The sequence below is a fragment of the Brachyspira hampsonii genome (assembly GCF_001746205.1).
Taxonomy (GTDB): Bacteria; Spirochaetota; Brachyspiria; order Brachyspirales; family Brachyspiraceae; genus Brachyspira; species Brachyspira hampsonii_B.
Window position 1 is genome coordinate 173014 of sequence record NZ_MDCO01000010.1, and the last position, 57671, is coordinate 230684.

Sequence of the window (57671 nt, forward strand, 5' to 3'; positions counted from 1 at the left end):
TTTTATAAAAATTAGGTATTAATTTTTTTATATATTTTATATAGAAAATTTAATATAAAAAACATCAAAAGGAGTTGTTATATGATTAGATATTCTTCTAAACTAAGAACAACATGTTCTCTAAAAAGTCAATCTGTTGTGTTGACTCCTGGAGGATGTTGCTGTACTTGTTGTTGTACTTGCTGCGTTAGCATAACAATCAACAAGTAATTTATTATAATAGTTTATAATAAATTAATAGGCCTGCTGTATTAGTTTTATTAATACAGCAGGTTATTTATGATAATAATTAAGTTGGTTATAATGGAAACATTGATTAGTGCTAGAAATATAGAAAAGAAATTTAATAAAAATGTTATTTTAAAAAATGTTAATTTTGATATAAATAAAGGTGAAATAATAGTACTTGTAGGTCCTAATGGGTCAGGAAAAACTACATTAATTAATATATTATTAGGAATATTAAAAGCTGATAAAGGCGAATTAAAAATAAATATAGATAATTATAAAAAACATATAGGAGTTCAGCTTCAGTCTACTCCATTTTTTGATGGATATAGTGTAAAAGATAATATATTAATGTTTTCAGCACTTTATGATATAAAGATGACCGATGAAGAAATAGAAAGCATTACAAAAAAATACGGATTGAATCCTAAAACTCTTGCTATAAAACTTTCAGGGGGTGAACAGAAGAAACTTGCTATAATGATAGCTACTATGCAAAATCCGGACTTACTTATATTTGATGAGCCTACTGCAAGTTTGGATCCTAGAGAAAGGTATAATGTTAAAAATATGTTATTAGAGTTTGTTAAAAATAATAAGACTATACTTTTTACTTCTCATGATTTAGAGGAAGTTGATGACCTTGCTGGCAAAATAGTATTTTTATATAAAGGCGAGATATTAGAAAGTGGCAGCAAAGAAGAACTTTTAAATAAATATAACTTTGACAGTTTGGAGAAGCTTTACCTGCATATTACTAAATATTAATATGTTTTTGAAATTTTTAAATTTTATGTAAAATAATAATAAATAAAGAGTAATTATGAAAACTATATTTAAACTTACAATGAAAAAAGCTATAAGAGATCCTTTTCTTATATTTTGGTCTATATTTTTTCCTTTGGTGATAGTTATATCATTAGGGCTTTTTTTCAAAATGGAAAGCTATACTGTGCATATACTTACTGCTATGAGTTGTGTGAGTGTTCTTGCTTATTCTTTTATGACTACTAGTTTTAATGTACTTAGTCAGAGAATGCGAGGCGTTTATAATCTGCTTAAAGTAACACCTCTTCCTTTATACAAATATATTATAAGTTTATCTTGTGCTTGGGTAATAATATCTATTATAAGTTGTTTATTTGTATTTTTTGTATGTGCTTTATTTTTTAAATTAGAATTTTATTTTGTTTCTATACTTTTATTTTTGCCTGTAATTATATTGGCATCTTTGCTTTATATATTTATAAGCTTCTTTGTTTCTAGTCTTGTAAAAAATAATGAGACAGCAAGTATATTATATAATATTATTTTAATGGCTTCTATGTTTTTAAGTGATGGGTATTATTCATTATATAATGCTCCTAATATAGTGCAAATTTTAAGCAAATTAAATATTTTTCAGTATTTTTTGAATGCTTTTAGAGGTGCTTTTTATTTTGATTTTCATGCTTATTTTATTGGTATAGCTGTACTTCTAGTATGTTTAATAATTGCTTTAATTCTTGCAGTTAATACTTTTAGATATGCTGATAAATAATAAATTATTTTTTTTAGTTATTGACAAAATTCTTTATTTATCTTACCTCAAAAAATATATTATAATTAGTTTAGGATTAGTATTAATGTATATAGAAAGTGATATTATAAGAGGTAATATAGATGCTGTGGTTCTGCATTTTTTGGAGTATAATGATTCTTACGGTTATGAGCTTTCTAAATTAATTACTGATAAAACTAATGGAGAATATGAGATTAATGGTCAGACTTTATACAGTGCTATAAGAAGGCTCTTAAGGTAAGAAGTTAATAGAAAGTTATTGGGGCGATGAAAGTCATGGCGGAAGAAGAAAATATTATAAAATTACAGAAGAAGGTAAAAAGTTTTTGAAAGAAGATAGATATATATGGCTATTCACAAAGAAGATAATAGATAAACTTCTTGATATTGAATAGATTTTATATAAAAGAGAAACATTATGATAGATGATTTTTGTAATGAACTGAAAAATAAATACCCTAATACTTAAAAAATTAGAGATCAGATTGAAGAGTTTAGAAATTATTTATATATGAAAAGTGAAGAATATATAAATGATTCTAAAGAAGAAGCTTTTAAAAAGGCTCTTAAATCTTTCGGGAATGTAGATTCACTTCTTGAAGAATTATCCAAGGATGCAAAAATTATTAATAAATATATATTATATTTATTTGCCGGTATTATTGATATTTTTATTGCGGCTTTTTTAAGTTTATTATTATGCTTTATATCTTTGAAAAATAATAATATATCATTTTTTTCTTATATAAATAATTCATTGATTGCTAGTATATTTTTTATTATTTCTGGAATAATTGCTATTTTTTTAACTACAGTTATACCATTTATTAATATGCGTAGTATATATGAGGTAGTTGAATATACTTATAATTATTATAAAATCAATTTAAAATATTCTATAATAGGTTTTTTTATTATATCTTTAGCCGTATTTATATTCAATATGTTCTTTAGTCCGCATCATATTTGGTTTGTATTTGTTATTATATATTTTTTATCTTGGCCTTTGACTGTATTTTTCTTTTATAAGTTTTTTAAAAATTCTGATAAAAATATTAATGGAAATAGTAATGAATATTAATGAGTTTTATAAAAATATTAAAAAGAAATTCCAAATACTAAAGAAGTACTTGAACAGTTAGATGAAATAAAATATATGCTTAATTCTAAAGTTAAAGATTAGATTATGTAAAAAATGGAATGAAATATGAAGAAGCATGCACTAAAGCTATAGAAAATCTCGGAAATATTGATGAAGTTTTTGAAGATATAAGTAAAGATGCTAAAATTGTTTATAATGTTTATATAAAAATATTAACAGCTTTAATATCATCTTTTTCTGCAGCTTTTTTGGCTTTTATTTTGGGTTTGATTATAGATAATTTAAGTTTTTTTAATGAAACTACTAAAATCGGATATAAACTTACTATGCCTTATTTTTATTTGATGTTATTTATTTATATAGTTATTTATTCGCTTTGAAATTTTTCTGATAATATCAAACCTAAAATAATAAAGTATAGTCATGATATTTATAAAATTAATTTAAAAAACTCTATTATTGCAGTTATAATTTATTCAGTAGTAATGCTTGTTATAAATATTGTTACTATTAAATATAATCATTATTTATGGTTTGTTTGGGCTTTATGGGAATATTGAATTGGACTATTTTCTATAATTGCAGATTATCATTTATTTAGGAGTAAGATATTTGAATATAAAAAATAAATTTACAAATTATATTGACATATATAATACTTATGCTATAATTGTAATATAATATAAATAGTAGGTGTACTGCTTTGAAGAAAATATTATTAGTATTTCTTATATTGTCAAGTTTTCTTTTTGCTCAGAATGATTTTGTAAAATCTGGTTTTCATTATAGTTATAATTATTTTGGGTTTCCATTTTCTGTTGATTTAGGATATGCATATAAAAAGAATTCACATTTTGTATATGTACCTCGTGTAGGAATAAGTTTTGATTACGGCTCTGAGTCATCATTTGGAATATTTGCTAATATTGGAATGGAGTACAGATACAGAAGATTTTTTATAGATTTAAATTATAAACAAGGAATAACGCCTCCTTTTTCTACATTTAATTATAAAGATTTAGAATATTACGGACAATTAAAATTAGGATATTCTTTTGATAATGTAATGATTTATTATGGAATGAATATAGGAAAGATACTTTCTTCTGAGAGGGAGGTTTACAGATTAAGTTCTATTTTTAAGATTAATCAAAGTGTTGGTTTAAGTTCTACATTTGTTGATGACGGAGTTAATAAGTTGAAATTCAATGCTGGAGTAGGGGCAAGTATTATACCTAATGAAAATCAGTATTCGTATAATGTTTCAGCTAGTATGCCATATTCATTCTTTCATTATTGGGGAGAGCTTGGTATTATGCCTTATATAGGATACAGTGCTTATTTTGATAAAAGCGAGAAAAAATATTCTATAGGGTTTAAATATTTATACTCTCTTATGATGATGCCTTTAAGTAATTTAGAAGCTCATCTTAAAAATATGGATTTTCTTACATTTGTTCATCTTGAATATAAATTTTTTATGAGATTTCTTCCATCTGGTTTTAATGATATATACTTAGTTGCTTTTGGAAATGTTGGATACGGAAAATATTTTGAAAGCAGTATTGATAAAGGAAATTTATTATATGTTGTTGGCGGAGGAATAGGATATAACCTTTACGGCTCAACACCTTTGCAATTAACTTTTGGTATTGATAATAATAAAAGTTTGGTTATGAATTTGATAATAAGCACTATAGTGTTTTAATGTTTTGGAGTTTATTATTTATGGCGGATATCAAAAATAAAATAATATTTTCTTTTTTGTGCTTAATCTTTTATACAGCATTGAGTTTATCATTTTATTTAATACCTTTTGATTCAGAAGTATTAAGTTTAATTGCAATATTTTGTACTACTATATTTAGTGTATTTTTTATACTTCCTGCTTTTTTATATTCTCCTATTTATTCAATAGTGATTGGCATTTTATATTATATATTTTTTAGATTGTTTGAAATTATAAGTATGAAGATAAAAGACAAAGCGTTTTTTGCTAATACGAATAATTTGAATAAAGAGAATTAACATTATTACCAAGCAGTTTTATGTAAGGGAGGATTAAATATGATAAAAAAATTTTTAACAGTTTTATTTTTATCTTTAAGTTTGACTCTTTCAGCTTTTTCATATAGTAAGGATTTTAATGAGCTTTATAATCTTTACTATATGATTAATACAAATAAAGAAGGGGATTTAAATGCTGTTATAGAAAAAATAAAAAATGGTAATTATGGAAATATAGAAAAACAAACTTATGAGAATCTTATTTTACTTATGTATATATATATGAATCCTAAAAGTAAAAGAGAGACTTATAAATTATTAAATGATAATATAAATAAGAATACTCCGTTACTTTCAGAAAAAGATGCTGATTATATGTCTTCTGTTGCTGATGTGATGAGCGGTGCTATTAATTATTCTTCATTTAATGATGTTATAAAACTTTCAGCAAAAGCTGGGGAGATATATGATAATGCTTTAAAAGTAAATGCCAATCATTTTCCTTCGCTTTTGGGCAAAGCAATACTTACAGCGTACAGTCCGGAGTTTGTAGGAGGCGGAATAGATAAAGCAATTCCAATATTTAAAAAGGCTGAAAGTAATGCCAAAGAGAAATGGGAAAAACATATAGTTTATTTATGGACTTCTCAGGCTTATTTTAAAAATAATGATAAAGCCAATTATGATAAGTACATAAAAATGGCAAAAGATATATTTCCAGAGGGGGCTTTTATAAAAAATGTTATTGATATGAATAATAAAGGAAAAGGAATGTTTAATTAATATATAGTTATATATAAGATTATTATAATAGATTATAAACTTAAAAATTGTTAGTATATATAAAATTGCTGTAATAAATAAGGATATTAAAATGTTTAGAGTGATTGTTTTGATTTTTATTAGTTCTTTCTTAGGATTATACGCTGAGGTTTCAAGCGAGGCTAATGCTGTATTAAAAGAAATAGATAATAAAAATAATGAATATCATTCAGGTGAGAGACTTGTAAGAACGAGCGAGGCTAAAGATATTTTAAACAGAATAAAAAACAGTAATTTAAGCGAAGAGGAGAAAATGTATTTAAGTATAGAATGTTACACTCTATGGGCTAATGTATCTATAGCAAGCGGAAGTTTTGAAGAGGATTATAAAATATTAGGGGATATATATAAAGATCTTAAAAAGGATAAAGTTTTTAAGAAAGGCTCTTCTGATATTTACGGAGCTTATGCTAATTTTGCTAATTCTTTTGCTTCTCTTGCTTTTTTCAATAAAAAATATCCTTACAGTGTGATTGTTGATATGTATATTTATTCTCGTTTATCTTTATTAAAGAACAAAAATAATATAAGAGCAAAGCAGGTTTATGGAATGTGGCAGATAGCTACTTTGAGTTTTTATAATAATGCGGCATACTATTCTGTGATGACATCATTAAATGATACAAGTAATTTGCCTAATTATATGATTTACAGAGCTTATATTTACAGGTCTATGGCATATATGAAAGTAAATGAAACAGATAAGGCATTTGAAGAATTGGATAATGCTTTGAAAATGTATCCTAAAGGTTTTTACGGATATTTATTAAAAAGCTCTTACGATAAAGGTAATGACGGATTTTTAAGTGCGGAGGGGGCTGACTTTTAATTATGATAAAATGCGAAAATATATCAAAAATATATAAGACTAAAGATTATAATATAGCAGCAAATAAAAATATTAGTTTGGAGATAAAAGACGGAGAAATTGTTTGGGTGGCTGGAGTTTCTGGAGCTGGTAAAAGTACGCTTCTTCATATACTTTCAAGTATAGATATTCCTACAGAGGGAGCAGTTTATTGGAATGATAAAGAGGTTTCAAGATTGAGTGATAGAGAAAGAAGCAGTTTCAGACTTTTAAATATCGGGCTTATTTTACAGTCGCTTGAACTATTAAAAACTCAGAGTGTATTTGATAATGTGGCACTTCCTCTTAAATTTTTAAATGAAAGTTCTTCTAATATAAATAAAAAAGTTAATGAAATATTAGAAAACTTAAAAATAGATAATTTAAAAAAGAAAAAACCAGAACAGCTTTCAGGAGGACAAAAACAGAGAGTTGCCATAGCTAGAGCATTGGTAAGCGAAGCCCCTTATATATTCGGCGATGAGATAAGTGCGAATTTAGATACTGACACGAGCAAGTTTATTTATGAATATATAAGAAGAACTATAAAGAGAAGAAACGGCATAGGCTTTTTTATTTCGCATGATGAATTGATAGAGAATTATGCTGATACAAAATACATTATGAGAGATGGAGGACTAATACTCAATATATAGTAATAATTTTTAGTTTTTTGTGCCGTAGTCAAGCGAAGTGGTGAAAAGAACAGTAATAAAATTTTATTAATAATTATAATAGACTTGTTTCAAAACTAATTTTTTATAATTTTGTGGGGACTAGCCCTACGAAGTACACAGTCGTGCCACACCCCACTTCTTTTGCCGAATAGGCACCTACAAAATAAGGCCTTATATCAGGTATAGAGTAGGCAGCTTTTATTTTACCTNGATTATACAAACAAACTAAAGATATAGAACTCATTAGGCAGGCATTAAATCATAGCAGTATAGCTATAACAGGAATATACTTAAAAAGTTTGGAGGTAGAATAATATTTTATTGTTGCGATAATTTATGTTATCGCAACTATTATTATCCTGCCGCAAAGGCTTACGAAGTGGCTCTACTTATTCATATATTCTTTATGTATCATAGCTATATACTGACTAGCTGATAAATTAAGTTCGGCAGCCTTTTCTACTATACTGTTCCATATATCATCATGCATAGTTATATTATGTCTATTCATTTTACCTTTGTTAATATCTATGACAGGTCTTCCAGCACCTTCTCTTTTACCGCCTCTATTTTCTGTTACTTTTTTTTCCATAACTTATTCCTTGATTTATATTGACTTATTATTATATATATATATAATAATAGTTATATGGAAGCTACGGCTGGAGCTTGTCGGAGCCCCAACCGCTTTCTACTGCTTATTAATAGCTTATTTTCTTATGCTATTAACTAATGATATAATTGCGGCTAACAAGTATATCACTGCAGTTATGAAAGTTATAGCTTCCATATTTTTATATCCTCCTTTCGTTGAATATATACATATTATATACGCATTTAATCAAAAAGTCAATAGTAATTTAATAAAAAAATAATTTTTTTTTAACTTTTATTCATTAAATAAAATTATAACTGATTTATATTTGTTTGGTGGGGGTGGGTAAAATCTCTACAGGATTTCAATCGGTGCAACGAGTGGGGAGTCTTTTGTGCATGGCGATAACTTTTTTATTAGGGGGTATCAGCATTATTTTTCTAATTCTTTAATTTTATTTTCTAATTCATCAATTCTTTTTACAGTCTCTTCTAATGCAGCTACTCTTTTTTGTAATTTCTGCATCTCGCTGCCTTTCTCTTCCCATTCTTTTTTGGCTTTTGCAACACAAGCCTGCACAAAACCTCCAAATGTGGCATTAGAATAGTTCAAAGGATCAGCCTTAGATTTTTCAACCATTTTTACAACCCATCTATATATATCTTGATTAAAATTAATAGTAATACCATTTCTAGAATCCATTAAAATCTCCTTTTTTGAATTATATTATTTTATTGATAAAAAATTATAAAAATAACCAATTTAACAATTTGGCAATTTAAAAAATAATTTTTTTACGGAAAAGAACTTGCTATCTTTAGGAACAGAGTTATTGTCATCACATAAATAAATAATTAAAAAAGAGGTTATATATGGATAATAAAATAACAACATTAGAAGATGCCAAAAAAAAATTAGGTAATAATTTATTAATATTAGAAAATAAAAATAGTATTATAGTATTTGATAGAGAAAAATATGCTTTATATAAAAAAAATGTGAATTGTTTAGTTTTTACAAAGAGAGGGAAATTTAAATATTATTCTAGTATGACTAATGATTTAAGATTATATAAAAGATTATATAATCAACTGTCAAAGAAAAGATAAGGAAAAATAATTTTTTGTAGGGCTGCTAAAAACAGTCCTATTTTTTTTGCCTTAATTTTAATTAATAAGTGGAAAAAAGTTTATTTTCTGCGGAAAAGAACTTGCTATCTTTAGGAACAGAGTTATTGTCATCACATAAATAAATAATTAAAAAAGAGGAATTAAAGATGATTAAATTAAGAATGTTTTTTATAGTTTATGAAAAGGCTTTAGACTTATTAGAAAAAAAAGAATATGAATATGCGGCAGATAAGTTTAAATCTTTACTTGAAATGCTAGAAAATAATAAAAGTGTTATATTAAATATTCTATTTTATTATTATTAAAATCTTCTTTTAATGTATCATCATTATGAAATAATTTTCCCGGACAGCTTATATTATCTATTTTTAATATTTTATCATACATTTGAGCTCTTATATTGCTTACATCATGACCTGCAACTAATGAAGCAAATTTATTCTTTTTTGACTTAGCATTATTAATATTATCTATAACTTTTTTTATATCATCTTTAGTATAATCTTTATTATCTAATATTCCATTAAAGTGATAAAATATCCATACAGGAAATCTAACATAATTTTGACATTTATTTTCATCTAATCTGTCAAAACTAAGTGATAAATCAACATCATTAATACAATTATCCGAATATTTAGACCAACTTTTATCAACAGCACTATTTGATACGCATTCACCTGTATAAAATATTTTTATTTTAGCCTTTGATTTTTCTAAAAAATATCTATTACCTATAGGGCCAAAAACTTCTATGTCTGCTTTATAACTAACTTCTAAGTCATTAATATAATATTTTTTTATTAAATTATAAAAGCCACTTTTATAAAATTCTTTTTCATCCATTGCCCAATCATTAGTAATAAAAAATGTTTTCTTATTTTTAACATTTTTTGAATAAAATAGATAATTTACCCAATAACAAAAATTCCTTGTACTAAGATGCTCTCTCATAATTGACCATCTCAATTTATCTCTCAAACTTCTAATTGGTATAAACCATATTAAATAATGTACAAAATTTCTATCCATATAAAAATCTCCAATTTTTATACTTAATTAAAGTTTAAATTTATTTGTTTCAAAAAATTAAATAATTTGTTATTTATGTATATATTTTTTAATTGTACTTTATTTTTATAAATAAAACAAATCTGTATAATAAATTATGATATAGAGTGTTAATCTATAGTAATATTATATTTCATTATTATATAGATGTCCGCTTATTTAAACATTAAAATTATATTATTTTAATCTTTCATTTATGAGAGTTTCTAATCTATTCAGTATTTTAGTTCTTCTTTCCCAAAGATAATCAACCATAGAATCATATATTTTTATCTGTTTCTGAAAAGAATCAAATAATTTGTCATCTTTATGTAATTTTTCTATTTCTTTTATAACTTCATCATTATCTTCATCTTTTTTAAAAAATAGTAATGCATTCTTATTAACTAAATCAAGTTCTATGTTTTCATCGCCATTATATATGGGTATGCAGCCTGACTTAAAAGCATCAAAAAGTTTTTCAGTTATATATCCATCACTAATAGTATTTTCAGGACATATATTGAATTTAAAATCTCTCAGATATTCTATTTTATCATTATTAAAATCTTGTTTTAATGTATCATCATTATGAAATAACTTCCCAGGACAATTTATATAATCTATTTTATATATTTTATTATACATTTGAGTTCTTATATTGCTTATATCATGACTAGCAATTAACGAAGCAAATTTATTTTTTTTTGATTTAGCTTTATTAATATTATCTATAACTTTTTTTATATCATCTTTAGTATAATTTTTACTATGCAATATTTCAGGGAAATTAGCATATATCCAAATTGGGAAACGCACATAATTTTTATACCTATTTTCATCTAATCTATCAAAACTAAGCGACAAATCAACATAATCAATGCAGTTATCAGAATATTGTGCCCAAGTTTTATTAATGGCATTTTTAGATACGCATTCACCCGTATAAAATATTTTTATTTTAGCTTTAGAATGCTCTAAAAAATATCTTTTACCTACAGGTCCGAAATATTCTATATCAGGATTATATCCTATTTCTAAATCATTAATATAATATTTTTTTATTAAATTATAAAAAATATTTTCACTAAACTCTTTTTCATTTACAGGCCAATCATTTCTGACAAAAAATGTTTTTTTATCCTTTATACTATTTTTGTAATGATTATAATTTATTTTGTATCCCAAATCTTTTAAATAAACAGAATCTATTCTTATTTTATTTCTTATGATCCTTATAGGAATAGGCCAAACTAAATACTCAATCAAATTCTTTTTTAATAATAATTTATCTTTCATAAATGACTTTATTTTTTTAATTTATCTAAACTTAATCCAACATTATTTAGATCATATTCAAGCATTATTTTTACTAATTCTTTGAAAGTAGTTTTTGGCTTCCATCCTAATTTTTCTTTTGCTTTTGTAGGATCTCCAAGTAAAAGATCAACCTCAGCAGGTCTATAATATCTAGGATCTATCTCTACATACTTTTTCCAATCAAGCCCAACAAGTCCGAAAGCTTCATCTAAAAATTCTCTTACTGAATGAGTTTCACCTGTAGCTATAACATAATCATCAGCCTTTTCTTGCTGCAGCATAAGCCACATAGCCTCAACATAATCTTTAGCATATCCCCAGTCTCTTTTAGAATCCAAGTTTCCTAAATATAATTTATCTTGTTCTTTATTAAGTATTCTAGCTATAGCATGTGTGATTTTTTTTGTTACAAAAGTTTCACCGCGTCTTGGACTTTCATGATTAAATAGTATACCATTGCAAGCGTACATATCGTAGCTTTCTCTGTAATTAACAGTTATCCAATATGAATATAATTTAGCACATGCATACGGACTTCTAGGATAGAAAGGTGTTTTTTCTGTTTGAGGAGTTTCAACAACTTTTCCATATAATTCGCTTGTTGATGCCTGATAGAATTTAGTTTTTATCCTAGTATCTTTTATAGCATCAAGTATTCTTATAGTACCAAGACCTACAACATCAGCAGTATATTCAGGCATGTCAAAACTCACTCTTACATGGCTTTGAGCAGCCAAATTATATATTTCATCAGGCTGCACTTTTTCTAATAGTCTTGACAAATTGGAGCTATCTGATAAATCACCATAATGGAGAAACATTTTTACATCATTAATATGAGGATCTTTGTATAAATGATCTATCCTTTCAGTATTAAGTGATGAACTTCTTCTTATTATACCATGTACTTCATATCCTTTTTCTAATAAAAGTTCTGCTAAATATGAACCATCTTGTCCTGTAATTCCTGTTATAAGTGCTTTTTTCATGTTATATCCTATTTATTGTAGTTTTTTAAAAAATCTTCATAAGCTATTTTTAATCCATCTTCAAGTTCTACCTTGTATTTCCAGCCCAAAGCATTTATTTTACTAACATCAAGCAGTTTTCGCATAGTACCATCTGGTTTGGAGCTATCTAATTTTATTTCTCCTTTAAAACCGACAGTCTTTTTTATTAATTCTGCCAGCTCTTTAATAGTAACTTCTTTTCCAGAGCCTATATTTATAAACTTACCTATATCTTTGGTATTTTTATTTTCCATTAAATAAATGCAGGCTTCTGCTAAATCATCAGAAGACATAAACTCTCTTAAAGGAGTACCACTTCCCCAAATAACAGTTTCTTTTAAATCGTTTATTTTTGCTTCATGAAATCTTCTAATAAGCATTGGTATAACATGAGCATTTTCAGGGTGATAATTATCATTTATGCCATAAAGATTGCATGGCATAACAGCAATGTAGTTTGTATTATACTGTCTATTATAAGCATCGCATAATTCTATACCTGCAATTTTTGCTAATGCATAAGGCTGATTTGTACTTTCTAAATATCCAGAAAGCAGATATTCTTCTTTTATAGGCTGAGGGCATTCTTTAGGATATATACAGCTTGAACCTAAAAACATTAATTTTTTAACATCGTATTTGTATGATGCTTCTATTATATTGTTCTGTATTTGAAGATTGTATAGTAAAAAATCAACAGGGTATGTATTATTTGCGTATATTCCGCCTACCTTCGCTGCTGATAAAAATACCCACTCTGGTTTTTCTTTTTCAAAAAAATTAAATACTTTTTCTCTATCTCTTAAATCTAATTCTGAATGTGATTTTCTTATTATATTACTATATCCGTTTTTAGTAAGAACTCTGTCTATAGCACTTCCCACTAAACCTCTATGACCTGCTATGTATATTTTCATATTTTTATCCATAAATATTATTTCCTTTTATTTATCTTTTCCTGTTATAGCTTCTACAATGTTCACCAAATTTCCTATAGAACGATTGAAATACACCAATACATCTCCGTATAGATGTGCATTTAAAGCAGGTATTAATGATTTATCAACATTATCATAATGTCTTTCTCTGGCTTCATAATAAAATCCTTTAATCTGATGATATTTTTCCATAGCCTCATCATAAGTCTTTTCTTTGTTTAAAGAATAATATTCAAGTATTAATCCTGCCAAATAATCTATAAAATCTTTATTATTATGGAGCATTTTTATTATATCTTCTTTTTGCGTTTCATTGAATGATGTTTTCTTTTCATTTCCTTTAATAATAGCCTTTCCTAAATCTTTTAAATTATCCCCTAAATTCTCATAATATGTACTTATATTAATAAGAGAAGCAATATTAGCTGAATTTAAAGTATTTTTACCTAGTAATTTTAATAAAAAAGCATGAATTTCCTGATCCGTATTATCCAGCATTTTTTCATGATCCCTTATCTTTGTAAGAAGCCTTTCGCTAGGATTATCAAATAATTGCTCTATTCTTGCAAGCATTTTTTTAGCAATATCTCCCATATATGTTACTTCTTTCCTTACTTCTATTTCAGCAGAAACAGGCATATTAAGAAGTTTATCAGAAAGAACACTGACATGCTTTTCATCTTCTTTATCTTTAATAATGAAACAAACTATCTTTTCTAATTTTTCTGTTAGGAAATAAAATACTATAACATTTATAATATTAAACATAGTATGTGCAGCCGCTATATAAAATGATATATTGACATACTTATTATTTACTACAAGATTAGGATCTCCTATATTCATAAATCCCACAATTATATCAACTAATTTTATATAATATGGGAATAGGAAGAACATATATATAACACCAAATATATTAAATAAACAATGCACTAAAGCAGCTCTTTTGGCATTAGTGGAAGCTCCCAAAGTGGCTAAAACAGCTGTAATTGTAGTACCTATGTTTTGCCCTAATATTAAAGCAACACCTGTAGGATAGTCTATTAAACCAACTGAAGCTAATGATATAGTTACCCCCAAAGCTGCACTGCTTGATTGTATTATAGCTGTTACAACCATACCTATTACTACACATAGGAATCTTCCGTACATAGTATCAGCATTGGCTATTAAAAATACTTTTTCAAAATCTTCAGAACCTCTTACACCTTCAAATGCAGTTTTCATAAGTATAAGTCCATAGAATATCATACCAAATCCCATCAATATTTCACCGAAAAATCTTAGTTTTCTATTCTCTGAACCGAATATTACTATTATAGAACCTATACCTAAAGAAGGCAATGCTAGTACATCTATATTCAATGATATTATCCAACCTGTAACAGTTGTACCTATATTTGCTCCTAGTATTATATTAATAGCCTGTGATAAAGTAAGCAAATTCGCATTTACAAAACTTACAGTCATTACCGTAACTGCACTGCTTGACTGAACTATTGCCGTTATAAGAAAACCTAATGATATCCCTAATATTTTATTCTGAGTTACTTTATGAAGTATATCTTTTAATGCATTTTCTGTACTTTCCTGAAGTCCGTCTGAAAAAACTTTAAGACCGTACATAAAAAGTCCGAATCCGCCTACTAAATAAAAAGACAATGTTAAAAGCATATATGTATCCTATAAATTTTATAAAACTAGGAGTGCTTAGAATATCATAAATAGATAAAAAGTCAATCAAAATAAATTATTATGTTAACAAAGTCTAACATTTATATGCTTTTATCTAAAAATAATATACGATAATATATACAAATAAATAATATAATTGTTTCAAAAGTAGTTGACAAGATTAATTATGAAAATTATTTAATTTTAAAATTATAAATATTATGTTTTACATGTAGTATAGGCTATTATTTTAATGTATGAATACACATTCTTTCTCCTGCTTACATATGTCATAGATAAGTTTTGTGAAGCGGACTTCGTTAGCACGCATGATGAGGAGTAAAGCATCAAAAAATAAGCTATGTTGCCGGGGCATAATTTATAAAAATACTATAAATTAAAACATTAGAATCACTTATTAATCAAGTTTTAAAATAAGCCTGTACTATAAAATTATTTAATATAGAATTCAAAAAGTACAGATATATGTTATCAGACTTATATATTTTATTAAATTTTCATTTTTCTCTAATAAATATATTAGTTTTTACGGTTAATATTTTTATTTAATAATAATATTGCCTTAATATAACCTTAAATTTTTTCCATAAAATACAACATTTCAGACTATTTTTTCAAATTTTCATATAAAAAATTGAAATTTATAAAAAAAATAATAATTTAATAAAAAAACCGGTAACATTACTATTGACAATAATACTATTTAGTATATAATGTTTTCAACAAATAAAAATTAAAAATAGGGGGATTAACTATGAATGAACAATTAGAAGCTATTTATAACAAAATAGTGAAAAGAAATCCTGGCGAAGTAGAATTTCACCAAGCAGTTAAAGAAGTATTAAACACTTTGGAAGTTGTATTAAAGAAAAAACCTCATTATGTTGAACAAAAAATAATTGAAAGAATGTGCGAACCTGAAAGACAAATAATGTTCAGAGTACCTTGGATGGACGATAAAGGCGAAATACAGGTAAACAGAGGATTCCGCGTACAGTTTTCAAGTGTAATAGGACCTTATAAAGGCGGACTTCGTTTTCACCCATCTGTTTATTTAGGTATTATTAAATTCTTAAGTTTTGAGCAAATATTCAAAAATGCTCTTACAGGATTACCTATAGGCGGAGGTAAAGGCGGTTCTGACTTTGACCCTAAAGGAAAAAGTGATAATGAAGTTATGCGTTTCTGCCAAAGCTTTATGACAGAGCTTCAAAGACATATAGGTTATGATATTGATGTACCTGCTGGAGACATAGGAGTTGGCGGAAGAGAAATAGGTTATTTATTCGGACAGTATAAAAGACTTAAAAACAGATTTGAGCCAGGTGTATTAACAGGAAAAGGTTTAGGTTACGGCGGTTCTTTAGTTCGTACTGAAGCTACTGGTTACGGACTTGTATATTTCACTGACCTTATGCTTAAAACTAATGGAAAAAACGGCTTTGAAGGTAAAAAAGTTGTAGTTTCTGGTTCTGGTAATGTAGCTATATATGCTATGGAAAAAGCTGCTCAATTAGGTGCTAAAGTTGTTGCTTGTTCTGACTCTAACGGAGTTATTTATGATGAAAACGGCATTAATTTAGATACTGTAAAAAGATTAAAAGAAGTAGAAAGAAAAAGAATTAAAGAATATGCTTCTGCTCATTCTTCTGCTAAATATTTAGAAAATGGAAATATTTGGGACATTGCCTGCGATATTGCTATGCCTTGTGCTACTCAAAATGAGCTTGATGCTAAAAGTGCTGAAACATTGGTTAAAAATGGATGTATATCTGTTACTGAAGGTGCTAATATGCCTGCTACTCCGGAAGCTGTTGAAGTATTCCAAAAAGCTGGAGTATTATTCGCACCAGGAAAAGCTACAAATGCTGGTGGTGTTGCTACTTCTGCCTTAGAAATGCAGCAAAATGCGTCTATGGATAAATGGGAGTTTGATTATACTGATAACAAACTTAAAAATATTATGACTAATATACACAATACTTGTTATCAAACTGCTGAAGAATACGGTTGTAAAGGCGACTATTTGAAAGGTGCTAATATAGCCGGATTTGTTAAAGTAGCTGATATAATGATACCTTACGGTTTAGTTTAATACTTTATAGTTTTTGGTAATGCTGTTAGTATAAAAATACTGACAGCATTATGTTTTTTTAAATAGTTCTAAAACAATCTAATATAAACTCATCAAATATTAAAAAATTATTTCTCTTTAGCTTGTGTAACCTCTCCAAAAAAATACAGCATTTATAAAAAATAAAAAATTTTTAATAAATTCAATTTTATTATATAATATAAGCAATGTTTTAAAAATTATGTTTAGGATTTATTAATATGAACAAAATAGAAAACTATTTTTTACAGCAAAATAAAATAAAATTTTCAAATGTTGTATGCAGTCAGCATAATAAAAAAATAGTATTAAGAAATCCAAAAAAAGCAAAACAAGCAGTAAAAAAAGAAGAAAAAGATATTAAGAATGAAGGCATAGAATTAATGAAAGAAATAAAAAATGAAGATTTAAAAAAGATATATAGCGAAGTAGAAAAATGCATGAAATGTGAGGCATTATGCAATAGAAGATTAAATGTGGTATTTGGACGAGGAGATGAAGAGCCTGATATAGTATTTGTAGGAGAGGCACCGGGGGCAGACGAGGATAAACAAGGACTTCCATTCGTAGGAAGAGGCGGAAAACTTCTTGATAAATGGATTGAAAGACTTAATATAAATAAAGAAAAATACTATATAATGAATGCTCTGAAATGCCGTCCTCCTGAAAACAGAGATCCTTTGCCTGAAGAAAAAGCCAACTGCAGAGATTTTTTTGTAACTCAATTACAGATACTTAATCCTAAAATAATATGTGCATTAGGCCGTCATGGATTCGGTAATTTAATAGATTTTGACTTAAAAACTCCTTTCGGAAAAGCTAGAAATAAAGTACATTACTACAATAATAATGGAAAAGATGTGCCTGTAATAGCTACTTATCACCCTGCTTATATTTTAAGGAATCAAAAAGAGGAAGATAAAGTCATAGCAGATTTGGAGTTTATGCTTAGCGAACTTGATAAAGTTAGAAATAAATAATAAAATAGTTTAGGAGATTTATTTGAAAAAGTATTTTGTTTTAATGATCATAATATGCAAATGTCTTATGCCTAATTCATTTGACAATATAATAAATGCTGCAGATTATGAAACTTATGAAAATATAGAATATTCTAATATTCCAAAAAAGCCTACTATATTTGATTATATAAATCATAAAAATCAATTATCTGATATTATAGAAAGAATAAACAAATATTTAGATAATAATGGAGATATTAATGCTGTAAATAAAAACGGCAACACTTTACTTATGGAAGCAGTATCTATAGGATACTATGATTTAGCTGATTATTTAGTAGACAAAAATGCTGATATATCTATAACAAATGCCAATGGAGAAAATGCTTTAATACTTTCTTCACATTATCCATATATAATGAATCTCCTTATAAATAATAATGCTGATATAAATATTGCTGACAATAACGGTAAGACAGCACTTCATTATGCTTGCGAGTATGGGGATTTATATTCAGTAAAACTTCTAATAAAAAACGGTGCTGATATTAATAAAAGAGATATATTAGGAAAAACTATCCTTATGTATGCTGTTGAAAATGAACATCTTTTATTAATAAAGTATTTAGTAGAGGATTTAAAAGTTGATATTAATGAAAAAGACGATTGGGGTCAGAATGCCATGTTTTATGCTACAAAAATAGATACGGCAAGATATCTCATTTATAATGACATGAATTACACCGATGTTAACTCAATAGGATTAAAGCCTTATGAAGTTATGAAATACAATGGCTATATAAATGTATCAAATTATCTGCAAAAGCTGGAAAAAAGAAGATAACTTATAAAAAATACCTTTAAGTATTTTTTTTATAAACCGAGAATATTTACAGTATATTGGAGTTTATATGAATATCAAGGTTATTTTACTATTTATTACTATAAATATGCTTCTTTTCCCTCAATATCTATCTTTAACTAATAATAATATATTAGTTAATATAGGAGAAGGTAGAGTTGATTATACTACATATACTATATATGCAGATGCCACAGCCGATTTTGTTACAGATACCCGCCTACACCCTGAAGCATTATTAATATTACAGCAGCAGGCCGAAGAAGAAACTATGAAAACACTCTACGATACATTGGGAAATATTCCTATAGACAGCGAAGATAATATATATAGCATAATAGAAGAAAATAGATTTTTAAAAGAAAAAGTAGTAAATTCCATAAATAATGCAAGATTAGTAGGTATATCATATCCTACAAGAACAAGTGTTAAAGTTCTTATGGCATTAGATATCATAACAAATAATCTTATGTCTGATTTAATAAATAATATAAATATGTACAAACCAGAACCTATAGTAACATATTTTGATGCCGGTGCAGATTATGATAGTCTTGTTATAGATGCAAGAAATATAGGTTTCGTGCCTTCATTATTTCCTACAGTATACGATGAAGATGGAAATGAAATATATAGTTTAGCATATATAAATAAATCTATAGCATCTACAAATGGATATATTACATATTCAACAAATTCTTTCCTTACAAATCAAAATATTACAAATACGCTAGGAAAAAAACCTTATAATATTGTAGCATGGAGAGCTAGAGGAAGACTCTCAAGTGATTTAGTTATAGGTAATGAAGATGCAAGTATCATTATGAGCAGCCCTAACCTAAAAAATGCGATAAAAAATTGTAAAGTTGTATTTATAATAAACTAATTTATTAAACTTTTATTATTCATTTTTTTTTGAAAACATGATATAGTATCTATTATATTTTTGGGATTATTTCTTATGAGTATTATAGAAAATTATATAGATGATATTTTTAAAAATCATCCGTATAAAGATGATATAAAAAAATATGTCAATAATGAAAATGACAGTATAAACTTTAATACCGAAGAAATAAAATTTGACATTTCTAATAATCATATAATATATTCAAATTTATTGGATCTATATATCAATGATAAGCAAAACGATAGTTTAATCAGATTATTCAAAGTTATATCCATGCAAAAAATAGAAAATATATATATTTTTGAAATACTTATCATCAATATGATATCCGGTATGAATATCAAAGAAGCATTGCTTAAATGCATATCTATGAAAAAGATTAATGATTGGAACAGAGATTATAAAAAATATTCATATAGTATAAATCCTATATCAAATGAAATAATGAATGCTAAAATTAATATACTTATATATTATTATTATGCTTCAAAATATTTCCCTAAAGAAACTGAGAAATACATAGAAAATATATGCTCATCAAATATAGATGACATCATAAAAGAATATGAAGATGATATATTAATAGCTTTAATGGCTTTAAGTATAAAGATATATTTTGGTGATTATAGTAAAATACCTGTTATATTGGAATATTCAAAAAAGGTAAATTATTTAGATTCTATACTTTCTCTTTTCATTATATTAAATATAGATGATAGTATATCAAAGAGATTTATAGAATTAATAGAAAATAATATGCTTAATGAAAATAAGGATTTATTTATAAATTTGGCGTATATGATGAAATTATTTTTCTTAACAAGAAAGAATTTCAGTGAAAAATTTGCAAATAAAAGTTTTGATGAATTCATACATGATCTTTCAGATTTTAATATACCGCAATATTTTATATTTCTTATAAAATATCTTGATACCAATTTATCAGTAAATTCAAATAAAGTATTTGAAGCAATAAAAACTTTATACAGCAAAGATAAAGAATCATTTTATAAACTCTATAATATATTAAAAAAAGTTGAAATACCTTATATTATAGAAATAAAAGCAGTACTAAACTGTGTGCTTTTGAATGCAAAAGATGATAAGGCAGATATTACTGTACTTGACAATAATATAGATTATTTTATAGAAAACATAAAAAAAGAATTAGAAAAAATATACGATATAAAATCTGATAATATATTTGAATTATTAGAAAATAAAACTATAAACAAATATGATTTATCTGTTAATATCAGCAAAGAATTAATATTTACAACAAAAATAATAGTTCTCATGTATGACTATAATGAAAAGTCTAGAAAAGTTGTCCGTGCTTTATTGAAATCATTACCATATAATTTAGCTATACCATTAATGATTAAAGACAGAAAAGAATTCTATAATATTAAATTAAAAGAGATATTAGATTACTTACAGGGATATGATTTAGACTTAAAAGACTTAATAATAACATATCTATACACCTACCCTATTTACATTTTCAGCACAAAATATATATTAAAGCTGGTTACTAAAAATGCTGATTATACAGTAGAAATGTTTCATGATAAAACATTTTTAAAAGCAGCCTCATATAAAAGTTATGCTCTAATAGATTTTTTAGAACTTCTATATAAAAAAGATAAAGCAGGATTCACAAATTATTCTGCTATTTGTTATGTACTGCATTTAAAAAATAAAGAAATTATCAAATGTGCTTTAAGTTTAATAGAAAAAGATGAATACAATTCCAGAGCTTATATTGAAAGCAGTATACATGCCTATAGAAAAGATATTCAGTTTGAATTAAAAAAAATAATAAAAAAATGGAATTGCAATAGAAAAGGATTTAAATTCAAAACTCTTGAAGATATTAATCAATATATAGATGATTACTATGATGATGATTATGAGAATTTAATAGATTTTGTAGATGAGAATTTAATATCTGATGTACTTCTTAGAAGCGATAAAAGTATAAAAATACCTGTAAAAGTTATGAAATATATATTGCTTGAATATATGCTTCTTGATGAGCCTTATAGAATAAAAGATATAGATAGAATGATAGATTTATTTGATATGGACTCTGTCAGAAGTACATTTGAAAAAATATATAAATATTGGTCTGATAATGGATGCGATGAAAATAAAAAAAATATTATCATACCATACTGTATTTATGCAGACTATAATCAAATAGTAAGTTTATACGACAGAATAGAATATTGGCATGATAATTTCAAATCATCTTTAGCGGCATATATAATACCTGCAATAGCTATGAACGGCGAAAAGTTTGCATTAATGATAATAAATAATATCATATACATGTCTAAAAATAAGGTATTAAGAAATGCAGCAATATCATCTTTTGAGAAGGCATCTGAGTGTTTGAATATACCTATTGATAATTTATTCGATAAAGTTATACCTAATTTAGGCTTTAATGTAGAGAGAAATAAAATAATAAATTACGGTAAGCAAAGTTTTACCCTTCAGCTTTTAAGCGATTCTTATTTAGAAGTAATAGACAATGAAAATCATAAGATAATAAAAGAACTTCCAGAACCTATAGAAGGAGATAATAAAACAAAAGCAGAAGAGGCAAAAAAAGATCTAGCTAATATAAGAAATTCACTTGAAGCTATTATAACATATCAAAAAGAAAAATTAAAAAAAGTTATGTTTAATGGCAGAAAATGGGATTATGAAACATTTTTTGAAGTATTTGTAGAAAATCCTGTAATGCAGTATTTCACATTGGCATTTGTTTGGGGTGTTTATGATGAAGACGGAAATTTGATAGACTGCTTCAGATATATGGAAGATGGTTCTTTAATTTCTATAGATGAAGATTTATATGAACTTCCTAAACAAATTAAATGCTATATAACTTTATATCATCCTATTGATTCAGATGAAGATACTTACAAAACTTGGTATTATCAATTGGAATTATATGAGATAGAGCAGCCTGTAGAACAGATTAAAATAAAAAAATATATATTAAAAGACAGCGATGTAGAAAATAATTCTATAATATCTTTTAAAGGACAAAAACTATCATTAGAATATATGGACAAATTATCTAAAGAATTAAATATAAAAACAGAATATTATAATGAATATGTATCTTACTATATGGTAGATAATGTTCTAAAAATAATATGCGAAATAGACTGCAGTATGTATGATGAAGATGTATTGATTGAAAGCATAAAATTTTATGAATTAGAAAAATATAATAAATTTGGCAGGATAATTTCTCCTTTTGATATAGAAAGAAGATTTATTAGCACAATGATTTATTATTTATCTTTAGGTTTTTATGATTAATAATTCTCTATCAGCAAACACTTATATAAAAACAAGAACTGCAATCAAAAATGATTTAAGACTTAATTATCAAACTAGAGTATGGCTTGATGTTATATCGCTGCCTGCAATAGAGCTTAAAGAAAAGATAGAAAAAGCAATGGAAGAAAATCCATTTTTAGAGTATGACTTTAATGATAATTATCCAAAATCTTCATCAAGAACATCAGAAAATGATATTAATTCTATAATAGAAAACACAATAGAAAATTCAAAAGAAAGCCTATTTTCTCATTTAAAAAGTCAAATAGATATTACTTTTAATGATAAAAAAGAAATAGAGCTGGCAGAACAAATATGCAGTTTTATAAATGAAGACGGATATTTAACTGTTGAAAGCGGAGAGATTTCCAATATATTAAATGCCGACATAAAACAAATAGAAAAAATAATTTCCATAATAAAAACATTTGATCCTTATGGTGTTGGAGCAAAAAATATTAATGAATGTCTTTCTATACAATTAAAAATGAAGCAGAAGGAATCTGATGATAAAGCTATATATGATACGGCAATAAAGATTGTAGAAAATTATTTAGATGAGCTATCAAAAAAGAATTATGAAAAAATAGCTTTGAATTTAAATATAGATGTTAATACAGTATTAAAGGCTTTAAAATTGATACAGACATTAGAACCCTACCCTGCCAGAGAATACGATACATCAGCTGTTAAATATATAGTGCCGGAATTATTTATCTTTAAGGAAAATGAGCATTGGATTGTAAAAACAGACGAAACTTTTATACCCCACTTGAAAATTAGTAAAAAATATATTAAACTATTAGATAGAGAAGAAAGTAAAGATAGCATAAACTTTTTAAAAGAAAAAAAGAAAGAAGCTGAAAGCCTTATAAATGCCTCTAATGATAGGAAAAAAACTTTATTAAAAATAGGCGAAGCTTTGCTTAAATTTCAGATAAATTTCTTTGAGTATGGAAAAGAGTTTATGAAGCCATTAACTTTAAAAGATATGTCTTTGGAGGTGAGTTTAAGCGAATCCACCATAAGCAGAATAGCTAATGGTAAGTATCTTAACACTGTTTGGGGTACATTTTCTATAAAATATTTTTTCTCTAGAGCTGTAGGTGGCGGACTTGGTTCTAGGGGGGTTAAAGAAATCATAAAAAGAATTATAGAAAACTCTCAGGCAAAATTAAGTGATGAAAAAGTCAGACTGATACTCAAAAGTGAAGGTATTGATATTTCAAGAAGAACCGTAGCTAAATATAGAAAAAGTATGAATATTTTTTCATCAAGAAACAGATAAAACAAAAGGAGACTTTATGCATCAAAATATTATTGGAAAGAATGTTAGAATTACTAAAAATGTTAGGGAACATATAGCGAATAAGATGCAAAATATCAAAATACATGCAGACAGAATAATAGATGCCAATATTATTTGCGACTATATGCATGGTGAATATACTGTACAGGGAACTATAGCTTTTGGTAAAAAAGTATTTCATGATAAAGAAAAAGAAAACGATTTGTATGTAGCAATAGATGCTATGTTTCAAAAGATAGAAAGAGAAATAAGAAAATCTAAAGAAAGAAATATAGACAGAAGTCAAAGAGCTGTTGTAGATAAATCAGTTCAGGCAGAAGAAGATGACAATTCTTATTCAATCAATTCTGTTGGAATATATGAAAAGCCTTTAGATGAGCTGGATGCTATATTGCACTTTAATAGCGATAAAAAACCTTATATGGCTTATTTACCTATTAAACAAGGAGAAGATTTATTCAGTATAAAAATAGGAAAATTTCCTGTATTCTTATTTAAAGGCAATGATAATAAAGTCTTTGAAGTATATAACAATAATGAAGAATATTGGAATATAGATGAAGTCAGCGTAACACCTGACAATCACATAGATGCAAGCAAAAGCGAAAACTATTTGATAAAAGAATATAATGTGAGTGAAGCTGTAAATTATCTTACAGAAAACACTGATAAAAAATTTGTTGTTTATATCAGCAGCATAACAGAACAGGCAGAGGCTTTGTATAAAGAATCTGATAATTCATTTGTTCTAATAAGAATGTTTGATATTTAATTTATAATTTATAATTACCATTTTGGAGGGAATAATAATGAGTTTAATAGATTATATCAATAAAGATTCTATAATGATAGATGTTCAGGAAACGGATAAAGAGCGTCTTCTCTCTAAAATGGTTGAGCGACTAGATGAATGCAAATTACTTGTCAATAAAAATGATGCTGAACATGCTATTATGGCTAGAGAACAATTAATGAGTACGGGTGTAGGAAACGGTATAGCAATACCTCATGCCAAAACTGATGCTGTAGAAAATATTGTACTTAGTGTAGCAACTGTAAAAAATGGAATCAATTATAAATCTGTAGATAAGAAAAAAGTATTTGCAGTTTTTATGCTTCTAGCCCCAAAAACTTCAGCTAGTGAAAATTTAAAAGTGCTTACCGCAATAGCAAAAATACTAAGAGATAATCCTCATTTCTTGGAAAAACTTATCAATGTTGAAAAACCGGAAGAAATTATGGAACTCATCGCTAAAGAGGAAATGAAAATATAATGCCTAAAATAACAGTATCTAAATTCTTTGAACTTAATGAAGCCAAAAATAATGCCCTAAAAATAAGACGCTTAACAGGTCTTATAGGAATGGAAAATGATATACTAGGCTATGATATAAATAGACCGGGTATGGCATTATTTAAGTATTTCAGAGATTTTGCATACGAAAGAATACAAATACTAGGAAAAGGCGAAGCTAATTATATTCTAACTTTAGATGAAGAAAATAAAATAGATGTATTTGAAGAAATGCTTAGTTATCAAATACCTATATGCATATTCACTTACAATATAAATCCTCCTGAATCATTCTTGGAAATAGCTAAAAAAAATAATATCTGCGTAATAATAAGTGAATTAAAAACATCTGATATGATTAGGGGAATAGAATCCCTAATAGAGGAAGAATTCCTTGAATCTTTCACTATACATGGAGGATTAGTAGAGGTTTTTGGTGTTGGAGTTTTAATTTTAGGTAAAAGCGGCGTAGGAAAAAGCGAAGCCACTTTAGAGCTTATATCAAAAGGACATAGGCTTATATCTGATGATATAGTTGAATTTAAAAAATTAAAAGACGGCAGAATAATAGGAAGAAAGAACGAATATATAAAGCATAATATGGAAGTTAGAGGAATCGGTGTAGTTGATATAAGCAGGCTTTCAGGTATGAGTGCCATTAGAGATAAAAAAAGACTTGATTTAATTATAGAACTAGAACATTGGAAAGATGATGAACAATATGACAGAATGGGATTATTTGACAAAACTTATAATATATTAAATACCGAAGTGCCTTATCAAAAAATACCTGTTCGTTCCGGAAGAAATGTATGCATATTGATAGAAACCGCCGCCAAAAATTACAGATTAAAACAGATGGGATATAACAGTGCTAAAGAATTAGACAAAGCATTAATAGCTCAAATAGAAAAGAAAAAACCAGGTATAGCAAATAATTATTGATTATTATTTTCATCTTCTATTTTTAAATAAAGTATATCATTATTATCACCGCTTACAGATGTAAATCCATTTATTATAGCTGTTTCTATAAATCTATTAGGAGATGAATATTCTGCTTCCTCAGCACTAAGCACCTTAACCTCTTTTTCTAAACGCTCTATTTCATTATCTAGTTTTGATAATTCTGCAAGTATTTCATTGGCTTTAACATTTCTTGCAAATGTAAAAATACTGATTACTATCACGAATAATATTATAACTATAAAAAGAGATCCTATAGAATATGTTTTTTTTTCTTTTTTATCTATATTTTGCTTCTTCTCATTCATATATTTATCTCCAAAATTATACCTTTTGAGCTATTCTCATCTTAGCACTTCTGCTTGCAGGATTAGATTTTATTTCTTCATTTGTCGGAAGTTTCACTTTATTAATTAGAAGTTTAAATATACCGTCTTTATTCTTAGTCTTCTCATTTTCTTTAAAAAATTTTTTTATTATTCTATCTTCTAAAGAATGATAACTCATAACTACAACTACACCATTTTTTTTGAGTATAGAAGGTATATTTAATATTGATTTTTCAAGTATATTAAGCTCATCATTAACTTCTATCCTTATAGCCTGAAAAACTAAAGTTGCCGGATGAATTTTTCCGTATCTTTGTGATTTATCGGTATTATGAAATATAATATTTTCTAATTCTCTTGAAGTTTCTATTTTTCTTCTATTTCTTTCTTTTACTATGATATTTACCATTTTCTTAGCATTACTAATTTCTCCATAGTCTCTAAATATTCTCTCTAATTCTCCTTCACTGTATCCGTTTATAATATCATAAGCACTTTTATCATTAAGTCCTAGCCTCATATCAAGTCTTACATTATCTTTAAAAGAAAAACCTCTCTCAGCTTTCTTAAAATGAAATAAAGATACCCCTAAATCATAAAGCATAAAATCAACATTACCAATTACACTATCATCTAACTCTTCCATCATCTTATCATAAGTATTATTATAATAATGAAACTTATCATAATTTTTAAGTCTTTTTTTAGCTATTTCAAGAATGGCTGAATCCCTTTCAAAACTATGCACTTCAAGATTTAAATCAAGCATTGCCTTAGTATGTCCGCCCTCACCTAATGTGGCATCAACAGCTATTTCCGCATTATCTGGTATGAAGCTAAGCACTTCTTTAAGCATAACAGGTGTATGCACTATATCTAGTTCAATATTATCATCCATTTGCAAATATTATCGGAACAATTAGTATTAAAATAATTTTAATTAAAAAAATAGTATAATTTTTTATATTGCTTTTTTTATAAATTTTATTATCATATATAAATTAATATCTATTAATAAAGGAGTTTTGTATGGGAAAATTGGGAAGAGCTTTATGGTTAATTTTTGGTATTCTATTGATAATATCAGGTATAGCAACATTATTTAATCCAATAGAAACAGTTTTAATATTGGCTTATACAATAGGATTTTTAACAATATTCTCTGGAATAAGTGCTATATTCTATTTCTTTAGTTTAAAACATAAATCAGGTTCAAGTTTAATTCTGCTAGATGGTATAATATCAGCGATATGCGGTATTATAATTATTTCCAATTTACAAATAAGCGGTGCATTTATACCATATATGGTTGCTTTCTTTGTAATAGTAAGAGGGGTTGTTGCTATATCTTCTTCTATTGAGCTTAAAAATTTAGGATATAATCAATGGGGACTTTCAATATTAAGCGGAATACTTACTTTGATTGCAGGAATTATTTTAACTTTAAATCCTCTACTCGGTGCTGTTTATGTTAGTGTTATAATCGGATTATCTTTAATATTATATGGTATAATAACATTACAATTATGGTTTGCTTTCGGCAAATTCTTTAAAATATAAAATTATACAGGTAAATATGTATTGATTTTATTTACTAATATTGTTAAAATGAGTCCAATTATTAATTTGGGAGAAATTTATGTTTGAAAAGAATTTGAACAGCACTATATGCTTTTGTAAAAATATAAAATATAAAGAAGTAATCGATGCAATTAAAGAAAATAATTATACAACATTAGAAGAGGTTATGCATCATACAAAGGCAGGAATTACCTGTTGGAGCTGCCGCGGAGATATAAAAGATTTATTAGAAGAATATAAAAAAACAGGAAATATAAAAAGTGTAAAAGATAAATAATAAAAGTGGGGATATATAAATTGATAAATAATGATTTTATATGTAAATGTAAAGAACTTTCTATTGAAGAAATAAAGTATTTAGAAAAAGAGCATAACATAAAAACATTAAAAGAACTTGTAAAACATACTAAAGCCGGAACAGAATGCGGAGGATGCAGAAATAAATTGAAAGAAATGTTTAAGTTCAATTTAAAGTAATGCGTGAACATAAAAAAGGAGGGTATTAAAAAATACACTCCTTTTTTATCATCATTAATTCATTAATTATTTAATAATATCATAAATAGCCTTTGCATTAAGACCATATTTATTAATAAGTTCTTCAACTGTTCCTGATTCTCCGAAAACATCTTTCATACCAACTCTTATAAGTTTAGCAGGATATTCATCTGTCAAAACTTCAGATATAGCAGAACCAAGTCCTCCTATTATAGAATGCTCTTCAGCACTAATAAGTTTCTTATGCTTTTTAGCCATTTCTACAATAATTTCTCTGTCTATTGGTTTTATAGTATGAATATCTACAACTGTTACAGATATTCCGTCTTTCTCAGCCATTTGAGCAGCTTCTAGAGCTTCCGGAACCAATATTCCGCAGGCAAATATACATACATCTTTGCCTTCTCTAAGTACATTAGCTTTTCCTATTTTAAACGGAGTATCCTGATTTGTTATTATACTAGTAGCAGGTCTTGCCATTCTTAAATAGCATGGACCATCATATTCAGCAGCAGCAAATACAGCTTTTTCTGCTTCAACTGCATCACAAGGCACAATTACTGTCATATTTGGTATAGAACGCATTAAAGATATATCTTCAATACTTTGATGACTAGCACCATCTTCGCCTACAGATATACCAGCATGAGTAACAGCCACTTTAACATTTAATTTAGGATAGCAAATAGAATTCCTAATAATTTCAAAAGCTCTTCCCGCACCGAACATAGCAAAAGTAGAAGCAAAAGGGATTTTACCTTCAATGGCAAATCCTGCAGCTGCTCCCATCATATTTTGTTCAGCTATTCCCATATTAAAAAATCTATCAGGGAAAGCAGATTTAAAAAGTTTAGTCATAGTAGATCCGGATAAATCTGCATCTAAAACTACAACATTTTTATTTATTTCACCTAGACGCTTTAAAGCCTCTCCATAAGCATTTCTTATTGCCTTTTTTTCCATAGTAATTATTCCTTAAATTTTATACTTAAACAAAAATTTTCATTAATCAAGTTTATTTAACTCTTCCATAGCCTTTTCATATTCTTCTTTATTAGGAGCTTTTCCATGCCATCCTACAGCATTTTCCATAAAAGAAACTCCCTTACCTTTAACTGTTTTTGCAATCACACATTTAGGCTTTCCTGATACTTTTTTACCAAATACTTCCTCAAGTTCTTTTTCATTATGTCCATCAACAACATAAGTCTCAAAACCGAATGCTTTCATTTTAGCTTCTAAATCACCCAAACTCATAACATCATCATTTTTACCATCTATCTGCAATCCATTATTGTCTATTATAAGAGTATAATTATCCAATTTATAATTTGCAGCAGCCATAGCAGATTCCCAGAAAGTACCTTCCTGAGCTTCTCCGTCTCCGGCTACAACAAACACTCTGGCATCTTTTTTATCTAGTTTATAGCCTAAAGCAGCACCTAAAGCTATACAAACACCCTGCCCCAAAGAACCTGTAGAAGCCTCAATACAATCTAAATTCTTCTTAGAAGGATGCCCCTGAAGTCTTGATCCTAATTTCCTGTAAGTTAAAAGCTCATCGGTTGGAAAAAAACCTCTATGAGCTAATGTAGAATAGAGTACAGCAGAAGCATGTCCTTTAGACATAATAAATATATCCCTGCCGTCCATTTTTGGATTCTTAGGATCGATATTCATAATCTTAAAATATAGTGTATGCATTATTTCTACCAATGATAAAGAACCGCCTATATGTCCTGAATTGGCGTTATAAACCATACTTACTATATCTTTTCTTATTTGAGTATTTAAAGAAGACATAATAATAATTCCTTATTTAATATTATTTTTCTTAATGATACAATGCAAAAATATTATTGTCAAATAATATTATTTGTTTATCAATATTTATTTATTATGCAGTATATTATTTATATGTTCTATATCTTTTTTACTAATACTTCTAATACTTATATTAAAATCTTTCTTTTTATTTTTCATCTCTTTTATATAATAACTTTTAAGAAGCCTATTATTCTCTATAAATATAGTTTTTAGTTTTTTATCCACACTTTTTATATAATGTTCAATACTTAAAGCTATATTAACACTCCCGGTTTTCCAAGCTGATAAATATTTTAACGGCTTACGAAATTTTGTATAATTAGCTCCCCTACCCTTTGCATGCTTATTGAATCTATTTATAAGATCATTAGTAATGCCTGTATAGTATGAATTATTTTCACAAAGTATTATATAAACATAATAACTTTTATTATCTTCCATTTCTTATATCACTTATTATAGTATCAACATCTATATATATGTCATTATTATATTTTTCAAAAATCTTACATACATTATTATAATCTTCTATTGTATCAACTGTAGTTCTAAGTTCCGGCATAGCAAATTCCTCTTTAACTTTAGGATTTTCTATTTTAAATTTATCAGGATTCCTATAATGATACTGTGTGATATGTTCATGTTCAAAGCTGTCTTTAGAATTATCATCAGCTATTTTTAATGCCTCATAACTTATCACTTCCACACCGCTGCCGTAAGGAAGTAAATCATAATGACTCAAATCAGCATTCTTTTCTATATGATAATCTATAATCATATCCAATGCTTTAATGCCAACTAAAGGATTATCACCTGTAGCACGAACAACTATATCAGAATTAAACTCTTCAGCGGCTTTTCTATATCTGTTAAGCACATCTTCTTCACTTCCTATAAAATAACTGCATTTCAATTTATCAAATATATTTTTAAAAGCTTCATAAGATTTTTCTTCAGTAGCCACAACTACATCATCAGCTCTTTTAGAACTTCTTAATCTTTTAATAATAAGCTCAAGCATACTATCGCAATTAGCAATAGGTTTTAATGCTTTTTTAGGAAGTCTTGTAGAACCCAATCTTGAAGCAAGTATAATAACTATTTTTTTCATATTTTTACAAACTCTTAACCAAATTATTAATTTTTATAACCTGAGCCCATAACTCTTCAACCTTACTCAAATCAAATATAGTACCTGAATCTGAAGGACTTTTATCAGGATTAGGATGCACCTCCATAAATACAGCATCTATTCCCAAAGCAACAGCTGATTTCAATATAGCAGGTATAAACTCTCTAGCCCCTCCAGACTGTCCATTATTGGCAGACGGCATTTGAAGAGAATGTGTAGCATCATACATAACAGGTGCATAATTTTTCATTATTTCTAAGTTCTTCATATCAACTATTAAATTACCATATCCAAACATAGTACCTCTTTCACATAAAAATAATCTGTTTTCATTGATAGCATCAGTACATTTATCAGCTATATATTTACAGTCATAACCGCTTATAAATTGTCCTTTCTTAACATTAACCGCTTTTCCTGTTTCGCATGCCGCCCTAAGCATATCAGTTTGCCTGCATAAAAAAGCTGGTATCTGTAAAAAGTCAACATATTTAGCAGCTTCTTCAGCATCAGTAGGTACATGTATATCTGTTAAAGTTAGAAAATTAAATTCTTTACCTACATTCTGAAGTATTTGAAGTCCCTCTTTCATTCCAAGACCTCTGAAAGATGAAAGAGATGTTCTGTTTGCCTTATCGAAACTTCCTTTAAAAACTAATTGTATATTTAATTTATCTTTTATTTCCTTTAATTTTTTTGCTATAGTCATTGTCATTTCTTCGCTTTCTATTACACAAGGACCTGCAACAAATATTAAATCTTTATTTTTATTAGTAATACCTTTATAATCAAAAATCATATTATATCCTTTAAAAATACAAAAATTATGTTTATATGATACTATATTAAAACTTAAAGTCAATCTGATTATTAATGATTGTATAATGCATTCAGTAAAGTATTTCTTAATATTACAGCTAGTCGCATATAGACTATTATAACAATATATGAATAAGGCTTAGTAATTTTTATTATACAATTATATACAAAACTTTAAATCCTCACTTCACCTGTTAAAAGCCTCTGCATAATACCTTTCTTCTGCTCCTTTCTCAAATCCAACTGCTTTTTAATATTTTCAATTTCATCATCTATAACTGAAAGAAAACCTGCAATTTTTTCCTGTTCTTTAATACTTATACTTGGTACTTTTAAAGTAATTATATCCTTAGCATATATATGAGGCTGTGCTCCGCCTGTCTGCATATAATATATTAATTCTTGTATATAACTTAAATAATAAAATAAAAATTTAATATTATATTTTTTATTTTCAGTATATAAAACATTGCAGTCCGAAGCCCAAATTTTATCATTATGAAGCCAAACATAACCAGAATAAGCTCCTGATGCACTGATAGTTATACAAGGAAAATCATGTGTATACTCGCTATGATAATATGCAGGAATTTTACCGCCTGCTATAACAGGAATATCTCCGGATAATATTTTATTTTTATTTATATTTTTTCCTTTTTCTATAAAAATAATATTTTTTTCTACTAAATCAGATATTTTTATCTCTTTCCACTCATCAGTAAATCCATTAAATCTGACTTTGCCGCTTAACACTCTTTGCATTACACCTTTCTTATACTGCTCTTTTTTCTCTATTAATTTATTAAGATTCTCTATCACATCATCACATAAAGACAAAATTTCTGATATTCTTTTTTGTTCTTCCAAAGGAGGTATAACACAATTATATTCTCTTATTAATTTTAAAGATACATTTTTTATAGTTGTACCTGTAGAATAGTTATATATATAATTTTGAAATTTTTGAGAGTCTAATAAATATTTTAAAAATTTTCTATCATTATTTGGATTTATATTCAAATAACATACGCTTTTTCCTAATACTACTTTTTCATTATTATATAATGCCGTACTTCCTATTGTGCCATTAATAGATAAAAATATTGTTGTATCATTTAATATTTTTTTATATTTATTATATTCAGCTTCATCTACTTTTTTTGAATCATTTTTAAAAACTATTTTTCCATTCATTAAATTATTTCCATTTATAAAATAATATTCACCATCATCATTATATTTTGGTGTTCCATGCAATCCATCCCCTATTATAGAACATATATTATTCAATTTGCATTCCTTCCAGCCTATCGGTAATTGTAATTTGTTACTGCTCATAATAAAAAACCTCGTAAACTATAAAAAGTATAAACAATATAATGATTTATTCAAGTAATAAAAAAATAATGTATTTACTTAATTTAAAAAATAGTATATAATCGGACTAAATCTAATATTGGAGTTTTATTATGATTAAATTAATTGAAATGAAAGAAAATTTACAAAACAAAGATTTTTACAAACAATTATATGAATATTCTTTTCCTCCTGAAGAAAGATGGAATTTTGAAATGACTTTAGAAAACAAAGATAATCATAATTATAAATTTTATTCTATATTAGATGATGATATTCCTATAGGATTAACTATGCTTTGGAATTTAGAAGATTTCAATTACGGAGAATATTTAGCTATAGATAAAAATTTAAGAGGTAAAAAATACGGTTCTCAAGTGCTTACTAAAATACTAGATATGATGAACAGCAAATTAATAGTTATAGAAGTAGAACCTTATGATTTAAATGAAACAGCCAAAAAGCGTATAGAATGGTATAAAAGATTCGGACTTATACTTGCAGATTATGATTATGATATGCCTTGCATAGATGAAAATCAAAAAATATCAAGTATAAAAATGAAAATAATGACAAGCAGAAAATTACAAGATAAAAATGAACATGACAATATAATAAAAATAATATATAATAAAGTATACAAACCTAGATTAGATGAATTAGATAAATGGAAATAAAACTAATTGAAAGTATTAACTATTCAAATTATAGCGAAGAAATTATAAAAGACTCTTTTAATATCCGAGAAAATTGGAGTTTAAAAGAGTCTTTAAATAATCAAAAACTCAAAAAAAATCTTTATGAAATTAAAAAAGATGATATTCATATAGGCGTTTGTTTATGCTGGATATTAGAAGAATTTTTATATATAGAATATTTTGCCATAGAGAAAAAATATAGATCTTTAGGATACGGCTCTTATGCATTAAAAGAATTAATGAAAATGTATAGTAATATAATAGTGGAGGTTGTACCTGAAAATACCAATGATTTAGCATATAGAAGAGTAAATTGGTATAGATCTCTAGGTTTTTATTTATATAATGATACATATCCATATCCTTATTTTCTTGACAATGGAGAAGTTTCATTTATAGATTTCAGATTAATGTCATCAAATGAACTTACGAGTTACGAATACAAAAAAATAGTTAATCTTCTACATAAGAATATATACAATTTATATTGATTTACTAAAATATTTATACTATTATATAGATATAATAATCACATTTTGAGGTATTGAATTATGAATGATAATAAATACTCGCAAAAAATAAAAGAATTAATAAAAGAAATGACTTTAGAAGAAAAGACATTTCTTTTAAGCGGGAAAGATTTTTGGTCTACAAAAGAAATAAGCAGATTAAAAATAGATTCCGTATACTTAACCGACGGACCTCATGGAGTTAGAAAACAAAGCACAGAATCTGGAGAATTAAGTTTGCAAAAATCTCTATTATCAACTTGCTTTCCTACCGCCTGCTGCTCTGCCTGCTCATTCGATCCTAATATAATGTATGAAATGGGTGAAGCTATATCGAGAGAGGCTAAGGCAAATAAAGTTTCTGTGGTATTAGGACCTGGAGTAAATATTAAAAGATCTCCTCTTTGTGGAAGAAATTTTGAATATTTTTCAGAAGACCCATATCTAGCCGGAAAAATGGCATCAGGTTGGATAAACGGTTTAGAAGATAATGGAATACAAGCAAGCATTAAACATTTTGCTGCTAATAATCAGGAAACTTTAAGACTTATAATAGACAGTGTTGTTGATGAAAGGGCTTTAAGAGAAATATATTTATATGCATTTGAAATAGCTATAAAAGAGGCTAAGCCTTCTACTGTTATGTGCTCTTATAATAGTGTTAATGGAATATTCGCATCAGAAAATAAATATTTGCTTACAGATATACTTAGAAATGAATGGGGATTTGATGGAATTGTTATTTCTGATTGGGGGGCTGTAAATGACAGAGTTGAAGCTCTAAAGGCTGGGCTTGATTTACAGATGCCTTCAACTAATGGTGAAGATGATAAGAAAGTTTATAATGCTGTTAAAGAAACCATTATAGATGAAAAAACATTAGATAAAGCTGTAGAAAGACTTTTATATTTCTCTCTATATTCTATGGATAATATTTATGATAATTTTGATTATGACAGAGAAGAACATCATAATATAGCTAGAAAAATTGCAGAAAGCTCTATAGTATTATTAAAAAATGAAGATAAAATACTTCCTGCCAAAAAAGATAGTAAAATTGCTGTAATAGGAGAATTTGCTCAAAAGCCTAGATATCAAGGTAATGGAAGCTCTCTTATAAATCCTTATAAATTAGACAATGCAGAAGAATATTTCAAAGAAAATAATATAGAATTCAATTATGCTAAAGGATACGATTCAAGCTCTCCAGATATAGATAATACTTTAATAGAAGAAGCAGTAAATATATCAAAAGATAAAGATATTGTGATAATATTTGCAGGACTTATCAACTCTTATGAATCTGAAGGCTTTGACAGAAAACATCTAAATCTACCGGAAAATCATAATCATTTAATAGAAGAAATTTCAAAAGTAAATAAAAATATAGTTGTTGTACTTTCTATTGGGTCACCTGTTTTAATGCCTTGGCTTGATAAAGTAAAAGGAGTTCTTAATTTATATTTAGCAGGAGAAGCCGCTGTAAGTGCTGCTTTCAATATAATATTTGGTATAGTTAATCCTAGCGGAAAATTAGCTGAAAGTTTTCCTTTAAGTTTGGAAGATAATCCAAGCTATAAATATTTTCCGGGAGGCAATAAAGCTGTTGAATACAGAGAATCAATATTCGTAGGTTACAGATATTATGATACAGCACAGAAGAATGTTTTATTTCCATTTGGGTTTGGATTATCATACACAACTTTTGAATTCTCAAATTTAATTGTTTCAGATGCCAACACTATTGCAGGACTTGATAATATACATGTAGTTTTTGATATAAAAAATACGGGTGATGTATTCGGATGCGAGGTTGCTCAGATTTATATTTCTGCTCCTGAAAACAATGTATTCAAAGCACAAAAAGAATTAAAATCCTTTATAAAAGTATTTTTAGAACCGGGTGAAACTAAAACTATCATATTAAAATTAAATAAAAGAAGTTTCTCTTTCTATAATGTAGATACAAAACAATATGAAATAGAAAGCGGAATATATACTATATATGTAGGCAATTCATCAAGAAATTTATTATTAAGTAAAAGTATGGAAATAAATTCTATTAATTATTATCAAAAAAGAATTGACAGCTATTTTAACTTTAAAGAAATAAATATTTCAGATAATGAATTTCAGCAGCTTTTAGGAAGAAAATTAAAACCTATAAATATTAAAGCCTCTAAACCTTATCATCTTAATAATAATTTAAAAGATTTGCTAGATGAAGATATAGCAAAAGATTTTTATAATAAACTCTTATCAGGACTTAATGATATATTTAAAGATGATAAAACAGATACTAAAAAGATGTTTGAAAGTATGATACTCGAAACTCCTCTTCGCTCACTTCCTACTATGAGTGCCGGAATCATTACAAGAAAAGATATTGAAAATTTAATAAATACTTTAAATAAATAATTAATAAAAAAGCGGCAGAATTAATATTAATACCTGCCGCTTATATTTTTAACTCAATGATTAATCATCAAATTTCTGTCCCATTATCTGACCATTACCTGTTACCATAACTTCCATCATATTATTTAATTTTAATTTATAATTTCCCCACTCTTTTTCTGCATCAATAATAGCAGCCTGAGGATATGCATTTCTCACAGCTTGTACAACTGCCGGAGGAAAAGCGGCATCAGGTATAGGAGCATATTCACTATCTATATTCTCCCAATCTCCATTAGCTAAAAAATCTATAGATACGCCATTAGACAAATTTACATCAAATTTCCTTCCGTCTCTTTCAACTTTCCAAATTTGAACACCCGGAAATACTCTTTGTATAAATGCAGCAGCTTGCTGAGGCAATGCTGAAGGCGGAACTACCATATCAGCAAAAAGACTAGAAGCCGAAAAAATAAATAATGATGATAAAAAGATAAATAATTTTTTCATGATTTACTCTCCTTAATATCCATATATATTATATTTACAATTTTTGCTATTTTTTATTCTGTTATAATAATATGGGTAGAAGATCAACTCCTACCCGCAACAAACAAACTTAAACTAACAAATATTAGATAATTGTACCGCTTTTAACTATTGTATTTTTAGGAATTATTACAATACCATCTCTAATACAATAGAATTCACTATCCTGATGCTGTATTTTCTTTTTATTTGTAATAACAACATCATTTCCTATCCTCACATTCTTATCTATAATGACATTTTTAAGAGTGCATTTTTTACCAATACCTATTTTAGGGATATGCTTAACATTTAATCTTTCAATGTCATCGCTATCCTCATAATAGTCGCTTCCCATCATAACTACCCTTTCTAATGTAGAACCGCTTTGAACTACAGAACGAACCCCTATAACACATTCTTTTATAGTAGCATTCTCTATCCTACATCCGTCTGCTATAATACTAGATGTTACAGCAGCCTTTTCAACTTTAGAAGGAGACAAGTAACGAACATGCGTATATATAGGAGCCTTTTCATCATAAAAATCAAAAGGAGGATTCTTACTTCCAAAAGATATATTGGCTTCAAAATAAGCCTTAATAGTTCCTACATCTTCCCAATAACCTTGGAAAGCATAACTGAATACTTTGTATTTTTTTATAGCTTCAGGAATAATATCTTTTCCGAAATCTATCATAGATACATCTGCTAAAATATCTTTAAGTACATTTCTTCTAAATACATAAATACCCATAGAAGCCAAATATTCTTTTTTAGGATCTTCTATATTAAACATTTTCTTTTGATCTTCGCTTAATTTTAAAGTATTAAGTACCTCATCTTCTTTTGGCTTTTCATGGAAATTAGTAATCTGACCTCTTTTATTTACAAGCATAACGCCGAAACCTTTAGCATCTTCTCTGACAACAGGTACAGTACCAACAACTATATCAGCACCTGTTTCAAGCATATGCTGAAGCATTACATTATAATTCATACGATATACTTGATCTCCGGAAAGTATTACAACATTATTAACAAATTCATTGTCAAAATGCTCTAAATTCTTTCTAACCGCATCAGCTGTTCCCTGATACCAATCTATATTAGTATCTGTTTGTTCAGCTGCAAGTATACTTACATGACCGCCTGAGAAGTTATCAAATCTATAAGCATTATATATATGATTATTCAAAGATGCACTATTAAATTGTGTTATAACATATATATTTCTAAATCCGCTATTTATACAATTAGATACAGGTATGTCTATCATTCTATATTGACCGCCTAAAGATACAGCAGGCTTAGAACGAGCTTTTACCAAAGGATAAAGTCTTGTTCCTCTGCCTCCTCCAAGTATCAAAGCTACAGTATTAAATGCTCTCATAAAAAACTCCAGTAATTTTTTGTTATACTAAATAATTCATATAATATAAGTATAGTAAAAAAATCATGACTTTTCAAGGATTATTAATCATATATTACAATACATTAAAATGTTTTAAAGCATTATAAATACCATTATTATCTACATCATCAGTGATATAATCTGCAGCCAATTTAACTTCCTCATTGGCATTACCCATGGCAACACCTATAGCAGCATGCTCTATCATAGTAATATCGTTTCCGCCGTCACCGAAAGCCATAGTTTCAGATAAGTCTATACCGTAATATTCTATTATCTTGTCTATGCCTATATGCTTGCCTCCACCTTTTGTATTAACATCGGCAAAGTAAGGATGCCATCTGCTAGATTCACAATTTTTAAATATTTTACTCATTAATTCTTTTTCTTTTTTATCATCTACAAATAAATTTATCTGCAGAATATTATCTATATTTTCTTCTAAAAAATCATAATAGTTATCAATTGCTGGTATAGGAAGATTGATAGACTCAGAAACTTTTTTAACTTTATCCGTAAGATAATTAATATATATACCGCTATTCATCATTACAGAACATGGAAACTGTTCTTTATTCTTTAAATAATCTATCAATGAATATATTTCTTCTTTAGCTATTGAGTGTCTGTAAATGGACTTATCCCCTACATAACAGTCAAAACCGTTTGCTGTTATATATCCGTCAAACTCTAAATCATCTAAATTGTTTATATGATTTTTTATTCTTCCTGTAGCTATAAAAACCTTGATACCTTTTTCTTTTAAAAGTCTTATAGCCTCTTTGGAAGAATCTGAAACCTTATGAGTGTTAAAACTAACTAAAGTACCGTCTATATCAAAAAATACTGCTTTAATCATATAGAAATCCTTACATTTATAATTAATCTAATATATTAAAATGTTTTAAAGCCTTATATACTCCGTCATTATCAACATCATCAGTAATATAATCCGCTATATTTTTTACATTTTCATTAGCATTTCCCATGGCAACACCTATAGCAGCATGCTTAATCATGCTTATATCATTGCCGCCATCTCCTATAGCCATAGTTTCAGATAAATCTATGCCATAATATTCTATTATCTTATCTATACCTACTTCTTTACCTGCATATTTTGAATTTACATCAGCAAATGAAAAATGCCATCTGCTTGATTTAGAATTTTTTAAGACATTATCCATTAAATATTTTTCTTTATCTTCATCTACAAAAATATTGAGCTGAAGAATACTTTCATAATTATTTGAGATATAATCATTAAAATCTATAAAATCTGGGACTTTGACATTTGCCATATTATAAAGATGAGAAATAGCATCACCCATATAATTAATATACAAATTATTACTTGTTATTAAAGTACAAGGAAACTTATCCTTATCAAGATAATCAACTAAAGAAAATAAATCATTTTTATCCAAAGAAACTCTATATATTTCTTTATAGCTTCCATTATCATTTATAAAGCAGCTTCCTCCATTTATTGTTATATAACCGTCAAATTCTAAACCATCTAAATTATCTATCTGAAATAAAGCCCTTCCGCTTGCTATAAAAATCTTTATCCCTTTTTCTTTCAAAATTTTAATAGCTTCTTTGGAATAATTAGAAATTTTATGCGTATTGAAACTAACCAAAGTACCATCTATATCAAAAAATACTGCCTTTATCATCTGTTAGTACCATCTTTTATTTTATAAATTTGAAATCTGCTAAGAATTAAACAATAATGCGATTATTATTTATTAGATGCAGCTTATTTTTTAATAAATAAAAGACCTAAACAATTTTAGGTCTTTTATTATAAAGATTAATTAAGATATATTATTCAATGCCCCTAAAACAGCATTTGCAAATTCTTTTGAAGAAGCAGGACCATTCGCTGTTATAATGTTTCCTGAAACAACAACATTATCCTTCAAAACATTGGCATTACCATGTCTTACATGCGATTCATCAGCGGAAAGACAAGTAACATTAATTCCTTCTAATATTTTAGCATTAGCCATAATAACAATACCGCTTCCTATACCCGCAACTATCTTTTGATTATCCAAAAATAACTTAGCAAGTCCCTGAGTACGCCAATCGTCCCATAAAGTTATGCTTCCTATACCTCCTATAAATACAATAGCATCAAACTCAACGGCATCAACCTCACTGAATAGTAAGTCAATATTCGTAATGCCGCCTAATTTACCCTGAGCTGTACCTATAAATGTAGAGGATACTTCTGTTTTATAATCAGCTGCCTCAAAAATTTTTTTACTTTCAAAATATTCTTCATCTTGAAAATTCTGTCCGGACATAACATACAATATTTTATTAGTTTTTCCCATTAACTATCTCTCCAATATTTATTCAAATCATTATAAACCGCAATTTATGTCATAATTATTCTTATTCAAAATAGCAAGTTCATAAGCCTTAACATATTCTTTAGCACTTTTCTCCCAAGAATTATCTATTTTCATAGCCCTTTTCTGCATAGCAGTAAATCTATCTCTGTGATCATAATAAACACTTACAGCCCAGCCTATAGTATTATATAATGCTGAAGAAGTAGAATCATAGAATTTAAATCCTGTACCCTCTCCTGTTTCCTCATTATAATTCTCAACAGTATCTTCAAGCCCACCTGTAGCATGAACTATAGGTAAAGTGCCGTATCTTAAAGAGTACATTTGATTAAGTCCGCAAGGCTCAAATAAAGAAGGCATTACAAACAAATCGCATCCTGCCTCTATCAAATGTGATAATTCATTATTATAACCGATATAAGAACCTACTCTTCCAGGATATCTCTTAGGTATATCTCCAAAGAAACCTTCAAGCCCTTTGTCTCCTGTACCAAGTATACAAAACTGAACTTTCATATTATTAACTAAAGAATCTATTATAGAAGCTATAAAATGATATCCTTTCTGATCAACAAATCTTCCTATTGCCCCTATCAAAACAACATCATCATCTTCCTCAAGTAAAAATCTTTTCTGAAGTTCTCTTTTACATACCTTTTTACCTTCCATCTTATCTGCAGAAAAATTTTCAGGTATAAATTTATCTTTTTCAGGAGACCAAACATTTTCATCAATACCATTAAGTATTCCGAAAAAACTTGTTGTCTTATTCTGTAAATAAGGAGCCATACCATGACCTCCGTAAGGAGATGAAATTTCTCTTGCATAAGTAGGACTTACAGTAGTAACTACATCAGAAAAGAATATTCCGCCTTTAAGCAAATTTATATTACCATGATCCTCAAAAGTATCAGGACTAAAATTATTCCAGCCTAAACCTAAATAATCATAAGTTGTAGCAGCATTATATATACCTTGATAATTTGCATTATGTATAGTAAGCATACTAGCGGCATGTCCTACTGTATCATTCCAGTGCCAAGTTTTTATATATGCTGGAATAGCAGCTGTCTGCCAATCATTAGCATGAACCACATCTACATTTAACTGCAAATCCTTACATAATTGTAAAGCAGCACGAGAAAAGAATCCGAATCTCCAAGCATTATCCTGATAATCATTGAAAGAAGAATCATGATAAAGCCCTTCTCTGCTGAAAAAATTATGATGTTCTATGAAATAAAAATCAATTCCATCTTTTACAGTCTTAAATACCGAACACCATTCTTCTCCATTACCCATCCATACTCCCATAGTAGGAAGAACATTCTCTAAATAACAATCTTGAAAATTAATATCTCTATATTTAGGAAGCACTACAAAAGCTTCTACATCTAGTTTCTTTAAATAAATAGGCAAAGCACCAACAACATCAGCAAGTCCTCCTGTTTTTATAAATGGTGTTGCTTCAGAAGATGCTATCATAACTTTCATTTTTGACATATAAAACTCCTAAAAACTAGAATATATTTTTAAATATATAACTTTATTTAAAAACTTCAAGCGAAATTATGAATTTAGAATATTATTTAAGAAAAAAAGTTTAATAATAAAAAAATTCTATTATATATAATTTTTATAAGTTATATATTAATCTCTAATATTTCTAAAACTTTATCTCCGGCAGGTACTTTTATAGTTACAACATCACCGACTTTCTTAGATAATAATCCTTTAGCAATAGGAGTTACTATAGTTATTTCATTTTTACTCATATCTGCTTCTAATTCACCCACTATTCTATATTCAAAAACCGCATTTCTAGTTTTATCTTTAACTTTTACCCTTTTACCAAAAGTTACGGTATCTTTATCCAAATTAGCAGGATCTATTATTTCACAGCCTGCCAAATCACTTTCCAACTTTGATATTTGAGCATTCAATAATCCCTGCTTTTCTTTGGCAGCATGATACTCAGCATTTTCTTTTAAATCGCCTTTTTCTCTAGCCTCAGCAATAATAGCAGGCAAAGTTTCAAACTCAGCCTTTAATTCAGCAAGTTTAGATTTAGCTTTATCATATCCTTCTTTTGTTATTGGTTTAGCCATTTTCAATATCCTTAAAATTAGTAATTTTGATATTATAAACTATTTTTAAAATATTTACAAACAAAAAAGATTAATGATTAATCTTAAAATCAGATAATTTATATATTATTAAATTCATATCTCCAATAGCTTTAAAAGAATATTCATCAGGATAATATCGGCTAGAAAATACCATCTCGCCTTCATTTATAAATATCTCTATAGCCGAAGTATCTATCAATATTCTTAAATTTTCTAACTTTTCTAAATCAGCACTTCTTTTATATCTTCCGCCGCCTATTTTCTTTCCTATATCGTTTACAAACTCTAATATAAATTTATTATCTCTATATTTAATAGAAACACCTTCTGAAATTAATAATTCAAAACTCTCAGAACTTTTTATATTATCAATTAAAACTTCATAAGAGCTAATATCTTTAGAAATTAAACTATCAGATAATGAATCATAAGAACATTTATTTTCAAATATTTTTTTCTCTCTTAATTTATCCAAACTTCTATGCGGCCTTTGATAAAGTTTTCCATTTTTGAAACTCAACTCTCTAGCTGCAGTAAGACAATGCTGCCAGCCGTATTGAACAGTTAAATTTTTATGATAATCTTCAGTATCAGGAACTCCCATCCAGCCTATAATAATTCTATTTCCATTCTCATCTAAAAATGTCTGCGGAGCATAAAAATCAAATCCTCTGTCAAGAACTGTAAAATCATTAACCTCTATATATTCCTCATTTTTATAATCATCATTAATTAAAAAATATCCAGAAAGGTATATATTTTCGTATACGCTTTCAATTTGTTTCACACCTTGAGGACATGTTATTAAAATATTTTGTCCTTCTAAATTAAATAAGTCAGGACATTCCCACATATATCCGAATCTACATTCAGACTTTACTGTGTTTGTATGTTTCCAATTCCTTTTATCTTCAGACTTAAATATTAATACTTCTCCAATATCATTATTTCTGTCTATACCATATTTTCTGGCACCTTGAACCATATAATAAGATTCATCTTCTTTCCATACTTTAGGATCTCTTATATGATTAGTTATATCTTTAGGATAATCTTTCATTTCCATTAAACATTCTTTTTCAGAGAAGTTAATACCATCTTCGGAGACAGTAAGCATAGTATTAGCCTCTCTTCCGCTTTCTATGTAATCATGACTGCCTAAAAGTTTTACATTTCCTGTATAATAAACATATAACTTATTATCTTCTATAAAGGCAGAACCTGAATACACGCCATGACAATCATATTTTTCATCAGGATATATAGCAGCTCCAACATATTTATAATTTATTAAGTCTTTACTTATGTAATGTCCCCAAAATTTTAATCCGCCTCCAACATCAAATGGAGAATACTGAAAAAATATATGATACTCTCCTTTAAAGTATGATAAAGCATTTGGATCATTGAGCCAGCCTACAGGAGGCATTAAATGAAAATTTAATCTCCATTTATTGTTATTATCATTAAAATATTCAATTTCTTTTCGTTTTATTGCTTCTTCAAAAACTTTACTAACCAACCTCATTTCATTTCCCTTATGTAATAATACTTAATATCATGTATACAAAATATATACATGATATTAAGTGAATAAATTATTTTATTGGATTTATGTAGAATTATTTTGTAAGTGTCTATTTTAATTTTACTCATCATCTTCCTGCATATACTCATCAGGAACCCCAAAAAACCAAGTAATAGTAAAAGATAAAACCACAGTAATTAAAGCAACCGCAGCATAACCAGCTAACTGCTTTCCATCATAAATATAAAGCAATACACCAGGTATTCCTGTAACTCCATTAGCAGTAGCCTGTAAATTTAATAATCTTGCTATTAATCCTGTTATACCGGCAGCAATAGCACCGCAAACCATAGGTTTTATTCCGTATCTTATATTTATACCAAATATGGCAGGTTCTGTTATGCCAAGCCAAGCCGATAATGCCGCACCATATCCCATAGCTTTTACACTTTTTCTTCTAGTTTTCAATGTAACAGCCAAACAAGCAGCACCTGCAGCTAAATTAGCAACGGATAAAAGAGGATTAATAGGGTTGAAAGAAGTAGCAGCAAGCAATGATATTTCTACCAAATTCATTATATGATGTACTCCTGTTACAACTATAAATATTATTCCAAACCCTATTATAAATCCTCCTATTCCAAAAGGTAACGATAAAGAAAAATTTATAGCTATCAATATCCATTGTTCGACTATATGGAAAATTGGTCCTATCACAGCTAAAGATAATAATAACATTATAAGTAATGTTAAAAATGGTGTTGCTAGTATGTCTATTATATTTGGTATTACTTTTCTTAAATTCAATTCTATTTTAGCACCTATAATACCAGAAATAAGTGCAGGAAGTACGCTTCCTTGATATCCCACTATAGGTATAAATCCGAATAACATTATAGGCTTAACTCCGCTGTCAGGATTGGCTACCAAATAAGCGTTAGGTAAAGCAGGAGAAACAAGCATTAACCCTAATAATATACCTAATATAGGAGAGCCTCCAAAAACTCTGAATGTTGACCAACATACCAAAGCAGGCAAAAATGCAAATGTAGTTTCTGTAAGAACAGTCATTAATGTCATAACAGAAACAGGTATATTTGATACTTTTAAATTAAATAGTCCCAAAAAGCTGTCATTAATTAAAGCACCTTTAAAACCTAAAAATAAACCTGTGGCAATCATAGCAGGCATTATTGGTACAAATACATCAGCAAATATACGAATAAACTTTCTAAAATTATTTTTCTCTCCCACTTTTTTAGTTTCTTCTGTATCTTGCTTTGCTGCACCTGTAACACCCAAATTAATAATTTCAGCATAAACTTTATTTACAACTCCGCTACCCAATATTATCTGATATTGACCAGAATTGAAAAATACACCTTTAACACCTTCTATTTTCTGAACTTCTGAATCCTTTATGCTATCCCTAGTTTTTACTATTAATCTTAATCTAGTGGCACAGAAAGTTGCAGAAATAATATTATCTTTATCAACTACTCTAATAATTTCTTCAGCAGTTTTTTTATAATTGATAGCCATAATAAAAATCCTATTGAAATTGTTATATAATGTAACCGGTTACATTATATATTATAACAATATCTTTATATTTGTCAAGTATTATATATATTTTTATAAAATAATTATATAAATTTGTATTTTGATATAAAAAGTATATAATTTATTAATAGACTTATTTCAAAAGTATTGAACAAGATTATGTATAAAATTGTAGTAATTTATTAATTATAAAAACAATATTTTATATGTTGTATAAATTATTATTTTTTATTACTGCTAATAAAAATTGTTTGCTATACGCTCACAATTTTTATGTTTGGTTTTATGGTATTTAAAAATTATTATTTTTATAGATAAATACACTGTTTTGCTTTTTGACACATGCCGTAGGTACACTTCTCTAGGTATACTTATTCGGTACGCATATTGGGACGAAAGCATCACAAAACAAGTGAGCTGTTTACTTTATATGCTAGTGTGCACAATTATAAATAAAATTATTTTTTAAATAATTCTAATATTAGGGTAGTAAAAATGGGTACAAATAAAAAAATTACAATGAAAGAAATAGCTGAAATTGCCGGCGTAACAAAAACTACTATATCCAGATACTTTAATGGCGGATATCTAAAAGAAGAAACAAAAAAAAGAATTAAAGAAATAATATCTGAATATGATTATGAACCAAATACATTTGCAAGATTAAAAGCAAAAAAAAGTCATATTATAGGAATAATAGTACCAGCTTTAGACTCTACAGTTGGAGCAAGAGTATTAACAGGGATAGAGAAAACACTTAGAGAAAAACATTATATGCCTATAATAATGAATACAAATCATCAGCATAAATTAGAACTGCAGTATATAGAAAAATTGAAGAGATTAAATGTTGATGGTATAGTATTGAGTGCTACATATATCACTGAAGAACATAAAAACATATTAAAAAAATTAGATATACCAATAGTAATTTATGGACAAGAATGCAGTGAGGTAATAAGCATAGTTAATGATGATTATAATGCAGGTATAGATATAGGAAAATACATAGGTAGTAAAAATCATAAAAATATAGGATTTATAACAGTAGATGAGAATGACATTGCTGTGGGAATAACAAGAAGAAACGGGGTATTAGATGGGTTAAAAAAATACAGCATAGAAAATATAAAAATAGAAGTAGCAGACTTTTCCTATGAGAAAGCAAAAACAGCTGCTGAAAAATTATTAAAAAATAGAGATATTGATGCTATAGTATGTTCAACTGACAGACAGGCATTGGGGGTATATAAAGTATTAAAAGAAATGGGGTTAAAAATTCCAGATGATGTATCTGTAATATCTTTCGGAGGATATGATATCGATGAAATAATAGAGCCGGAACTTTCAACAATAAAATTCGATTCTTTTAATGCTGGAGTATGCACAGCAAATACATTGATAGATTTAATTAATAATATAAAAGTAAAAGAAGTTATATATGTTAATTATGAATTTTTAGAAAGAAACAGTGTAAGATAAATAAAAAACAACCTGCTAGAAAAATTATAGTAGGTTGTTTTTTAATTTTTTAAAAAATATTTTTAAATAATCAATTACAATCAATATCTATATAATCACCCAATTTAAAATGATTATTAAAGTCGGTATAATTATCTAAAGTTTTTCTCTTTATAAATTTTCCGTCTCCCTTACTGCCTAAAAACTCATTATCTTTGAATACTATTTTTCCTCTTGATATAACAGTATCCACAGAACATAAAAGTTCCATTCCTTCATAAGCGGTATAATCGCATGCTCCATGCATATTTGATTTTGTAATTATAGATTTTTTATTAGGATCTATTATAGTAATGTCAGCATCAGCATTTGGTATAATAGCACCTTTCTCTGGATAAAGTCCGTATATCAAAGCTGGATTATAGCATAAAGTTTCAACAAATTTATTAATTGTTATTCTTCCTTTCATAACACCTTCAGAAAACATTAGCGGGTATCTCTCCTCAACTCCGCCTGCTCCATTAGGGCATTTAGTAAAATTATCTTTTCCTTTTACTTTATCAGTTTCATAATTAAAAGGACAATGATCTGTCGCTATAACCTGAATATGTCCTTGAGCAATAGCTTTCCATAATCTTTCACTGTCTTCTTTCTTTCTTAAAGGGGGAGACATTACAAATTTAAGTCCGTCTTCTCTGTCGTACTCTTTATCTGTCAAAACCAAATATTGAGGGCAAGTTTCAGAGAAAATATTTTTATGACCCAAAGCCCTAGCATTAACTATCTCATCAACACTCTTTCCAGCAGAAGTATGCACTATATATACAGGGGCATTTCCAGCTATAACAGATAAATGTATGATTCTATTAACTGCCTCTGCCTCTGCTTCTGAAGGTCTGCTTATAGGGTGATAATGTGCAGAAGTTTTACCCTCTTCAACAAATTTCTTTTTTAAATACTCTATAACATAATGATTTTCAGCATGAAAAGCAGAAACAGCATTAATCTCTTTCATCTTCTTTAATACACGCACAACATTATCATCTTCTATTTTATAGTTATAAGTTAAATAAAGTTTTGTACTTTGCAAACCTTCTTCTTTAGCTAATACTTCAAGACCTTTAAGCACATCTTCATCAACATGCTGTAAAACTCCATGAAAACTATAATCAATAACAGCCTTATTCTCAGCAAGAGTATGATAATATTTTAATTGATGAAATACATCGCAGCCTTTAGGTCCGAACCCCATATGATCAACTATAGTAGTAGTACCTCCGCAAGCAGCAGCAATAGTTCCTGTATAGAAATCATCAACCGCTCTCCCTATGCCGACATCTATATCCATATGAGTATGAACATCTATTCCTCCAGGCATAACATATTTACCTGAAGCGTCAATAATCTCAGCATCATCGCATTTTAAATCAGCACCTATTTTAGAAATTTTTTCATCTTCTATTAATACATCAGCTTTATAAGTTTCTGAAGCATTAACTACAGTACCGTTTTTTATAATAATTTTTTTCATATTATAGTCCTATAATTATAACTTTTATTATTTATACATAAAAAATTTAATCACAAAAAGTATCTAACTAACTGTATTTCAATAAGTATCTCTTTACCGCCTTTGGTTTTGCTTTAACATCACCTTCAGCGGAATAGAGTCTCTTAAATTCTAATTTTCCGCTAAATTGTAAATATTTATTATTTCAATATTTCTTACAGAATCAAAACCAGCATCATACAGCATTAATAATATTTTCTAGTATATCTTCATCCCCCCTCAATACCAATTAGATATCGTACAAACAAATCATTAAGTATGTTAATCTTTTTCATAGCTTAATTATACTAAAAATTTTATTAATAGCAATTTATAAAACCAAAAAACTATATAATTGACAGAAAATAATTTTAAATATAGAATACAATTATATGCGATAAACATATGTTGGTATAGGGGGTATATATGAAAAAAGTATCTATTATATTTATATTATTCTTGTTTAATATTCTTTTGTATTCTAAAACTTTAGATGAATCGTTATTTTCCGCTGTAGAAGATAATAATATAAAAAAAGTTCAATCATATTTAGAGCAAGGTGCAAACTGTAATGCATTAGATTCTTATGATAGAACAGCTTTAATAAATGCTTCTGTATGCGGATATGATGATATAGCAAAATTACTTATAAAAGAGGGTACTGATGTCAATATTCGAGATAAAGCAGGTGCTACAGCATTAATGTATACTGCTAGAGATACAAATTATGAAATGGTTGAATTTTTATTAAAAAATGGTGCCGATGTAAGCTTCATTAAAAATTAAAAAATCTCGCTTTAAGGCTCTAGCAAATGAATTTGCTAGACGCTCGATTTTTTAATACATTCATCTTGAAACGCTAACTATTTTTTATTGATTATTAATAAAAATTGCTTCATTAAAAATTAAAAAATCTCGCTTTAAGGCTCTAGCAAATGAATTTGCTAGACGCTCGATTTTTTAATACTCATCTTGAAACGCTAACTATTTTTTATTGATTATTAATAAAAAATTGCTTCATTAAAATTAAAAAATCTCGCTTTAAGGCTCTAGCAAATGAATTTGCTAGACGCTCGATTTTTTAATATAAAAAAATAGAAAAAAATAATGCTAATTATAATAGCATAATGCTTGAACAGAATCTCAAGAATTTTAAAGAACTATCCGGCTTGAAAAAAGTACAGAAAGATTTAGAAGATTCTATCTTAGTAAATAATTCCAAATATGATGAATTGATAAATCAATTAGAAAGTAAAACAGAAGATAATAAAAAAGAAATAGATGTATTAAACACTAGATTTGAGGAAGTCAGAGAAGAACAAACTAAATTCCTAGAAGAAGAAAAAGAAAATTTAAATAATCTCAAAGAAGAATTATCCAATAGTATTACTGAAACTATAGATGAAAAAATAGAAAAAAATAATGCTAATTATAACAGTATAATGCTTGAACAGAATCTCAAGAATTTTAAAGAGATATCAGATTTAAGAAAAAATTATAAAGATTTGGAAAATAGTATAAAAGAAAATATTTCTAATACAGTTTATGCTTCAGTTAATGAAAATAATTCCAAATACGATGAATTAATAAATCAATTAGGAGTAATAAGTTATTCTTCTGCATCTATATTTATGAACTGGCTAAATACTAAAACAGGCGGAAATTATAATATTTACAGAGAAATAGCATATTCTAGTTCTTCATTAACAAGTGAAGAAAGACTTACAGGTATTACATCTAAATATGGTCTTGGAGATAATATGTTTTGAATTTAAATAACACTTGGGCGGGTGTTAAGTATTCTAATTTGGCTTTAAATATAATTAATACTAAAATTCAAAATGCAGCGGTAAAGCATAAAGGGCGGGGTATGTAATTAAAGTTTAAAAAAATTAATTACATTTTCCCACCCTTTAGGCTTATGGCTTTAATTTATAATTATCATTTTTCTTTTATTTTTTATCTAATTAGAATTTTTAGCTGCCCACCCAAGATTTTTTTAAATTTATTGTATTATCACCGCACGCAGAATGAAGACAAAAATATAAATTTATTTTTAATTCAAATTTTATTATATCATAAATTTTATTTACCGTGCGTTAAGCAGTTTTTGAATTTAAATAACACTTGGGCGGGTGTTAAGTATTCTAATTTGGCTTTAAATATAATTAATACTAAAATTCAAAATACAGCGGTAAAGCATAAAGGGTGGGGTATGTAATTAAAGTTTAAAAAAATTAATTACATTTTCCCACCCTCTAGGCTTATAACTTTTATTTGTAATTGTCATTTCTATTTTCTTTTTTATCTAATTAGAATTTTTAGCTGCCCACCCAAGATTTTTTTAAATTTATTGTATTATCACCGCACGGTAAACATTTTTTTATTTATTATTAACATCATATAAAATAATTTTTTTCCAAGAGATTAAGGGGCGGGTGGGCGGGCTGAATAAATATTCATTAAATATTAATATTAACATAATATAGTTGACATAATTAATAAATAATATTATTGTTTTAGCGGAGAAATAAAAATGAAAAATGATAAATTAACCAAAGAAGAAATTAAAATAAGTAAATTTGTTAGTTTGGTATTAAGGCATAAACCTGAAAATATAGGACTCACATTATCAAAAGATGGTTGGGCTAATGCTTATCAATTAATAGAAAAAATAAAAGCTACAGGAAGAAATATAAAAGAAATACTTGAAAGAGTAGTATTATACAATGATAAAAAAAGATTCAGTTTTAATGAAGATCATACTTTAATAAGGGCAAATCAGGGACATAGTATAAATGTAGATTTAGAATTTGAAGAAAGAGAACCGCCAGAAATATTGTTTCATGGGACTTCTGTTGATAATATAGACAGTATAAAACTTGAAGGTATAAAGAAAATGGGCAGACTTTATGTGCATTTATCTATTATTGAAGAAACTGCTAAAAAAGTAGGTGAGCGTCATGGAAAGCCTGCGATAATAAAAATTGATTCTAATCAAATGTATGAAAATGGTATTAAATTTTATTTGTCTGAAAATAAAGTGTGGTTATGCGATTATGTTGATCCTAAATATATTGTTGATATAATTAAATAATAATTTTTAAATACTAGAAAACTAAATATAAAAATTGTGAGCGTATAGTAAATCCATTTACTATACATTTTTTAGCTAACAATTTTTATTAGTAGTAATAATTAAATAATAAATTTTATATACATACCCCGCCCATTATATTTTATAGCCTCGTTTGTATAATACAATTTTTATTATTTTTTTAATCTTAATTAGAAATTATAGCTCCCACCCAAGTTTTTATTAAGCTGGGAAAATTTTTTACGCACGATTTATTTTTATTAGTTTATGTACTAAATAAGAAAAATAATATATTTATATTTTTTAATTTATTTACCGTGCGGATTTATATTAACATAATATAGTTGACATAATTATATATTTGGTTATCATATTAAAATTGATAAATATAATAATTAAAATAAAAGAGAATAAATTATGAAGAGATATGTTTTTATAATAGTTCTATTGATAAATATATTTTTATTATCATGTTCTAGTAGTAAATTATCTAGTGATGGTATAGTTGTATCAGTTGGAGGAATGCCTAGCAGTTTGGACCCAGCATTTGCTAAGGGTATAAATACAGCTGTTTACATAACACATACTTTTGAAACATTAACTCAAAGAGATGAAGACGGTACAATAATTCCTGCACTCGCTGAAAGCTGGGAGGCTATGAGTAACAATACGGTTTATATATTTCATTTAAGAAAAAATGCTAAATGGTCAGACGGAAAAGATTTAACGGCTAATGATTTTGTATATAGTTTAAGAAGATTGATAGACCCAAAAGTAGCTTCTCCTTTTTCTTTGGGCTTTGATATAATAAAGAATGCTCAGAGTATAATGAAAGGAGAAAAGAGTTTAGAAGAACTTGGAGTTTATGCTTTAGATGATTATACATTAAAAATTGAGCTTGATATACCGCTTCCTTATTTTGAGGAGGCTATGGCTAGCGATATTGCCTCACCTGTGAGAAGTGATATTATAGAAACTTACGGAGAGGATTGGGCTTTAACTAAAGATCATTACATTGGAAACGGACCTTATATAATGACAGAATATGATGAGGCTGTAAAAATAGTAATGGAGAAAAATCCTTATTATTGGGATAAAGATAATGTAAAGGCTGAAAAAATAACTTTTGAGTTTTTAGAAGATGTGAACACTGCAGTTGCGGCAATTTACGGAGACAGTATAATGTTTTATCCTGAAGCACCTGAGAATGAGAGGGCTTCTTTAATAGAGCAGGGTATAGGAAGAGAAGCAGATATAACATCTATTGCATACTATATGGTAAACTTGAAAAGAAAGCCGTTTACTAATCCTTTGGTTAGAAAGGCATTAGCACTTGGAATAGACAGAAATTATATAGTAAATAATGTTTTAGGCGGAGGGAGAGTTGCTGCTGATGGATTTGTTCCTATCAATGTAAAAATAGGTACTAATGATTTCAGAGAGCATGCTCCAGAATATATTTCTCTAAAAGAAAGCGATTATCAGAAAAATATTGAAGAGGCTAAAAAACTTCTTACAGATGCAGGATATAGTGATATAAAAAAATTCCCTATTATAGAATTAATCACAACTACTAATCCTTCATCTTTATTTGTTGCAGAAGCTATTCAAAACATGTATAAAAATAATTTAGGTATAGATTTAAAATTAAGATATGAAGAGCCTACATCATATTTGCAGTCAATAAAAGATGGAAGTTTCCAGATGATTAAGGCAGGAACTAGTGTTGCTTATAATCAGGCAGCTGGTTATTTAAGACTTTTTCAGCTTGACGGACTTGGTAATGACGGCGGATATACGAATGCAGTTTATGATTATTTAGTTGATATTGCTATGACAAATGCTAATGAAGATATAAGAATAAAAGCTGCTTATGATGCAGAGCGTATACTTATAGAAGAGGATATGGCTATAATACCTATATATTATGATAAGGCTACTATTATGCAGAGCAAAAAACTTCATGGTGTAAAATATGATATTTTTTCTATATATGATTTTAGGAATGCTTATATAGAGTAATTAAAATAAAATAGGATTTTAATTTATGAAAAAATTTTTTGTAGGTTTATTTATTGGAATTGCATTGACTATTTTTAGTTATAATATTATGCCGAAACTTTATTCAGAGTTCAGCGGCAAGGATTCAAGTTCTTTAAATAGTATAGCGTATGAATTAAGGAATATAAGAAATATTTTAAATGATATAAAAATGGAATTAAGAAAATAGATATTTATATTTTTGTCTTAAATTAAAACTTTAATTTTTTCTATGTAATATTTTATGTCATAACTACATTATAAAATCAATTAATTAAAAAAGATTTATACTATAGTTAGTTTATTGTTTTTTTGGACATTAAAAAAGCCGACATCATTTTTATGGCATCGGCTGTATTTTTTATTTTGTGCTTTCTATTTTTTCTAGTAATATTTTTTTAGCATATTGTCCTATACTTAAATTATTTTCCTTTTCTATTTTCTATATTTGTAAGTATAAATCTTTATTCACTTTATAATTGTTATATATATTACAGTTAATATAAAATTAATTTTTTGTGTTTTTTTTTGATGATAAAAAGAGATATTTTCTTATATTTATAAGAAAGAATAAATTCACAAAAATTATTTACTAAAAATTTATTTTATTGTATAATACTTGCAACAAATTTTAATAAGGAGTAATTATTCATGAAGGTTGAAGATTTAAAACATGAGAAGCTAAAAGCTTGGATTAAAGAAACAGCAGATATGTGTCAGCCAAAAGATATATATGTATGTGATGGAAGTAAAGAAGAATATGATAATTGTATGAATGGCTTAGTAGAATTAGGTTTAGCAAAACCTTTAACTAAAAGACCTCACAGTCACTCTTTCAGAAGCGATCCTTCTGATGTAGCACGCGTTGAAGATAGAACTTTTATCAGTTATCCAGATAAAGAAGATGCAGGTCCTACTAATCACTGGATGGCTCCAGATGAATTAAAAGGCACTATGAAAGAATTATACAAAGGCTGCATGAAAAACAGAACTATGTATGTAATTCCTTTCTCTATGGGTCCTGTAGGTTCTCCTATTGCTAAAATAGGTGTAGAAATTACTGACAGCCCTTATGTTGTTTGTAACATGCATATAATGACTAGAGTAGGTACTAAAGTATTAGAAGTATTGGGCTCTGACGGAGAGTTTATACCTTGCTTACACTCTGTAGGTGCTCCTCTTGCTGACGGTCAAAAAGATACTAAATGGCCTTGTGCTCCAATAGAGAAAAAATATATTTCTCACTTCCCAGATGAAAACTTAATCTGGTCTTATGGTTCTGGTTACGGCGGAAACGCTTTGCTTGGTAAAAAATGTTTCGCTCTTCGTATTGCTTCTGCTATGGCTAGAAGAGAAGGCTGGATGGCAGAACACATGCTTATCTTGCGTTTAACTAATCCAGAAGGCAAAAGATTCCATATCGCTGCTGCATTCCCAAGTGCTTGCGGTAAAACTAACCTTGCAATGTTGCAGCCTACAATCCCAGGTTGGAAATGTGAAACTGTAGGTGATGATATTGCTTGGATGAAAATTAATCCGGAAGACGGCAGACTTTACGCTATCAATCCAGAAGCTGGTTTCTTCGGAGTAGCTCCTGGTACTTCTTATGATTCTAACCCTATGGCTATGGAATCTATCAAAGAAAATACAATATTTACTAACTGTGTAGAAACAGATGACGGCGATGTATGGTGGGAAGGTATGGGACCTGCTCCTAAACATGGTATAGATTGGAAAGGTAATGATTGGACTCCAGAAAGCGGAGAAAAAGGTGCTCACCCTAATGCTAGATTTACTGCTCCTGCTAGACAATGTCCTGTTATTTGTAAAGATTGGGAAGATCCTAAAGGTGTACCTATAGATATATTTATCTTCGGCGGAAGAAGAGCTTCTGTTATGCCTTTAGTACATGAATCTTATAACTGGGATCATGGTGTATTTATGGGTGCTAGTCAGGCTAGTGAAACTACTGCAGCTAATATTGGTTCAGTTGGTGCTTTAAGATTCGATCCGTTTGCTATGCTTCCATTTGCTGGATATAACATGGGTGATTATATGAATCACTGGCTTGAAATGGGAGATAAAT

At 27.5% G+C, this 57671-nt stretch carries 61 protein-coding genes and 3 pseudogenes (2 of these 64 only partly in view); 38 read left to right on the top strand and 26 right to left on the bottom strand.

Annotation, left to right across the window (positions count from 1 at the left end):
* The 14 genes and pseudogenes from BFL38_RS08415 to BFL38_RS15485 all read left to right on the top strand — a co-directional run.
* Positions 1 to 15, top strand: the 3' portion of a protein-coding gene (locus tag BFL38_RS08415) for a SagF family protein (RefSeq protein WP_069726638.1). The gene continues 732 nt to the left of window position 1, outside the view; 15 of the gene's 747 nt are visible here — the last part of the coding sequence; the start codon falls outside the window, past its left edge; it ends in the stop codon at positions 13 to 15.
* A gap of 66 nt (positions 16 to 81) precedes the next feature.
* Positions 82 to 210, top strand: a complete 129-nt coding sequence (locus BFL38_RS15855) for a streptolysin S family TOMM toxin (protein WP_142950335.1) — start codon at positions 82 to 84, stop codon at positions 208 to 210.
* Between the two features lie 93 nt (positions 211 to 303).
* Positions 304 to 996, top strand: a complete 693-nt coding sequence (locus BFL38_RS08420) for an ABC transporter ATP-binding protein (RefSeq protein WP_069726704.1) — start codon at positions 304 to 306, stop codon at positions 994 to 996.
* 55 nt (positions 997 to 1051) lie between these two features.
* A complete protein-coding gene (locus tag BFL38_RS08425; RefSeq protein ID WP_069726639.1) occupies positions 1052 to 1768 on the top strand; it encodes an ABC transporter permease in 717 nt (238 codons plus the stop codon).
* Positions 1769 to 1853: 85 nt separating this feature from the next.
* Entirely contained in the window at positions 1854 to 2030 is a 177-nt protein-coding gene (locus tag BFL38_RS15470) for a PadR family transcriptional regulator (RefSeq protein WP_256097230.1), read from the top strand.
* Positions 2031 to 2037: 7 nt separating this feature from the next.
* Positions 2038 to 2184, top strand: coding sequence for a helix-turn-helix transcriptional regulator (locus tag BFL38_RS15475; protein ID WP_256097236.1), 147 nt, complete (start codon positions 2038 to 2040; stop codon positions 2182 to 2184).
* Positions 2185 to 2300: 116 nt separating this feature from the next.
* Positions 2301 to 2870 carry a permease prefix domain 1-containing protein gene (locus BFL38_RS08435; protein ID WP_438357071.1) on the top strand — a complete coding sequence of 190 codons (570 nt, stop codon included), beginning with the start codon at positions 2301 to 2303 and terminating at the stop codon, positions 2868 to 2870.
* Between the two features lie 119 nt (positions 2871 to 2989).
* A complete protein-coding gene (locus tag BFL38_RS15480; protein ID WP_256097231.1) occupies positions 2990 to 3271 on the top strand; it encodes a hypothetical protein in 282 nt (93 codons plus the stop codon).
* Between the two features lie 323 nt (positions 3272 to 3594).
* On the top strand, positions 3595 to 4599 hold the full coding sequence (locus tag BFL38_RS08445) for a hypothetical protein (protein WP_069726640.1): 1005 nt from the start codon (positions 3595 to 3597) through the stop codon (positions 4597 to 4599).
* Positions 4600 to 4619: 20 nt separating this feature from the next.
* Entirely contained in the window at positions 4620 to 4919 is a 300-nt protein-coding gene (locus BFL38_RS08450; protein ID WP_069726641.1) for a hypothetical protein, read from the top strand.
* A 39-nt stretch (positions 4920 to 4958) separates the two neighbouring features.
* Positions 4959 to 5681, top strand: coding sequence for a hypothetical protein (locus tag BFL38_RS08455; protein ID WP_069726642.1), 723 nt, complete (start codon positions 4959 to 4961; stop codon positions 5679 to 5681).
* Positions 5682 to 5772: 91 nt separating this feature from the next.
* Positions 5773 to 6549 (top strand): hypothetical protein, encoded by a 777-nt coding sequence (locus BFL38_RS08460; protein ID WP_069726643.1) that lies wholly within the window; start codon positions 5773 to 5775, stop codon positions 6547 to 6549.
* A gap of 2 nt (positions 6550 to 6551) precedes the next feature.
* The gene (locus BFL38_RS08465) at positions 6552 to 7223 is read left to right on the top strand and encodes an ABC transporter ATP-binding protein (protein ID WP_069726644.1); all 672 of its coding nucleotides are present in this window, start codon (positions 6552 to 6554) and stop codon (positions 7221 to 7223) included.
* A 233-nt stretch (positions 7224 to 7456) separates the two neighbouring features.
* Positions 7457 to 7558 (top strand): annotated as a pseudogene (locus tag BFL38_RS15485) (tyrosine-type recombinase/integrase); the annotation flags it as partial.
* Between the two features lie 71 nt (positions 7559 to 7629).
* Here BFL38_RS15485 and BFL38_RS08470 read toward each other — a convergent pair.
* The gene (locus tag BFL38_RS08470; RefSeq protein ID WP_008727979.1) at positions 7630 to 7836 is read right to left on the bottom strand and encodes a hypothetical protein; all 207 of its coding nucleotides are present in this window, start codon (positions 7834 to 7836) and stop codon (positions 7630 to 7632) included.
* 435 nt (positions 7837 to 8271) lie between these two features.
* Positions 8272 to 8541: a hypothetical protein gene (locus tag BFL38_RS08475; protein WP_069726645.1), complete on the bottom strand. Its 270-nt coding sequence runs from the start codon at positions 8539 to 8541 to the stop codon at positions 8272 to 8274.
* A 170-nt stretch (positions 8542 to 8711) separates the two neighbouring features.
* On the opposite strand from BFL38_RS08475, the gene BFL38_RS08480 reads away from it, so the two are divergent.
* Both BFL38_RS08480 and BFL38_RS15170 read left to right on the top strand, forming a co-directional pair.
* Entirely contained in the window at positions 8712 to 8948 is a 237-nt protein-coding gene (locus BFL38_RS08480; RefSeq protein ID WP_069726646.1) for a hypothetical protein, read from the top strand.
* 167 nt (positions 8949 to 9115) lie between these two features.
* On the top strand, positions 9116 to 9274 hold the full coding sequence (locus BFL38_RS15170) for a hypothetical protein (RefSeq protein WP_176720564.1): 159 nt from the start codon (positions 9116 to 9118) through the stop codon (positions 9272 to 9274).
* Here the strand turns inward: BFL38_RS15170 and BFL38_RS08485 are convergent.
* The 5 genes from BFL38_RS08485 to BFL38_RS08505 form a co-directional block, all read right to left on the bottom strand.
* Positions 9243 to 10001 (bottom strand): hypothetical protein, encoded by a 759-nt coding sequence (locus BFL38_RS08485; RefSeq protein WP_176720565.1) that lies wholly within the window; start codon positions 9999 to 10001, stop codon positions 9243 to 9245. The genes BFL38_RS15170 and BFL38_RS08485 overlap by 32 nt on opposite strands.
* Positions 10002 to 10217: 216 nt before the next feature.
* The gene (locus BFL38_RS08490) at positions 10218 to 11318 is read right to left on the bottom strand and encodes a glycosyltransferase family 10 domain-containing protein (protein ID WP_069726647.1); all 1101 of its coding nucleotides are present in this window, start codon (positions 11316 to 11318) and stop codon (positions 10218 to 10220) included.
* A gap of 8 nt (positions 11319 to 11326) precedes the next feature.
* Positions 11327 to 12328: a GDP-mannose 4,6-dehydratase gene (gmd, locus tag BFL38_RS08495; RefSeq protein WP_069726648.1), complete on the bottom strand. Its 1002-nt coding sequence runs from the start codon at positions 12326 to 12328 to the stop codon at positions 11327 to 11329.
* A gap of 8 nt (positions 12329 to 12336) precedes the next feature.
* The gene (locus BFL38_RS08500; RefSeq protein WP_069726649.1) at positions 12337 to 13278 is read right to left on the bottom strand and encodes a GDP-L-fucose synthase family protein; all 942 of its coding nucleotides are present in this window, start codon (positions 13276 to 13278) and stop codon (positions 12337 to 12339) included.
* A 15-nt stretch (positions 13279 to 13293) separates the two neighbouring features.
* Positions 13294 to 14964, bottom strand: a complete 1671-nt coding sequence (locus tag BFL38_RS08505; RefSeq protein WP_069726650.1) for a Na/Pi cotransporter family protein — start codon at positions 14962 to 14964, stop codon at positions 13294 to 13296.
* A gap of 775 nt (positions 14965 to 15739) precedes the next feature.
* On the opposite strand from BFL38_RS08505, the gene gdhA reads away from it, so the two are divergent.
* From gdhA to hprK, 9 genes are all read left to right on the top strand, one after another.
* Positions 15740 to 17080, top strand: a complete 1341-nt coding sequence (gene gdhA / locus BFL38_RS08510) for an NADP-specific glutamate dehydrogenase (RefSeq protein WP_069726651.1) — start codon at positions 15740 to 15742, stop codon at positions 17078 to 17080.
* A 239-nt stretch (positions 17081 to 17319) separates the two neighbouring features.
* Positions 17320 to 18078: a uracil-DNA glycosylase gene (locus BFL38_RS08515; RefSeq protein ID WP_069726652.1), complete on the top strand. Its 759-nt coding sequence runs from the start codon at positions 17320 to 17322 to the stop codon at positions 18076 to 18078.
* A gap of 67 nt (positions 18079 to 18145) precedes the next feature.
* Positions 18146 to 18904: an ankyrin repeat domain-containing protein gene (locus tag BFL38_RS08520; protein WP_069726705.1), complete on the top strand. Its 759-nt coding sequence runs from the start codon at positions 18146 to 18148 to the stop codon at positions 18902 to 18904.
* A gap of 67 nt (positions 18905 to 18971) precedes the next feature.
* Positions 18972 to 19808, top strand: coding sequence for a TP0624 family protein (locus BFL38_RS08525; protein WP_069726653.1), 837 nt, complete (start codon positions 18972 to 18974; stop codon positions 19806 to 19808).
* Positions 19809 to 19883: 75 nt separating this feature from the next.
* Positions 19884 to 23174 (top strand): DUF4132 domain-containing protein, encoded by a 3291-nt coding sequence (locus BFL38_RS08530; RefSeq protein WP_069726654.1) that lies wholly within the window; start codon positions 19884 to 19886, stop codon positions 23172 to 23174.
* Positions 23167 to 24483 carry an RNA polymerase factor sigma-54 gene (gene rpoN / locus BFL38_RS08535; RefSeq protein WP_069726655.1) on the top strand — a complete coding sequence of 439 codons (1317 nt, stop codon included), beginning with the start codon at positions 23167 to 23169 and terminating at the stop codon, positions 24481 to 24483. The genes BFL38_RS08530 and rpoN overlap by 8 nt, the downstream gene beginning before the upstream one ends.
* Before the next feature lie 16 nt (positions 24484 to 24499).
* Entirely contained in the window at positions 24500 to 25276 is a 777-nt protein-coding gene (gene hpf / locus BFL38_RS08540) for a ribosome hibernation-promoting factor, HPF/YfiA family (RefSeq protein ID WP_069726656.1), read from the top strand.
* A gap of 37 nt (positions 25277 to 25313) precedes the next feature.
* A complete protein-coding gene (locus BFL38_RS08545) occupies positions 25314 to 25778 on the top strand; it encodes a PTS sugar transporter subunit IIA (RefSeq protein WP_069726657.1) in 465 nt (154 codons plus the stop codon).
* Complete coding sequence (gene hprK, locus BFL38_RS08550) at positions 25778 to 26743, top strand: HPr(Ser) kinase/phosphatase (RefSeq protein WP_069726658.1); 966 nt, start codon at positions 25778 to 25780, stop codon at positions 26741 to 26743. Before BFL38_RS08545 ends, hprK begins: the two co-directional genes overlap by 1 nt.
* On the opposite strand, the gene BFL38_RS08555 is transcribed toward hprK, so the two are convergent.
* Together BFL38_RS08555 and rsmH are read right to left on the bottom strand one after the other, a co-directional pair.
* Complete coding sequence (locus tag BFL38_RS08555; RefSeq protein ID WP_069726659.1) at positions 26737 to 27072, bottom strand: septation ring formation regulator EzrA; 336 nt, start codon at positions 27070 to 27072, stop codon at positions 26737 to 26739. The two genes, hprK and BFL38_RS08555, sit on opposite strands and share 7 nt — an antisense overlap.
* A gap of 16 nt (positions 27073 to 27088) precedes the next feature.
* Positions 27089 to 27991 carry a 16S rRNA (cytosine(1402)-N(4))-methyltransferase RsmH gene (rsmH, locus tag BFL38_RS08560; protein ID WP_069726660.1) on the bottom strand — a complete coding sequence of 301 codons (903 nt, stop codon included), beginning with the start codon at positions 27989 to 27991 and terminating at the stop codon, positions 27089 to 27091.
* Positions 27992 to 28122: 131 nt separating this feature from the next.
* Here rsmH and BFL38_RS08565 point away from each other — a divergent pair, with 131 nt between their 5' ends.
* The 3 genes from BFL38_RS08565 to BFL38_RS08575 all read left to right on the top strand — a co-directional run bounded on the left by BFL38_RS08565 (position 28123) and on the right by BFL38_RS08575 (position 29151).
* Positions 28123 to 28653: an HdeD family acid-resistance protein gene (locus tag BFL38_RS08565; RefSeq protein WP_069726661.1), complete on the top strand. Its 531-nt coding sequence runs from the start codon at positions 28123 to 28125 to the stop codon at positions 28651 to 28653.
* Between the two features lie 79 nt (positions 28654 to 28732).
* Entirely contained in the window at positions 28733 to 28951 is a 219-nt protein-coding gene (locus tag BFL38_RS08570; RefSeq protein WP_069726662.1) for a (2Fe-2S)-binding protein, read from the top strand.
* 20 nt (positions 28952 to 28971) lie between these two features.
* A complete protein-coding gene (locus tag BFL38_RS08575; RefSeq protein ID WP_069726663.1) occupies positions 28972 to 29151 on the top strand; it encodes a (2Fe-2S)-binding protein in 180 nt (59 codons plus the stop codon).
* Positions 29152 to 29217: 66 nt separating this feature from the next.
* On the opposite strand, the gene BFL38_RS08580 is transcribed toward BFL38_RS08575, so the two are convergent.
* The 6 genes from BFL38_RS08580 to BFL38_RS08605 form a co-directional block, all read right to left on the bottom strand.
* Positions 29218 to 30135, bottom strand: coding sequence for a transketolase family protein (locus tag BFL38_RS08580; protein WP_069726664.1), 918 nt, complete (start codon positions 30133 to 30135; stop codon positions 29218 to 29220).
* Positions 30136 to 30177: 42 nt separating this feature from the next.
* Entirely contained in the window at positions 30178 to 30975 is a 798-nt protein-coding gene (locus BFL38_RS08585) for a transketolase (RefSeq protein WP_069726665.1), read from the bottom strand.
* A gap of 87 nt (positions 30976 to 31062) precedes the next feature.
* Positions 31063 to 31440, bottom strand: coding sequence for a GIY-YIG nuclease family protein (locus BFL38_RS08590; RefSeq protein ID WP_069726666.1), 378 nt, complete (start codon positions 31438 to 31440; stop codon positions 31063 to 31065).
* Positions 31430 to 32110: a cytidylyltransferase domain-containing protein gene (locus BFL38_RS08595; protein WP_069726667.1), complete on the bottom strand. Its 681-nt coding sequence runs from the start codon at positions 32108 to 32110 to the stop codon at positions 31430 to 31432. Before BFL38_RS08595 ends, BFL38_RS08590 begins: the two co-directional genes overlap by 11 nt.
* Before the next feature lie 4 nt (positions 32111 to 32114).
* Positions 32115 to 32930, bottom strand: coding sequence for a 3-deoxy-8-phosphooctulonate synthase (gene kdsA, locus BFL38_RS08600; protein WP_069726668.1), 816 nt, complete (start codon positions 32928 to 32930; stop codon positions 32115 to 32117).
* A gap of 194 nt (positions 32931 to 33124) precedes the next feature.
* Positions 33125 to 34288: a restriction endonuclease subunit S gene (locus BFL38_RS08605; protein WP_069726669.1), complete on the bottom strand. Its 1164-nt coding sequence runs from the start codon at positions 34286 to 34288 to the stop codon at positions 33125 to 33127.
* A 131-nt stretch (positions 34289 to 34419) separates the two neighbouring features.
* Here BFL38_RS08605 and BFL38_RS08610 point away from each other — a divergent pair, with 131 nt between their 5' ends.
* The 3 genes from BFL38_RS08610 to BFL38_RS08620 are packed head-to-tail and all read left to right on the top strand — an operon-like array spanning position 34420 to position 37931.
* Positions 34420 to 34983: a GNAT family N-acetyltransferase gene (locus BFL38_RS08610; protein WP_069726670.1), complete on the top strand. Its 564-nt coding sequence runs from the start codon at positions 34420 to 34422 to the stop codon at positions 34981 to 34983.
* Complete coding sequence (locus BFL38_RS08615) at positions 34974 to 35495, top strand: GNAT family N-acetyltransferase (protein ID WP_069726671.1); 522 nt, start codon at positions 34974 to 34976, stop codon at positions 35493 to 35495. The genes BFL38_RS08610 and BFL38_RS08615 overlap by 10 nt, the downstream gene beginning before the upstream one ends.
* Before the next feature lie 60 nt (positions 35496 to 35555).
* Complete coding sequence (locus BFL38_RS08620; RefSeq protein WP_069726672.1) at positions 35556 to 37931, top strand: glycoside hydrolase family 3 C-terminal domain-containing protein; 2376 nt, start codon at positions 35556 to 35558, stop codon at positions 37929 to 37931.
* A 60-nt stretch (positions 37932 to 37991) separates the two neighbouring features.
* On the opposite strand, the gene BFL38_RS08625 is transcribed toward BFL38_RS08620, so the two are convergent.
* The 9 genes from BFL38_RS08625 to BFL38_RS08665 all read right to left on the bottom strand — a co-directional run bounded on the left by BFL38_RS08625 (position 37992) and on the right by BFL38_RS08665 (position 47417).
* Positions 37992 to 38420, bottom strand: coding sequence for a PepSY-like domain-containing protein (locus BFL38_RS08625; protein WP_069726673.1), 429 nt, complete (start codon positions 38418 to 38420; stop codon positions 37992 to 37994).
* 124 nt (positions 38421 to 38544) lie between these two features.
* Positions 38545 to 39831 (bottom strand): glucose-1-phosphate adenylyltransferase, encoded by a 1287-nt coding sequence (locus tag BFL38_RS08630; protein WP_069726674.1) that lies wholly within the window; start codon positions 39829 to 39831, stop codon positions 38545 to 38547.
* A 94-nt stretch (positions 39832 to 39925) separates the two neighbouring features.
* Entirely contained in the window at positions 39926 to 40711 is a 786-nt protein-coding gene (locus tag BFL38_RS08635; protein ID WP_069726675.1) for a Cof-type HAD-IIB family hydrolase, read from the bottom strand.
* A 22-nt stretch (positions 40712 to 40733) separates the two neighbouring features.
* Positions 40734 to 41531 carry a Cof-type HAD-IIB family hydrolase gene (locus tag BFL38_RS08640; protein ID WP_069726676.1) on the bottom strand — a complete coding sequence of 266 codons (798 nt, stop codon included), beginning with the start codon at positions 41529 to 41531 and terminating at the stop codon, positions 40734 to 40736.
* Between the two features lie 141 nt (positions 41532 to 41672).
* Positions 41673 to 42197, bottom strand: a complete 525-nt coding sequence (locus BFL38_RS08645) for a DJ-1/PfpI family protein (protein ID WP_069726677.1) — start codon at positions 42195 to 42197, stop codon at positions 41673 to 41675.
* A gap of 30 nt (positions 42198 to 42227) precedes the next feature.
* Positions 42228 to 43721 (bottom strand): glycogen synthase GlgA, encoded by a 1494-nt coding sequence (gene glgA / locus BFL38_RS08650; protein WP_069726678.1) that lies wholly within the window; start codon positions 43719 to 43721, stop codon positions 42228 to 42230.
* A 140-nt stretch (positions 43722 to 43861) separates the two neighbouring features.
* On the bottom strand, positions 43862 to 44326 hold the full coding sequence (locus BFL38_RS08655; protein WP_069726679.1) for a GreA/GreB family elongation factor: 465 nt from the start codon (positions 44324 to 44326) through the stop codon (positions 43862 to 43864).
* 70 nt (positions 44327 to 44396) lie between these two features.
* On the bottom strand, positions 44397 to 45875 hold the full coding sequence (locus BFL38_RS08660) for a glycoside hydrolase family 32 protein (RefSeq protein WP_069726680.1): 1479 nt from the start codon (positions 45873 to 45875) through the stop codon (positions 44397 to 44399).
* Positions 45876 to 45995: 120 nt separating this feature from the next.
* Positions 45996 to 47417 (bottom strand): PTS transporter subunit EIIC, encoded by a 1422-nt coding sequence (locus BFL38_RS08665; RefSeq protein WP_069726681.1) that lies wholly within the window; start codon positions 47415 to 47417, stop codon positions 45996 to 45998.
* A 516-nt stretch (positions 47418 to 47933) separates the two neighbouring features.
* Between BFL38_RS08665 and BFL38_RS08670 the strand changes: the two genes are divergently transcribed.
* Positions 47934 to 48920, top strand: a complete 987-nt coding sequence (locus BFL38_RS08670; RefSeq protein ID WP_069726682.1) for a LacI family DNA-binding transcriptional regulator — start codon at positions 47934 to 47936, stop codon at positions 48918 to 48920.
* Between the two features lie 70 nt (positions 48921 to 48990).
* Here the strand turns inward: BFL38_RS08670 and hydA are convergent, their stop codons facing one another.
* Positions 48991 to 50430, bottom strand: coding sequence for a dihydropyrimidinase (hydA, locus tag BFL38_RS08675; protein WP_069726683.1), 1440 nt, complete (start codon positions 50428 to 50430; stop codon positions 48991 to 48993).
* A 65-nt stretch (positions 50431 to 50495) separates the two neighbouring features.
* Positions 50496 to 50744, bottom strand: a pseudogene (locus BFL38_RS15490) (Rpn family recombination-promoting nuclease/putative transposase); the annotation flags it as partial.
* 130 nt (positions 50745 to 50874) lie between these two features.
* Here BFL38_RS15490 and BFL38_RS08680 point away from each other — a divergent pair.
* The 6 genes and pseudogenes from BFL38_RS08680 to BFL38_RS08705 form a co-directional block, all read left to right on the top strand.
* Positions 50875 to 51219, top strand: a pseudogene (locus BFL38_RS08680) (ankyrin repeat domain-containing protein); the annotation flags it as partial.
* A 398-nt stretch (positions 51220 to 51617) separates the two neighbouring features.
* Complete coding sequence (locus tag BFL38_RS08685; protein ID WP_256097232.1) at positions 51618 to 52217, top strand: hypothetical protein; 600 nt, start codon at positions 51618 to 51620, stop codon at positions 52215 to 52217.
* Between the two features lie 767 nt (positions 52218 to 52984).
* Positions 52985 to 53545 carry an RNA 2'-phosphotransferase gene (locus BFL38_RS08690; protein ID WP_069726686.1) on the top strand — a complete coding sequence of 187 codons (561 nt, stop codon included), beginning with the start codon at positions 52985 to 52987 and terminating at the stop codon, positions 53543 to 53545.
* 417 nt (positions 53546 to 53962) lie between these two features.
* Complete coding sequence (locus tag BFL38_RS08695; RefSeq protein ID WP_069726687.1) at positions 53963 to 55567, top strand: peptide ABC transporter substrate-binding protein; 1605 nt, start codon at positions 53963 to 53965, stop codon at positions 55565 to 55567.
* Positions 55568 to 55592: 25 nt separating this feature from the next.
* Complete coding sequence (locus BFL38_RS08700) at positions 55593 to 55775, top strand: hypothetical protein (protein WP_069726688.1); 183 nt, start codon at positions 55593 to 55595, stop codon at positions 55773 to 55775.
* 461 nt (positions 55776 to 56236) lie between these two features.
* Positions 56237 to 57671 carry the 5' portion of a phosphoenolpyruvate carboxykinase (GTP) gene (locus BFL38_RS08705; protein WP_069726689.1) on the top strand. 359 nt of this gene lie beyond the right edge of the window, so the window shows 1435 of its 1794 coding nt (coding positions 1-1435); its start codon is at positions 56237 to 56239; the stop codon falls past the right edge of the window.

Coding starts and splice junctions, on each gene's coding strand:
- BFL38_RS08420 (WP_069726704.1), top strand. CDS start 304: ATGGAAACATTGATTAGTGCTAGAAATATAGAAAAGAAATTTAATAAA.
- rpoN (WP_069726655.1), top strand. CDS start 23,167: ATGATTAATAATTCTCTATCAGCAAACACTTATATAAAAACAAGAACT.
- BFL38_RS08500 (WP_069726649.1), bottom strand. CDS start 13,278: ATGGATAAAAATATGAAAATATACATAGCAGGTCATAGAGGTTTAGTG.
- BFL38_RS08580 (WP_069726664.1), bottom strand. CDS start 30,135: ATGGAAAAAAAGGCAATAAGAAATGCTTATGGAGAGGCTTTAAAGCGT.
- gdhA (WP_069726651.1), top strand. CDS start 15,740: ATGAATGAACAATTAGAAGCTATTTATAACAAAATAGTGAAAAGAAAT.
- BFL38_RS08615 (WP_069726671.1), top strand. CDS start 34,974: ATGGAAATAAAACTAATTGAAAGTATTAACTATTCAAATTATAGCGAA.
- BFL38_RS08570 (WP_069726662.1), top strand. CDS start 28,733: ATGTTTGAAAAGAATTTGAACAGCACTATATGCTTTTGTAAAAATATA.
- hpf (WP_069726656.1), top strand. CDS start 24,500: ATGCATCAAAATATTATTGGAAAGAATGTTAGAATTACTAAAAATGTT.
- BFL38_RS15470 (WP_256097230.1), top strand. CDS start 1,854: ATGTATATAGAAAGTGATATTATAAGAGGTAATATAGATGCTGTGGTT.
- glgA (WP_069726678.1), bottom strand. CDS start 43,721: ATGTCAAAAATGAAAGTTATGATAGCATCTTCTGAAGCAACACCATTT.
- BFL38_RS08525 (WP_069726653.1), top strand. CDS start 18,972: ATGAATATCAAGGTTATTTTACTATTTATTACTATAAATATGCTTCTT.
- BFL38_RS08460 (WP_069726643.1), top strand. CDS start 5,773: ATGTTTAGAGTGATTGTTTTGATTTTTATTAGTTCTTTCTTAGGATTA.
- BFL38_RS08595 (WP_069726667.1), bottom strand. CDS start 32,110: ATGAAAAAAATAGTTATTATACTTGCTTCAAGATTGGGTTCTACAAGA.
- BFL38_RS08555 (WP_069726659.1), bottom strand. CDS start 27,072: ATGAATGAGAAGAAGCAAAATATAGATAAAAAAGAAAAAAAAACATAT.
- BFL38_RS08530 (WP_069726654.1), top strand. CDS start 19,884: ATGAGTATTATAGAAAATTATATAGATGATATTTTTAAAAATCATCCG.
- BFL38_RS15480 (WP_256097231.1), top strand. CDS start 2,990: ATGAAATATGAAGAAGCATGCACTAAAGCTATAGAAAATCTCGGAAAT.
- BFL38_RS08665 (WP_069726681.1), bottom strand. CDS start 47,417: ATGGCTATCAATTATAAAAAAACTGCTGAAGAAATTATTAGAGTAGTT.
- BFL38_RS08655 (WP_069726679.1), bottom strand. CDS start 44,326: ATGGCTAAACCAATAACAAAAGAAGGATATGATAAAGCTAAATCTAAA.
- BFL38_RS08480 (WP_069726646.1), top strand. CDS start 8,712: ATGGATAATAAAATAACAACATTAGAAGATGCCAAAAAAAAATTAGGT.
- BFL38_RS08645 (WP_069726677.1), bottom strand. CDS start 42,197: ATGGGAAAAACTAATAAAATATTGTATGTTATGTCCGGACAGAATTTT.
- BFL38_RS08470 (WP_008727979.1), bottom strand. CDS start 7,836: ATGGAAAAAAAAGTAACAGAAAATAGAGGCGGTAAAAGAGAAGGTGCT.
- BFL38_RS08465 (WP_069726644.1), top strand. CDS start 6,552: ATGATAAAATGCGAAAATATATCAAAAATATATAAGACTAAAGATTAT.
- BFL38_RS08670 (WP_069726682.1), top strand. CDS start 47,934: ATGGGTACAAATAAAAAAATTACAATGAAAGAAATAGCTGAAATTGCC.
- hprK (WP_069726658.1), top strand. CDS start 25,778: ATGCCTAAAATAACAGTATCTAAATTCTTTGAACTTAATGAAGCCAAA.
- BFL38_RS08660 (WP_069726680.1), bottom strand. CDS start 45,875: ATGAGGTTGGTTAGTAAAGTTTTTGAAGAAGCAATAAAACGAAAAGAA.
- BFL38_RS08475 (WP_069726645.1), bottom strand. CDS start 8,541: ATGGATTCTAGAAATGGTATTACTATTAATTTTAATCAAGATATATAT.
- BFL38_RS08690 (WP_069726686.1), top strand. CDS start 52,985: ATGAAAAATGATAAATTAACCAAAGAAGAAATTAAAATAAGTAAATTT.
- BFL38_RS08450 (WP_069726641.1), top strand. CDS start 4,620: ATGGCGGATATCAAAAATAAAATAATATTTTCTTTTTTGTGCTTAATC.
- BFL38_RS08485 (WP_176720565.1), bottom strand. CDS start 10,001: ATGGATAGAAATTTTGTACATTATTTAATATGGTTTATACCAATTAGA.
- BFL38_RS08435 (WP_438357071.1), top strand. CDS start 2,301: ATGAAAAGTGAAGAATATATAAATGATTCTAAAGAAGAAGCTTTTAAA.
- BFL38_RS08490 (WP_069726647.1), bottom strand. CDS start 11,318: ATGAAAGATAAATTATTATTAAAAAAGAATTTGATTGAGTATTTAGTT.
- BFL38_RS08630 (WP_069726674.1), bottom strand. CDS start 39,831: ATGAGAGCATTTAATACTGTAGCTTTGATACTTGGAGGAGGCAGAGGA.
- BFL38_RS08605 (WP_069726669.1), bottom strand. CDS start 34,288: ATGAGCAGTAACAAATTACAATTACCGATAGGCTGGAAGGAATGCAAA.
- rsmH (WP_069726660.1), bottom strand. CDS start 27,991: ATGGATGATAATATTGAACTAGATATAGTGCATACACCTGTTATGCTT.
- BFL38_RS08625 (WP_069726673.1), bottom strand. CDS start 38,420: ATGAAAAAATTATTTATCTTTTTATCATCATTATTTATTTTTTCGGCT.
- BFL38_RS08610 (WP_069726670.1), top strand. CDS start 34,420: ATGATTAAATTAATTGAAATGAAAGAAAATTTACAAAACAAAGATTTT.
- hydA (WP_069726683.1), bottom strand. CDS start 50,430: ATGAAAAAAATTATTATAAAAAACGGTACTGTAGTTAATGCTTCAGAA.
- BFL38_RS08590 (WP_069726666.1), bottom strand. CDS start 31,440: ATGGAAGATAATAAAAGTTATTATGTTTATATAATACTTTGTGAAAAT.
- BFL38_RS08425 (WP_069726639.1), top strand. CDS start 1,052: ATGAAAACTATATTTAAACTTACAATGAAAAAAGCTATAAGAGATCCT.
- kdsA (WP_069726668.1), bottom strand. CDS start 32,930: ATGATTTTTGATTATAAAGGTATTACTAATAAAAATAAAGATTTAATA.
- BFL38_RS08455 (WP_069726642.1), top strand. CDS start 4,959: ATGATAAAAAAATTTTTAACAGTTTTATTTTTATCTTTAAGTTTGACT.
- gmd (WP_069726648.1), bottom strand. CDS start 12,328: ATGAAAAAAGCACTTATAACAGGAATTACAGGACAAGATGGTTCATAT.
- BFL38_RS08515 (WP_069726652.1), top strand. CDS start 17,320: ATGAACAAAATAGAAAACTATTTTTTACAGCAAAATAAAATAAAATTT.
- BFL38_RS08565 (WP_069726661.1), top strand. CDS start 28,123: ATGGGAAAATTGGGAAGAGCTTTATGGTTAATTTTTGGTATTCTATTG.
- BFL38_RS08640 (WP_069726676.1), bottom strand. CDS start 41,531: ATGATAAAGGCAGTATTTTTTGATATAGATGGTACTTTGGTTAGTTTC.
- BFL38_RS15855 (WP_142950335.1), top strand. CDS start 82: ATGATTAGATATTCTTCTAAACTAAGAACAACATGTTCTCTAAAAAGT.
- BFL38_RS08620 (WP_069726672.1), top strand. CDS start 35,556: ATGAATGATAATAAATACTCGCAAAAAATAAAAGAATTAATAAAAGAA.
- BFL38_RS08585 (WP_069726665.1), bottom strand. CDS start 30,975: ATGTCTTCTTTAAATACTCAAATAAGAAAAGATATAGTAAGTATGGTT.
- BFL38_RS08505 (WP_069726650.1), bottom strand. CDS start 14,964: ATGCTTTTAACATTGTCTTTTTATTTAGTAGGCGGATTCGGACTTTTT.
- BFL38_RS08545 (WP_069726657.1), top strand. CDS start 25,314: ATGAGTTTAATAGATTATATCAATAAAGATTCTATAATGATAGATGTT.
- BFL38_RS08520 (WP_069726705.1), top strand. CDS start 18,146: ATGCCTAATTCATTTGACAATATAATAAATGCTGCAGATTATGAAACT.
- BFL38_RS08700 (WP_069726688.1), top strand. CDS start 55,593: ATGAAAAAATTTTTTGTAGGTTTATTTATTGGAATTGCATTGACTATT.
- BFL38_RS08635 (WP_069726675.1), bottom strand. CDS start 40,711: ATGATTAAAGCAGTATTTTTTGATATAGACGGTACTTTAGTTAGTTTT.
- BFL38_RS15170 (WP_176720564.1), top strand. CDS start 9,116: ATGATTAAATTAAGAATGTTTTTTATAGTTTATGAAAAGGCTTTAGAC.
- BFL38_RS08695 (WP_069726687.1), top strand. CDS start 53,963: ATGAAGAGATATGTTTTTATAATAGTTCTATTGATAAATATATTTTTA.